Genomic DNA, 45,059 nt, shown 5'->3' with positions numbered 1-45,059 from the left:
TTTCTTGTTCGTATGCTTTGACTACTTTTTCTCGAAAGTCGATGGAGTAAGGTTTCATTCTACCTGTTCATGCACTGACCTCAATGTACTCTATATACCTGCAATCTGCCGTATTGGGGCGATCGCATCCGTCTTTCCCCCAGCTTGCGTCCAATGTGCAGGTCTTTCCACATTGTCCGGCAATACAGTTTTGCGATCTCCAAATGCTCTTTCGATTTGCTCGTATTCTAGGTTTTCGGCTGACCTGAGGTATACTCCTCGCAGGTTGGCTTCATCTAAGTCTGCCCCTTGCAGGTTGGTCTCACTCAAGTTTGCCTCTTGCAGATTAGCGTTATTGAGGTATGTCTCTTGTAGGTTAGCTCCCCTGAGAGCTGCCTCTTGCAGGTTAGCTCCCGTGAGAGCTGCCCGTTGTAGGTTAGCGTTAGACAGGTATGCCTCTTGCAGGTTAGCTCCAATGAGGTCTGCCCCTTGCAAGTTACCTCCAAAAAGGTCTGCCCCTTGCAAGTTAGCTCGCCTGAGGTTTGCCCCTTGCAAGTTAGCTCCAAAAAGGTTTGCCCCTTGTAGGTTAGCTCCAAAAAGGTTTGCCCCTTGTAGGTTAGCTGCACTGAGGTCTGCTCCATCAAGGTTGGTATGTTGTAAATTTAGCCGTTGATTTTCTGGGTCTTCATCTACGTCGCGCCGTCCGATAACTGTAAGTGCAGCTTGAATATCCGTAGGGATTTTTGGTAATTGCTCCTGCTGTATCTGTTCCTCCTTCAAAGGAGCCTTCTCTCGCACAAAAGCTGTTAGCACCTCCATAATTGTCCAATGGTCTTTTTCGGAATCGTTAGCAATTCGTTCTAGAGCATAAATTCCCCCTAAACGGATAGAGATATTATCAGAACCAAGCTGTTCAACTGCTTTAGTAAAGCGTTCTGTGATTTGCTTATCTTGTGCCGCTTCTGCATTTTTTAGAGCAGCTTTAGCATTATCTAGAGCTGCATCAGCGCTTTTATTGGCAGCGATCGCGCTATCATCCATCGCTTTAGCTCGTTTCGCTGCGTAGAAAACGTTAAAGAGGATTGCGGCTCCTCCAAAGGTTGTTGCAACAATTTTTAAAACTTCAATAATGGGTTGGATACCCGGATTTTTCAAAACCTCACTATTCAATAAAACATAGCCAACATAGCAAACTATCAATCCTATCAAAGTAAAAAAAGCTGCCAAACCTATAAGCCAACCTTTTAGTCCCTCTGTTTCATCGACACGCATAAACTTATCCTGGCAGAGAGTTTATCAGCGAATTAATTGCTCGAATTGCGACTAAAAGCACTAAACCTCCAATCGCTAATAGACTCAAAGGACGCAAGATTCCCTCCAACTGCCTCAAACGTTTCTCTAAGTCGCTTTCGTAATATTGCTCCAATTTTCGCAGCGCCGCATCTAGATTGCCGGTTTCTTCACCAGTGCGAATATATTGGATTGCAAGTGGGGGTAACTTGGTTTGCAGACTCTCGGTGAGGCTTCTACCGAGACGAATTTGCCGAGCAGCTTTTGCTACGTGGGTTGCCATCTGAGGATCGGGGATGCGATCGCGCAACAATTCCAGCGCGGCGAGAATTGGCACCCCGCAACTTAAAGGCAACGACAACTCAGTAAAGTAAAGGAGCGATCGCGCTTGCATGACTTTATCCAAACCGGGAAGTTGCGCCGCTAACCGCTGTAAACCGCGTCCGGGAAAGCGAGAATTCAGGATAGCTACCCCAACCAAAAGCACTGCTAATCCAAAACTGCACAGCCAGAAACCAGGATGGGTAAGCTTTTGAGGATTTCGCTTGAAAAGTGCGGCGGCAAGTACCAGCAGACTCCAAATCAGGGCGATCGCGGCGATTCCCACCGAACGATAGAGGCGTTCCCGTTTGACTTTCGCTTCCGCCGCCGTTGCCAATCTCTCAAACGTCTCTGCTAGCGATCCGCTGTATTCTGCTAACCGAATTAGGCTAATCGTCCAGCCATCAAAATATCGAGCATCTATGGTCAAAGCAGACGCCAAATCTTGCCCAGAATCCACCGCTACACTGACTGTTTGCAGATAGCGCCCGAAGGGAGAATTGCGATCGCGCTCAACCAAATTTAAGCTTTGCTGTACTGAAATGCCAGAATTCAGCAAAGTGGCGAACTGCTGGAAAAATTGAGCCTTTTCCTGGTTTTTCAACTTAATGTGTAGATTCACTAATCGGATTTTAGCTTTTGCTGATTTTTAGAGAGAACCTCTTGAAAGTTAAGGAGTGGCGATGGTTGCACTAATCAAGAGACTCTCTGCGATCGCAGCAGAGGTCGATTGCTGGCTCGTGTATGCCGCGAGAAGAGGCTGCTGAGGCGATGAATCCTAATTTGGTTGCGATCGCTCTCGTTTAGTGGTCGGTGCTTCTCGCCAAAACCGGAGACTTTTAACAATTCGTAGTTTTAGGGGTACTGTATGAGTACAATTTCCTTAAGCTAGCTCACACACCTCTTCCGTGATTGCAATCTATCCTGGCAGCTTCGATCCGATTACTCTGGGGCACCTTGACATCATTAAGCGCGGTTGTCGGCTTTTTGATGGGGTGATTGTTGCGGTGCTGCGGAACCCCAACAAAACGCCCCTATTTACAGTACAGGAGCGCATCGAGCAGATTCGTCTATCGACGCGATCGCTGCCGAATGTAGAAGTTGACAGTTTTGACGGTTTGACGGTCAACTATGCCAGAATCCGAGAAGCGGGCGTGCTGCTGCGCGGTTTGCGGGTGCTTTCTGACTTTGAACATGAGCTACAGATGGCTCATACGAATAAAACTCTCGACGATCGGATTGAGACGGTTTTTCTAGCAACCTCTAACGAGTACAGTTTCTTAAGTAGTAGCTTAGTGAAAGAGATTGCCAGATTCGGCGGCTCTGTCGATCATCTTGTTCCCCAGCACGTCGCCTTAGATATCTACCGATGTTACGCCAAGACTCTTCCCGCCTCGAACCCGATAGTAATGGACGCTTCCCCGAAGGTGAATTACCCGACAGTGGATCGGGAAGTGTAGATATTCAGCGGGAACTCGACCGCATCGAAGAAATGATTCTCGATAGTACGCGCATTCCCTTGACTAGCCTGCGCTTAGTCGATGAGAATCCGTTACTCGATCAGCTGGATTTGGTGCGGATCAATCTGCCACCAGCTTTTCAGGAAGCCGAAGAAATTGTTCGGCAGAAGGAAGAAATTCTCCTGCAAGCGGAGGATTATGCACAGCAGATTATTGAGACAGCAGAACGCCGAGCCGATCAGATATTGGATGAAATGGGCTTGATTCGGCAAGCAGAACGGGAAGCGCAAGCGATCCGGCAGGCGGTGCAGCAGGAGTGCGACGCCATCCAAGAACAAACGATCGCAGAACTAGAACGGATGCGCCTACAAGCACAACAAGAGCTAGAGCAGATGCGATCGCTTGCTATCCAAGAATGCGAGGACATTCAAAACGGAGCCGATGACTACGCCGACCAAGTTCTCACGAATATCGAGCAGCAGCTCAACGATATGCTCAAGGTCATCCGCAACGGTCGGCAACAGTTACAAAATGACGCTCCTCCACCGCCGTCGCCGCGTACTCCCACGGTTAGAGAAGTGGAGGGGGACAGAGGCAGAGGCGCAGATAAGAAGAAGTAAGTGTTGGGTGGGCGGTGCCCATCCACGATACTTTTGTGCTTTAGCTCTCAAACCTTCCTATTAGATTTGTGTAATTATCCATAATAAAAGAACCCCACCCCCAGCCCCTCCCCGCAAGCGGAGAGGGGAGCCGGAGCCGGAGCCGGAGCCGGAGCCGCAGGTGAGGGCGGGGAGGGGTTCCTCTTAATTGCGGTTTATCCTTACTAGAGGTAGCCCAGTTCTTCCAGCTTTCTCAAAACTTTCTCTGTGCTTTCCTCTATCGTTTCTTGGTCTGTGTGGCATTCGATTTGAGGATGCAGGGGCGATTCATAGGGGTCATCAATCCCAGTGAAGTTTTTGATTTCCCCAGACCGCGCTTTCTTATACAACCCCTTCACATCTCGCTGTTCGCAAACCGCTAACGGTGCATTCACATAAACCTCGACAAAATCTCCAATACGCGATCGCACTTCTTCTCGAATTTCCCGATAAGGCGAAATTGCCGAAATCAGTACGACCACACCGTTCCGAGTCAGGAGGTGAGCCACAAAACCAATGCGCCGGATATTCTCATCCCGGTCTTCTTTACTAAACCCCAAACCTTTGGTCAGATTTTGGCGCACCACGTCTCCGTCGAGGATTTCCACCTTGTATCCACGTTTCTGCAATTCTTGCGCCACTTCCTGGCTAATGGTGGTTTTTCCCGCACCGCTTAAACCTGTAAACCACACGGTGACACCACGATGCTCTCGATCCATTGTTCTTCGCTAAAACTGACGGTATTCTCATCCGACTTTAAGCGATCTGCGGAAAATGGGAAAGCAGGAGCATCATCGTTACATCTTTTAAACTAAATGAAGAAAGAGAGGACTTCCAGTCATGGCATTTGATTACGATTTGTTTGTCATTGGGGCGGGTTCGGGAGGATTGGCGGCTTCCAAACGTGCGGCTAGCTACGGAGCAAAGGTAGCGATCGCAGAAGGCGATTTAGTAGGTGGTACCTGCGTCATCCGGGGCTGTATTCCCAAAAAATTGATGGTTTACGCCTCTAAATTTTCTCATTTGTTTGAGGATGCCGCAGGCTATGGCTGGACTGTGGGCGAGAGAAGCTTAAACTGGGAACATCTGATAACGACTGTCGATAAGGAAGTCCACCGTCTCAGCCAGTTGCATATTGGGTTTTTGGAAAAAGCTGGGGTGGAGTTAATCAAGAGCCGCGCCACTTTAATAGATCCGCATACTGTGGAAGTGGATGGACGCAAAGTCACGGCTGATAAGATTTTAATCGCCGTGGGAGGGGAAGCCATCAAGCCGAATTTACCAGGGATGGAACACACCATCACTTCCCGCGAGATATTTCTCCTCAAGGAACAGCCGAAGCACATCGTCATTATTGGCGCTGGCTATATTGCCGTGGAATTCGCCTGTATTATGCACGGACTGGGATCGAAAGTCAGTTTGTTGCTTCGAGGCGATCGCATTCTCAAAGGTTTTGATGACGATATTCGCGTTGGCATTCAAGATGCCATGTCCCATCACGGCATCAACATTATCACCAATGTTACCGGGAAAGGCATTGAGCAAACCCCAGAGGGTCTAAAGGTCGCCTTCACCGAAAAAGGCAAAGACGCGGATACAACCCTCACCGCAGACCAAATTCTAGTCGCCATCGGTCGCGCACCTTTGTTAGGAAAACTTGGTTTGGAGAATGCGGGCGTTAAGGTTGTTAATTGTGAGGATGAAGATTTACCCAGGTTGCACGGGTACAGCGTCAACTGTGCAATCGAAGTCGATGAGTACAGCCGCACCAACCAGCCAAATATTTTCGCTGTGGGCGATTGCACCAACCGGATCAATTTAACCCCCGTCGCCATTGGCGAAGGGCGCGCTTTTGCCGATACTGAGTTTGGCAACAATCGCCGGGTATTCAATCACGAAAATGTTGCCTCCGCCGTATTTACGCAGCCAGAAGCCGCTACGGTAGGAATCAGCGAAGCCGATGCGCGGAGAAAGTTGGGCGATGACAACGTACAAATTTATCGCGCCCGATTCCGTCCTCTGTTCCACAGCCTCACCGGCGCGGATGAGAAAGTCATGGTCAAGTTGGTTATTGACAAAAATACCGACCGCGTGCTAGGCGCTCACATGGTAGGCGAGTATTCAGCCGAGGTGATTCAAGGAATCGCGATCGCAGTCAATATGGGAGCCACCAAAAAAGACTTCGACGCCACCGTTGGCATTCATCCTTCCACCGCCGAAGAGTTCGTCACTCTGCGATAAATTACGGCTAGGGGCAATATTATCAATTGCCCCTACAAATGTCTGCATTTGACTTGTTGAGATGAGCGATATTTTCTCTTATCTAACCTACCGCCTCAATCATACTGCCAAATCTTGATAGTTTTGTCATTGCTACCACTGACAATTGTTTTACCATCAGGACTAAAGACAACTGACCCAATACTTTCTAAATGTCCCGAAAGTGTATGAATCAATTCTCTTGTCCCCAGATGCCATAATTTAATTGTTTTGTCGTTACCGACACTAGCAAGAATTTGCCCATCAGGACTGAAGGCAATACTGCGAACAATGCTTATGCTTGTATGGTCAGAGAATGTGTGGAGTAGGCTGCCACTGGGAAAACTCCAAATTTTGATGGTGGTGTCCGCACTGCCACTAACCAAAGTCTTGCCATCAGGACTTATGGCGACTGACCAAACATAATTTAAATGTTCAGTAAGGGTTCGGATTGCTTTTCCAGTGCTTAAATCCCATATTTTGATAGTTTTGTCGCTACTTCCACTAATTAAGTTTTGTCCATTGGCACTAAATATAATAGAAGAAACACGCTCTTCATGACCCGTAAGAGTACAAATTTCCTTACCGGTGTTAAAATCCCATACTTTGATAGTTTTGTCCTTACTGCCGCTAGCGACAATTTTCCCATTGGGGCTAAAAGCAATAGAATGAAGCTCGTCTGAATGTCCAGTAAATGTTACCCCTGTACGTGAATACCACAATTTAATAGTATTATCGGCACTGCCACTAGCGAGAGTTTGCCCATCAGGGCTAAAAGCAAGTGAAGAAACACTACCTGAATGTCCGGTGAAGGTACAAATAGAATCTCCAGTGGTCAAATCCCAAATTGTGATGGTGTTGTCTGCACTGCCACTAGCAATTTGACCATCAGCACTAATAGCGACAGCATAAACATGATTTGAATGCCCAGAGAGAGTATCTACACATCGCCAGGGCTGAGTTTTGCTAGTTTCCCAATCTGCCAGCAATTTTAAGTCAGTATTATAGGCTTTTTGATACTGTTGCTGAGTCAGCTTAAGCTTATCAGTAATTGTTTTTGCCCAGGCGTTCGGAATCTCTGAGTCTAAATTAAATAGCTGAGGTTCATAATTTGGGTCGATGTTGAGGTAGTACCAATCTGCTAAAAATGTTGCTAATAGCTTGTGAAGGGTAACAATTGTCTGCCGAATGATGCGAAGACTTTGAATCTCATCATTTCCGGCTTCCTGTAGTTGCTTTTTTGCCTCTTCCCAGTTCCAAGGCTCAAACGACAAGGAAACTGTGTCTTGCAGTCCCCAGAACCGAACATTAAAGTAAACTTCATGATCGGTAATGTCGCTGTAAATAATTGCCGTAGGGACAGCAGCCAAAATGGTTTCCAACTGTTTGACTTCTGCATCAAAAATCGAACGCTCAAAATACTTCCCGTAAAACTCAACAGGGCAGAGTTCGCCCTCTAGGGAATAATGCCGTTCCAGAAATCCTTTTAATTGATTGCGAACCTCTTTTTTGAGGCTGTCGCGGAATGATAGCGGAAAATCATCGCTGATATCTGGTGGTGGAACCAACATCAGTAATCGAGGTTTCTTTTGCTCGTCCCCAAAAATTCGTTCTACTTCATCACGACTCAAAACTCCAGGCCATTTTTGCTGATCGAAAATAGCTTGAATTTCCTTTTGCTTGAGTTCAATTTCTTTTGCAGTCTTCTCCCGCATCAGTTCTAGATACAAAGAACTCATCTGACGCTTGTCTGCCAATTCCTCTGCTTTGAGTTGCAGTTCTCGTTCTCTAAGCTTAAGAGTACGTTCATCTCGTTCAGCGCTTGCCGATTCAATCTGAAGGTCTGCTTTCAAGCGGAGGTCTTGAAGTTCTAGTAACTTCTGCTCTCTTACCTCTCTGCGCCGATAGTAGTCAATTTCTGCCTGACGCGATCGCTGATCTAATCTAACTTCCTGAACTTTAGCAGGAAGATTAGATGTGTCATCAACAACGTTTTTAAAAAATTTTGAGGCAATTCTACTAGCAGCACTAGCAACAAATACGGCTACAGCACCAACAATATTGAATGGCATAAAACTTAAATCTGAGGAGAGTTCTAGCGATCGCAAAATCCGGCTTATTTAGCTTGATTTGCTCAAGTGTAGCCCAGCCCTAGGTGGGAGTCACTGGTTGAGAAGATTGTGGGATAGATGCGCTGCTTGCCGTTGAACCTTTTCCCCAAATGCCCAGTCTAAAGCATTAGAAATCCAACAGTGGTAAGAGAGAGCCAATCGGTGTCAGCTGTACCAATCAATGCGCTAATGGGCGATCAAGCCAAAGAAAAACCCGATCTCGACACCGATGCTTACCTGGTAAAGCGGTGTCAAGAAGGCAACAAGCAGAGCTTTCGGCAACTCTACCAGCGCCATCAGCAGCGCGTCAGATCGACTCTTTACCAACTCTGCGGTACCTCATGCTTAGATGATTTGGTGCAAGAAGTATTCTTACGTGCTTGGAAGGGATTACCAAAATTGCGGGAAACCGCTCATTTTTCGACTTGGCTTTATCGCATTAGCTGGAATGTTGCTTCAGATCGACGGCGGCAATTTGCTGTAGAAACCCGAAATTTCGCGTCTTTACAACAAAGCGCTACCAATGCCTTGCCAAGTCAACAAGAATCTCCCACTCTGATGCACTTACATTATGAAGATTTAGTGCAGCGCGGACTGCAACAACTAAGTTTCGAGCATCGCGCCGTACTGGTTCTGCACGACTTAGAAGACGTTCCGCAAAAAGAGATCGCAAATATCTTGTCGATTCCAGTTGGCACAGTAAAATCGCGGCTCTTTCATGCTAGAACCTCCATGAGGCAATTTCTCCAGAAGCAAGGAGTCCAACTATGACTCAGTTCCCCGATGATGACAAACCCCTAGTAGAGTTTCTGCGCCAACACCGGGGTTATGTTCCCCCATCTGCACCCGATTTAGAGAGCCAGATTATGCAAGCAGTAGCATCTGCGCCTTCACAGCCGCAATGGCGGCGACAGAGGTGGATTTTACCTTCTGCCCTTGTTGCTAGTCTGTTAGTTAGCTGGGCAGGATACCGCGTGCTGGTGCCTAACACTGCATCGACTGCATCCAAAAACACCGCAGAACTGGAAGCATTTCTGGCGACGAACTGGGATAGTGTTGTCGCGGGTGAAACGCCCGCGTCGTCGAGCAGCCAAGATGCAGAAGCTGATTGGTTGCTCTCAGAAAATTAGCTTTTTTAGGGAATCGGTATGGGTAATAATCAGTTGTCCTGAACGATCTTATTGCTACTGCCTAATGACCAATGAAGAATGGCTAATTGCGTCTTAACGAATTACTAATTACTAATTACTACTAACGACGGAGATTGTTTTCATGTCCCTAAATCGTATTTCTCTGTTAGCGGTTCTCATACTATCTATAGGGAGTGCGGTTGCTCTTGCCGATCCGAATCCCCAATCTTCTCAAACAATTGCCCAAAATTCGCCGGGTGGCCGTCCTCAAAGAGGCAACAAGGATGGACTCCTTCAGCAACTCAATCTTACCCCACAGCAAATGCAGCAAATGCAGGCGATTCGGCAGAAGTATAGAACCCAGATAGCGCCGCGCCAGCAAACTCTACGTCAAGCTCGGCAAGAGCTAGCGACACTGATGAATAGTACAGCTTCCGCCAGCCAAATTCGCTCTAAAAATCAGCAAGTTGAAGAGTTGCAGCAGCAGCTACAAAAGTTGCGGTTTGAAAGTATGTTAGAAATGCGAGAAGTTATGACTCCAGAGCAACGCGCCAAGTTTGTCCAACTGATGCAACAGCGACGACAACAAAAGGGGCAACGGGCGGGGAAAAATAGAGGACAAGGATTTCCAGGTTCGCTGGAGCGAAATTTTTAGCGGTTGATACGCCGGAAACTACTGCCCAATTGGATGCTTGATTATCTTTATCTGCATGGATTTGCCTCTAGTCCCCAGTCAACGAAGGCGATCTATCTGCGCGATCGCTTATCTTCCCTGAAAATCCCCTTGACAATCCCCGATTTCAACCAAGGCGATTTTTCCCATCTGACGATAACTCGGCAAATAAAGCAAGTCGCCGCTGAATTTCCCCCAAACTCAATGCCTGTTACTGTCATTGGCTCCAGCTTAGGGGGTTTAACAGCGGCTTGGGTGGGAGAAAAATACCCGCAGGTTCAGCGGTTAGTGTTGCTAGCTCCCGCTTTTGAGTTTCTGACTCACTGGTTGCTCCGACTGGGGGAAGAACAACTGCAACAGTGGCAGACAGAGCAATATTTGCCGGTATATCACTATGGCGAGAAGCGATCGCTTCCTCTGCATTACCAGTTCGTCACCGACGCTGCCCAATATCAAGACGAACAGCTACAGCGCCCCATTCCTACTCTGCTTCTGCATGGGCGTCACGATGAAGTGATTCCGATTGCAGCTAGCCACAACTACGCCGCCTCACGCCCTTGGGTTAAATTCATCGAACTAGAGGACGATCACAGTTTAGGAAACGTCCTGCCTGAAATTTGGGAATTGATCGAAGCTTTCTGCTATTAATACCTGTTTGTTTCGCCGCCCCTTTAGGCGTTCCGCTGCCATATAAAAAACTAAAACCCGCCTAAGGTACCGGCGGGTTCGTGAACGAGCTATAAATGGTCAGGTTAGTCAAACGAAAGAGGAAAATTTCAAGAAAAGTTGACGAAACCAAAAACTAACTCTACTAGGGTGGACTTAATTCGCAACAAACCTTTTCTAACTATCTTGCATTCCCTACGCCGATTCAGGCAATGATCTAGATCCGCAACTTAACAGTTCAAAACAAAAAGAAGCGAATGAACTTCAGCGCGATCGCTACATTTATTAGAGAAATACAACCGAGATTCGGTGTTGCGTTGGATAAGAGCGGGAGACACAGGCTCGAATCCGAAAACTTGGTGTCGAAGGTTCTTACTTCGTTGTGCCTATATTTAAATTAGCACTTGATTCTCCAACCTCACTCGTTCGTTAAATTAAATTCATATCCCTTTATGTGTCGAAATCTTTAAAAATGCTAGTTCAAAAATGAAAGATTTGCGATACACCGATAACAAAGCCCCCTCCAATATTAGGAGGGGGCTAGATTGCAAAGTTTTAGTCGTTATTGACCTGTACTGCTTGACCCACCAGTTGTCGAACTGCTTCCCGGTGTGGTGCCGGTGGTTCCGTTGGTGGTCGAACTGCTTCCCGGTGTGGTGCCGGTGGTTCCATTGGTGGTCGAACTGCTTCCCGGTGTAGTGCCGGTGGTTCCGTTGGTGGTAGCACCGCTATTCGGTGTGGTGCCGGTGGTTCCATTGGTGGTCGAACTGCTCCCCGATGTGGTGCCGGTGGTTCCATTGGTGGTAGCACCGCTATTCGGTGTGGTGCCAGTTGGATTTTGGGTGCCTGGGGTGGTGCCAGAAGTATTCGTTCGAGTTGAGTTCTGACGCACTGAAGGCGCGGTTAGAGTTGTACTAGGACTTGATTGAGTAGTCCCAGAAGTATTCGTTCGAGTTGAGTTCGACGGTTGAGAAGGCGTTACGTTAATATTTGTCTGATTTCGAGTCGGTTGTTGCCCGGAACTCGGAGGAACTGTAATGTTTACATTTGGCGCTCTTTGAGCAGGCGGTGCGTTTTGTGTCTGAGGAACCTGAATCACCGTAGGAGCCTTCTCAACTGTGGTTCTTTCGATAATTCTCTCTTGTGTAGGCTGTTGAGAAGCGCCCGATGAAGACGTATCTGGTGCAGTTGAGTTCGGTGCAACAGAAGCTGAAGGTGAAGGGGAAGGTACGGGAACCACCACAGGCGCAGGCGCAGTGTACTCTTCTACCTGCTGATTTCGTTGGTTGAGGAAGTAGAGGGCACCGAGGGTCAACCCTAGCAGAGAGGTGAGGGCAATCCCTATCAACAAGCCTCTGGCGGCATTATTATTATCGCGGATTTCTTGTCCTTCCTCGTTGACGCGGCGCTCGGAAACGCGACCGTGGACATAACCATCTCGATAGGAGGTCACTTTGCCTGGGTCTACAGTGCCATTCCCGTGAACCGTGTTAGTTGGGCCAACCGGATTATGGGGAGAAACCGGCTGATTTGGGTTCTGGGGAACTTCACGGTTATCGTTGTTGCGATTTTGTAGGTTAGACATGAGTATTACTACAACTCCTGAATGGTTTAAAGGCAGAAAAGGATGTTTAAAACTGTTTATGGTCAGTAGATTTGAGCAACGCTGTCTCAACCAAGCCTAGCTAGCAAGGTTAGGAGCCTACCTCGCGCAGAGTTAGAAACATTGTTTTCAATGTCCCCTGTCCTGCTTGTTATTGAGGTGCTGGAACGAGTTCCTGAATTTCCTGAATATTTATCTACAGTTCTTTCAAAGATGGTTGTCTTTTTCTCGATGCTTTGAGAGGGACTGTCATTGGGAACAGGCACAGAGGGTAGAGAAGATTCATTTCGCTGAGCAACGAAGAACAGAGTTCCAACGAGGAAACTTACAATCGATGTGAAAGCAAGATTCATCAGCAAATTAGTCAAGGCATTGGTATTCTCATCAACGAGATAGCTCTGTTCCTGAAAACGACGTTCAGAATTGCGACCTTTAAGGTACTCATTCTGGTAGGAAACCCGTTCAGAATTGCCTCTACCCTGATAGACCGATTTAGGCCTTTGATTGTTATCGGTTCTAGGGTGGTTGTACATGAATGTCGATCGAACTCTTTGTGTCAATCAGGAAACCGAGAAGACCCTGATTTTTTTAGATTGATTGGCAACTACAAGCTAAGGAAGTTAATACTCAGCTGTCTTGTCCTTATAAGCAATACGATATCCGTTAGTCTTGCCTGAATCTCTCTATCTGAGAATGGATTGTCTCCTCCATCCAAGGATTGAGATCGAAAAATCGAAAGGAAGAAGTCCGTGAAAACAGCACGCAGTTGTTCAAAAAAGCGTAAAAAAAACCGTTTTCATCAAGAAAACGGATTTATGTCATTTTATTTTTTTATAATTGCTATTTAATTAACGCAGCAAAACGTTCCAAGTCGCTGGACCCACTACACCGTCGGCGTCTAGCTTAAATCTTTGTTGAGCAGCTTTGACCGCAGTTTGAGTCGTTTCACCAAAGACACCATTCACCGTTCCTTTGAAAAAGCCAAGGGTTCGCAGGCGCTGTTGCAAACTGGTAACGGCTGGGCCTTGCGTTCCCAGCCTCAGAACTGGAAAATCGAGCTGTCTGGGCTGCTGCGGGTTCGTCCGTGTCTGAGAGCTAGGAGCAGTTGTGGAACGGTTAGCGGTGGTTCTGGCAGCGGTTGCCGGACGGTTGGGGGTTCTGGCAGTCGTTGCCGGACTGTTGGAGGCTGGAACATTCACACTGGGACGGGAAGTTGCCGCTGGTCTGGGATTGGCAGCGGTGTTTGTCGTAGTTGGGACGGGAAAAGATGCTGCCCCAGTGGTAGAAATTGTTGAAGCTGAAGGAGACGGGATAACCAATGGCGTCGCGGCTGCTGTAGATTCCGATAGTGGGGCGACTGGAAATAAACGCTTCCAGGTTTCTGCACCCACGATTCCATCCGGTGCTAAACCAGCGGCTTGCTGAAAACGGGAAACTGCGATCGCGGTATTTTCCCCGTACACGCCATTTACGTCGCCATTATAGTAACCCAATAGTTTAAGGGCTGCCTGGAGTTCCGCTACTTCTGTTCCTTGGCTACCGGGTCGTAACGTTTGCCGAGTAACGGTTGCGGATGGAAATGTTTGGGCGATTTCTTTGGCATCACTGGGGATCGCCATAAAAGGTAAAAGTAAAAAGGCAAAAGGCAAAAGAATGTTTTTTTTCATTTTTACTTTTTCCTCTTGAGTTTACAAAAAGGCAAAAGGATGTTTTTTTCATCGCTTTTTCCTCTTGACTTTACAACGCGATTGGAAAAAGCGAAAAGGTTCAAGAAAAAATCTTTCATTTTTACTTTGTCTTTTTACTTTTTTCCTTTTTTAATTTTTAATGTCTAATTTTTCGGCTGGACCAACGAGAGAGACATAAGGTTCGGTAAAATACCGGGAAGCCACTTTTTGGATCAACTCTGGGGTGACGCTGGTAACTTTTTCCTGAAACTCGGTATCAAACTCAATTCCCAGCCCCAAAATTTCGTACCAGCCGAAAACTTGAGCCAGCTGAGCATTGGTTTGTTTGCCGAGAGCGTATTGACCAAGCAGCTTGTTTTTGGCAGCTTGTAGCTCCCGCTCGGTTAGTTGAGTGGTGCAAAGGCGTTCCACTTCAGTTCGCAAGCCTTCATAGGCGATCGCGGTGTTTTCCGGTGCCGTGCCCATATATACCACAAACTGAGAGGTTTCTAGCCGAGTCGGATAAAAAGCTGAGACATCGTAAGCCAATCCCCGCTTCTCGCGCAGTTCCACAAACAAGCGGCTAGAAAGACCGTTGCCCAAGTAAGTATTGAGCAGTTTCAGGCAGGCGTAGTCGGTTTCTTGCACGGATGGCGCGACGTAGCCCAGCATCACGATGGATTGCTGCGTATCTTGTGGGGTAGCGCAAGAAATGGGTTCAGGGGTGATTTGGGGCAGACTGAGGGTAGGTAGAGGGGTGGTTCCACTCTGCCAATCTCCAAACACTTGATTAACCAAATCAGTGGCGTCTTGGGGAGTCAGGCGACCGGCAATACTGATAACTAGGTTATCGGGACGGAAATACGTCTGATGGTAATGCTGGAGGTCAGCGCGGCTTAAACCAGAGACAGTGGCTTCGGTTCCCAAGCTGGAGAATCCGTAGGGATGATTCTGGTACATGGCTTGCCGCAGCTGGTCGAAGGCGATGGTGAACGGCTGTTCCTGCTGGGAGCGAATATCCTGCAAAGCGAGACGCCGTTCCAGTTCCACTTCGGCTTCTGGAAAGCTAGGCGATCGCAATAATTCTCCTGCCAGTTGCAACATCTCCGGAAAATCTGCGGATACTGTTTTGAGACTCAGCAAGAAATAATCCGCAGCCGCATCAGCACCGAGACTGGCTCCCACTGACTCTACTTGCTCGGCAATTTCTAGGGAAGAAAGGCGATCGGTTCCTTTGGTGAGTACCGTGGATAGCAGGTGAGAAAGTCCCGCTTTTTCTCGTGGCTCCCACCGACCTCCAACCCGTGCAAAAATTCGACCAGCAATAATATCAGCCGCTGGATTTTCCACCGTAATTAATACGATGCCGTTGTCCAAAACACTGCGGTGGATAGTTGGGTTGGCGAGCGATCGCGTCACACTTTGAGTCATTCGTTGTAGAGTCCTTAGTCATTGATCGTGGGTGATGAGTCATCGATCGTGAGTGGTAGGAACAACTTACGAGTCGCTAATGACGAATGACTCATCACTCCTCTACTCAAGCTAACAAGGTTTGAGGATTGTGACCGCATAGCGGTACGGGGAGAGATACTGCTGTGCCAGCTGCTGAAGTTCTGTGTTCTCAAAAGACTGTATTTTTTCGGGATAAGTCGTGGCGACTTCAGCCGCTGCAATGGTGTTGTAATAGCCATACAACCCCGCTAGCTGGCTGGGTGCTTCTGTGGAAAAAGCATAGTCATTCGACAGCAAGCGTTTACAGCGAGAAAGTTCTCCCTCTGAAACGGGAGCGTTTTGCAACTCGGAGATCGCATCGCCAATGATTGCCTCTACTCGATCGAGATTCTCTGGAGCGAGGCAGGCACTAATCGTAAACAAACTGGAATCCCGTTGTAGGGAGAAACTACTACTAATGTTCTGGACTAATTGCTGCTGTTCTCGCAAGTTTCTGATCAGCCGGGAAGACCGTCCTTCTGCCAACAGTACCGAGATCAAGTCTAAGCCGTAGGCATTTCGCAACTGCTCTACACCCGGTCCCACCCATGCCATCATCAGACGAGCTTGTCCTAGCCTAGGTAAGTGGATTTCCTGACGCCGAATTTCTATCATCGGAGGTTCGGCTTCAGCTTCAGCCAGGGGACACTCCAGCGGCGGGGCGAAGTGCTGGAACGAGCGATTCACCAGTTCTAGTGCGGGTTCTTTCTCAACTCCCCCCACAATGACTACCGTCATATTTTCCGGCTGGTAGTGGGAGCGATGGAAGCGACGCATCTCGTCGGGCGATCGCTCTATCAGATGAGCTTCTGTTCCTAAGATGGGACGCCCGTAAGGATGGCGCTGGTAAATGCTTTCTGTCAGCGCTTGGAATCCAATAAAATCAGGATCGTCATAACTCTGGCGGATTTCCTCCAAAACTACATCGCGTTCCCGGATAAATTCTTCTTCTGGGATCGCCGCGTTTAAGAGAATATCTGCCAGAGCAGGCAAGGTATTTTCTAAATACTGAGCGGCTGTAACAATAAAGAAATGGGCGTAGTCGTGGCTGGTCGCCGCGTTCGTCATGCCGCCGGTATTTTCAATCACTTGGTCAAATACACCGGGCGGCAGTCGGTCGGTGCCTTTGAAAATCATGTGTTCCAGAAAGTGAGCCATTCCCGACCACTCTTCTGTCTCAGCGATCGCTCCCGCCCGCACCCAAACATCTACCACAACCACTGGTGTCGCTGGGATGTGTTGATAAATCACTGTTAAGCCGTTGTCCAGCTTGAATACCTCAGCTGGAAATTTTGAAGTAGTATTTAAGAGTTGCAACAAACTTTTTATTTTCTAACTGTAGTTAGATACGAATTCAATTATCCTAGCGCCTAACGCTAAATAATTATCATTTGTCGATCCAAAGTTGGCAGCTTTGCATCCATTATTTAAGAAATACAATCAAAATTTAAAACTTTCAGCCAAGTAAGATACAAAAATCCCCTTATCTCTTGGACAAGGGGATTTTAATTCTATGAGGTTCACCGCAACGCCGTTTTACCTCAGTTTATGACCTGGATAAACCAGGTGGGCACCTAATGTCTGACTTAAAGTTTCCGGGTACTTGCCCGGTCTACTGCTGTCAAAGCTTTTTGGTTCCCGTTAGAACAAGGCAAGATCAAAAAACGTTATTGGCAGTCACCAACGCCGCAGCCTAACCTAAAAATTATTATAGCAAAGGAGCTAGGCCGTGGGGGAGTGGAAGAATCTCATTTAGTTCCGCCCTCCTGTGTTCACTCCTAACCCCTACCTCCCAACCTCTAACTCCTAACTCCTAACTCCTCAGCCCTCAGTCCTCAGTCCTCAGTCCTCAGTCTTCAGTCCTCATTCCTCTGAATACCAGATAGATTCAATGGTTTGAGCGATCGCTTCTGCCTCAGAACGGTCGGCTGTTTCTAGCAAAACGGTGACGTGACCGAGTTTTCGACCGGGACGAGATTCAGTTTTGCCGTACCAGTGGACGTGAGCGTGAGGTAACTCCGCAAGCTGTTGCCGTTTGGCAAGATAATCGCTCTGGGAATGCTCGTAACCGAGTAAATTTACCATGACAGCACCCGCACTTTTGAGAGCGGGATTACCTAAGGGTAGACCGCTGACGGCTCTAAGTTGCTGCTCAAATTGAGAAGTTTCGCAGGCATCCAGGGTGAAGTGTCCGGAGTTGTGAGTGCGGGGGGCAATTTCATTGACCAACACTTTTCCGGCTGGAGTTAAAAATAGCTCAATGCCAAAGACGCCAACCGCTTGCAGGCTATCTAGAAGCGTATGTGCGATCGCTTTCACCTCTTGTTCCACCGTTGGCGTAATTGCCGCTGGCACCAAGACGCGCCGACACACTTGATCTACCTGCTGTGTTTCTACGACTGGGTAAGTCACCACCTCACCTGCGGCTGAACGAGCGGCAATAATCGCTAATTCTCGCTCAAAAGGCACAAATTCTTCTAACAACACTGGCGCATATTTCAGTCGCTGCCAAGTTGACTCTAGGGCGTGGCTATCTTTAATGATGAAGGTGCCTTGACCATCGTAGCCGCCGCGTCGGGCTTTTAGAACGACGGGAAAATCCAGGTCTTTGAGGTTCAAGGGGTGAGTGAAGGATTTGGGAAGATTTACTTCATGATTCCCGGCTTCTCCCTCAAGCGTCATAAAACTGGGAGTTGGCAAGCCGATATCTTCTAAATAGCAGCGCTGATCGTATTTATCTAACAGCGGCGCTAATACTTCCAGCCTAGGGCGAAAGCAGACGCCTTTCTGGACAAGAGAATCTAAAGCGTTCAGGTTAATAAATTCGTTTTCAAAAGTAATGACATCGCAGCGAGACGCTAACTCGGCTGTAGCGGCAGCATCATCAATGGGGGCAAAAATGGTGGAAGATGCGATCGCGACCGCTGGATCGCTCGGATTGGGCGTTTGCACCACCAATTCAATCTCCAATGCCTCCGCTGCACCTGCCATCATCCAGGCTAGCTGTCCCCCCCCAATTACTCCTACACGCTTCATCGACACCCCAAAGACTCACGAGTTGCGATACCAGTTTTAGAATTTACACCAGATGCTTTAATACAGAGTTCTTTTATTTGCGCCCCATCTAAAATTGCATCGGTGAAGTCGGCACCAGCGATATTTACACCGTCAAATATAGTACGCAATAGGATACTTTCCACCAAAACGGCATCGCTTAAATCCGCGCCGTTGAGTTTTACCTGATCGACCATTGCATTGGTTAAATCTGCCCCGTGTAAATTAGCATTCGTCATCACGGATGCACTAAAAATTGCCCCTTTTAAGTCCGCACCCTCAAAGTTAGCGAGTTCCATGTTGGCGTTGGAAAACTCAGCCACTTGCAAAATTTGACCGGAGAAATCCTTGGCTTTCAGTTCGGCATTGCTATAGGACAAGGGAGGCGGGTAGTATCCTGCTTGGGCTGGGAATGCCCAGATGAAAAGAACGATTGTTAGTAGGAACGCAGCGAGTTGCCGAAAGGTCATAGAAAAGCGCTTCAAAACACGCTATAGAGTTGGCTATCTTTCAAGTTAGTGTATTCTGAAATCCTTCAGGATGTGAACCAGACCCTTAAAATTGTGAGTAAGCGAGGTTTAAGGAAAGCTTATGCCATACTTTTTAGTGACTTGGCTACTTACAGCGATCGCGCTAATGATTACTGCATACATTGTCCCCGGCTTTACAGTCACAAATTTTCTGGCTGCGCTGGTTGCTGCGATTGTTTTGGGCTTAGTGAATGCAATTGTCAAACCCCTTTTGGTAATTTTGACATTGCCGCTGACGCTCGTGACCCTAGGGTTGTTTCTGTTTGTGATTAACGCCATCACAATTTTGATTGCTGGGGCGATTACTCCCGGTTTTAGTATCGCTGGTTTCGGGCAGGCTTTGATAGGTTCAATTGTTCTGAGTCTAGTGGCTAGTGGGCTAAACTTTTTGTTCAACAGAGAAGCCGAATAAATTAACGGATTCCGGCGTCAAAACCGGCGTCAAAACCCAAGTAGCCGCGGGGGGTAATCATCCAATCGGCGTGGGTGCGAGTGCTGCTATTGCCAATCAGTACCGTTGTCAGCATATCGATGGGAGTATCGAGTAATTTCTCAAGTGTAATCAGAGTAATTTCTTCGTCTTCTCGATAAGCTGATTTCACGATCGCTACCGGCGTTTGGCGATCGCGATATTGCAGAAAGATACTTTGGGCGATCGCGATTTGTTGGGTGCGAGTTTGCGATCGCGGATTATAAAGTGCGGTAACAAAATCTGCTTGCGCGGCGGCTGTCAGGCGCTTTTCAATCACCTCCCAGGGGGTCAGCAAGTCGCTCAAACTAATCGCACAGAAGTCGTGCATCAAAGGCGCACCCACTCGCGAGGCAGCAGCTTGTAGGGCGGTAATTCCCGGAAACACCTGCACTCCTGGCGTTTTGCCATCCCAGCCTTTTACTTGGAGTTCTTCCATGACTAACCCAGCCATGCCGTAGATGCCGCAATCTCCAGAAGAAACAACCGCTACAGTTAATCCCCAATTCGCCAATTCTATTGCTCGTTCTGCCCGTTGACGTTCCTGGGTAATCGGTAACGCTTCGACAATCTGTCCGGGACGCAGCAAAGGAGAAATGAGGTCGATATAGAGAGAGTAACCAATGATGGCGTCAGCGCAGGATACGGCGGTTTGAGCCGCTGGGGTCATTTGGTCTAATTTTCCAGGTCCCGTACCAACCAGCAATAAACAGCCTGTGCGACCCGTATATTCTCGTTCGGATTGAGCGATCGCGACCGTTACCGCCCCTGGTTGCCCTTCTAACTTAAAAACTTGTTTTACCACTTTCAGCGGAGCAATGCCTTCCGCCCCTACAGAAGCCGCATGAATTGCTGCGGCTTCAGCAACACTGGGCGTTCCGACTTCTGCTTCCACAACCGCTGAGGGAGTGGGAACGCTAACGGAACGCAGAATATCAGCCGGGAACGTTCGCAAAGGCAAGTGGCGATCGCGGCATAATTCCACTAACCCAACTTCATCGGCTTTAATATCGATGGTGGCAATTCCGGCGATCGCTTCTTGGGCTAGGTGATTTTTCTCAAACACCTGCCTAATCGCTGTTTCTATCAATGCTTTCGAGGTTCCTCGTTCGCAGCCGATTCCCACCCACAAGACTCTAGGATGCCACTGGACTGTTGGCAGCCTTGATTCTGAGGAAAATCGTTGCTGGGTGGGGCTAATCCAAATCCTCGCCTGGGATGATTTTGAACGATCGGGTTCCTGGTTAGATTGAACCATCTCTGATTGGCTAGCGAGATATTCTGGAACCCTAAAATCAAATGGATGTTTCTCAGGAAGATGACTTTGCCATAAAGTAGAACCCGCTTCCTGAATGACTTGTACTCGTTCCCCTCTCGCCACTGCTGCACTAACGCCCGTCCAGTCTCCCTCGCCTCGATTCCAGCCAAAAGGAACGCCCAGCATATCCACTGCGGGTAGTCCTAAACCAGCGGAGGCACCCGTCAAGACTGGTGTTGCCCCAATCGTAAGGGCGATCGCTTGTGCCAACCGATCCGCCCCTCCCTGATGACCGCTACACAGACTAATCACAAACTGGCTATTTTCATCCACCACGACCACTGCTGGATCGCTGGATTTATCTTGCAATAAGGGTGCAATCAAACGCACCACGGCTCCAGATGCCAAGCAGAAAACAAAGCCCCGATGCGTATTCCACAAGGTTGCTAGGTGGTCTTTGAGGGAACCGCGATAAACTTTGGCTGACGCGATCGCCCTTGTCTCTACAACATCGGTTAGAGACTCTGGAACCCAAAGAGTAGCACCCGTGGATTGACAAAGCGGCTGTAGTTTTTGGGCACCCGTGGGAGTAGTCGCGATCGCGGCTAGTGGCTGAAAATCACCTAACAGTAATACCATCGATTGTCTTGAGTTGTTTTGTGACGATTATTTTGCGCGATCGCAAAGCGTATGTCCAAAGGCTATAGCGCTAGTCGCTCTCCGGATTTTACTCTTCTTCTAGGGTTTCTGAGTCGTACTCTTCGTCTAGCTCCTCGACATCTTCACCGTATTCCTCTACGGATTCTTCGTCTTCGCCGTATTCCTCGTCTTCGTATTCTTCGTCTTCGTCTTCGGCGACGGCTTCTATATCCTCTTCATCTTCGACGTATTCTTCGTCTTCCTCTACAGCTTCTTCATCTTCGTCGTATTCCTCGCCTTCAGATTCTTCGTCTTCGTCTTCGGCGACGGCTTCTATATCCTCTTCGTCTTCGACGTATTCTTCATCTTCGGCGACGGCTTCTTCGTATTCTTCGTCTTCGGCGACAGCTTCTATGTCTTCTTCGTCTTCGACGTATTCTTCATCTTCCTCTTCGACATATTCTTCGTCTTCGGCGACGGCTTCTTCGTACTCTTCCTCGTCACTGCCGATGTCGGCGTCTGAAATATCGAGAGCATCGCCAATCAGCGGGATAATGTCATCCAAAAAGGAGGCGTCATCATCACTCCAAACGCCTCGGCTATAGTCGAGGTCGGTGACGCTGCGAATCGTCCAGCAGTCATCACAATATTCGGGATTGGTCATGTAGTCGTAGGGAATGTAACAGTATCCCTTGTCTCCCCAGTGTGCGCCCCAAGAATTGCGAACCACAAATACCCGATCTTTGTCCGAGTAACCGACGCACAACATCGCGTGACCGCCTTGAGACTCCTCTCGCTCCGGGTTAGGCATGGGAATCCCCTTATTTCCCTCCCTCATGAACGAATCGAAAAGCTGTAACCCAAAGGCAAACGGATAACCCTCGGCTAGACAATGCTTCATGGCGTACAAATCCACGTCAATTCGCTCAGCATCGTCGATCAAGAATTGGGTTGCTTCCTCATAAGCTTGGTCGTGGGGACGGTGAAACAACCGCTCTGGGTGATAGGGCCAGGTTAACTCAGAACAAGCGCCCATCTTTCGCAATACCTGGATGCAATTGCGAAGTGTTGCTCCGGCGTCTTCTTCGATTTCTCCGGCGAGCGATCGCGCATTGTAATAAATAAACAACCGGCTTACATCCCCGGCGGTACCGAGTTGGCGCATTGCCAGGTACTCGTAGGCTCCCGCCATCGCATTGCCCGTGCAACTTCCCACTTCTCCTTGATCTTCTACCGGAGTCAGGTAGTGACGCAAATCGACCCTTGGCGGCAGCTTTTCGGCTTGAAATCGATGAGCCTCGTACTTCTTATCGTTCGCATCCTTTGTGTCGGGTCGATAGCCGCCTAATTTCAACTTTTTGCCGGTCGAATGCTGGACGTAAGCAAGTTTGGGCGAATAGCGAAGATTCGACATAAAACAACCTCTTGGGTCAGCTATCGTTTTATCTGCTCATCTATCTAGGGATAGATTTATGCGCTCATTCTAACTGTCCGCCTGATGAGCGTCCAGGGATGGGAAGCGCCAGTGGATGCGATCGCTCGAAAGCCGAAATACACGCTACATTTTGCCCAAATACCAGAAACCCGGCTTCTTCAAGAAGCCGGGTTTTCCTAAGATAAGGACTTTTTACGTTTTTTAGGCGATGAGGAGTCCTGCTTATCCCTTGTCTTAACCTTGACGCCAGGATGTTAAATCTTGGCGCTGGAATCAAGCTGAGGTTGAATTTGACTAACCGAGTCAGCCGCAGGAAGCATAGATTCTAAGGGAGCAAGGTCTTGCGTCGCTACTGTGTTATGCACCGATGCTTGCAGCATTGGCGTGCGGATAATTGAATTATTCGCCAGGGTAAACAACGGGTTAGACAAAATCCCTGCCAAGGATGTCACCACTAACGACACCACTAAAGTCACTTGCAAAGGACGCATTCCCGATATATTCCAGCGAATTTCTGGATAATTCTTCACGGCGTCAGACATTTCTTGGGGTTCTTTTACCACCATCATCTTGACGACACGGATGTAGTAGTAAATCGAGACGACGCTCGTGAGCAACCCTAGTAAGACTAAGCCGTAAACACCCGCCTGCCAACCTGCCCAGAACAGGTAGATTTTTCCGAAGAAGCCAGCCAAGGGCGGAATCCCTCCCAAGGACAGCAGACAAATACTCAAGCACAAGGTCAGAAGCGGGTCTTTTTGATACAGCCCCGCGTATTCGCTAATTTGATCCGTACCCGTTCGCAGGGTGAACAGAATCACGCAGGCGAAGCCTCCCAAGTTCATGAACAGGTAAACCAGCATATAAAACACCATGCTGGCATAACCTTCTTCGGTGCCGGTAATCAAACCGATCATGACGAATCCAGCTTGGGCAATGGAAGAGTAAGCCAGCAGACGTTTCATGCTGGTTTGGGTAAGAGCAACGACGTTACCCAGTATCATGCTCAAGACTGCAAGGGCGGTGAAGACAAAATGCCACTCTTGAGTGACGAGGGGGAAAGCTGTCACCATTAGGCGGATGGCGAGGGCAAATCCAGCGGCTTTTGAACCGACGGAGAGGAAGGCTACAACAGGTGTTGGCGAACCTTCGTAAACGTCGGGTGTCCATTGGTGGAAGGGAACGGCGGCAATTTTGAAGCCAATCCCGGCGATCGCAAAGACTAATGCAATCAGCAGTCCTAAGGATAAGTCAGCGTTCGCGCTGGAAATGCCAGTAGCGATCGCGCTCAACTTCGTTTCTCCTCCCGATAGTCCGTACAGCAGCGAGACACCGTAGAGGAAAATTGCTGTACTCGAAGCGCCAATCAGCAGGTATTTTAACGCTGCTTCATTGGAACGGGGGTCGCGCTTCATGTATCCCGTCATCAGGTAGGACGAGATACTGAGGGTTTCTAAGGCGACAAAAATCGTCACCAACTCATCTGCACCACACAGAATCATTCCCCCAATGGTGGCGCTGAGCATAATCCCAATAAATTCTGCCAGGGAGGTGCCGCTTTGCTCTACGTAGCGGATCGACATCAAAATGGTGACGGCGGTAGACAAGGCAACGATGCCGCGAAAGACGACGCTCATGGCATCGCCGTTGAAGCTACCCAAGAAGCCGATGGTGTTCGTGTTCCCCCATTGATAGTACAAGGCGACGATAGAGGCGAGTAGACCCGCGATCGCGATATAGGGGGTGAAGCGCGAGGACGACCGTCCGATAATCAAGTCAACGACGAGAACTGCCAAAAGGGTGACAATTAAAATCCCCTCAGGCCAGATTGTCCCAACATTCAACTGGGCTGCAAGTTCAGCAAAACTCATGAGATATATAGTTTTGGGTATTTAGGCAGAGAGACTGAGACTCTTAATATTATTTAATTTTATGGCGTTCGGGGTTGCTTGGATTATTGATGAGGGCGATCGCTTTTGGCGTAATGAACTCGAAAGACCCTAAGAACAAGGAAAAAAGACAGGAAAGAGGCGAACTGACTTGTCAGCGCAACGCGCGATCGCGCTGTCGCTAAAATCTCAGTATGGCGATCGCGTGTCTTCGATTCTGTAACGATGACGCCATTGATTTTTTCGAGATTCTGCAAGGGCAAAAACCGATGGTACAGTCTTCTTGGGCTACTGTAACTGATGAAGAATTGATGCTCATCAGTTCTAAAAATCCAGATTTACAATTTGAGCGGAACGCTGACGGGTCATTGGTAATTATGCCGCCAACTGGAGGAATTTCTGGGAATCGAGAGGCGAAAGCAGTGGCTTATCTGCTGAATTGGGTGGAAACTCACGATTTAGGAGATGTTTTTGGTCCCAGTACGGGGTTCAAGTTAGCAAATACAGCGATTAAATCGCCGGATGTTGCTTTTGTTGCTAAAGGACGCTTGGCAGAAGATTGGGATCGGCAAGAAGATAGGTTTTTAAATTTGGCTCCCGATTTTGTTATCGAAATTCGTTCTAAATCTGATAGTTTAGAAACGCTCCAGGCAAAGATGCGCGAGTATATCGATAACGGAGTACGTTTGGGATGGTTGTTTGACCGTCAAAATCAGCAAGCTTGGGTGTATCGTCCAGATGGCTCAGTTACCCAATATCCCGCTACCGCAGTTTTGAGTGGTGAGGATGTGGTGCCTGGATTTACGTTACCTGTGCGGAGTTTGCTGTAAGCGCGATCGCGTTTAGAGACATGAACCCCCAAGAAGCAAAACCCACATTTTCTAGAGAGGCAATTTCTCTCATCTGGAGAGGGTTTTAGGTTTGTACAGAAAATTCTTCCGGATCGATTCCCCAATTTACCCAGCGAATTGCTTCACGCGCCGATTCGATATTAGGCGGAACGCGCAAGGCGTGAATGTGTCCGGTACTTGGACAAGTCATTTTTAATAAATATATTGGCTCTACATCGACCTGATTATCTATTTTTAACAATGTATATTCTTGCCAAGAATCTAATTTAGTTGCTTGCAATTCCTGGCAAATACGACTGTAGCCAATTACCTGAATTAATACTCGCCGCAGTTCCGCGTTGTCTTCTTTTAAAAGCCATTGAGGTTGCCACTGACTTGGGTGTAATTTGCCATATTCTTCCGGTAATGTTACGCCGTGATAGGAGTAAAAATTATATCCATCAGCAAATTGGATTGCCGGTTCTCCTTCGGCATGGAGGCGATTTTGGCTATCGAAAGAGATTTTTATCGGGCGTTCGCTGACTATATTTTGTTTTTCAAAGTGGCACCAAGTCCATCCTGAAAACCGCTGTAACTGCCAATAGGCTTGTCTTTGGGTGTCTCGATCAATGCAATTCAAGGCAGCAATAGACTTAACGGTTTCCCTCGCTGATTTAAATTGAGAAGATATAGCTAAAATATCAATCTTTTCTGTAGTTGGGCAGGTTTTCTTAAACAAATTAACAAGATGAGCCAATATATTAAGTTGAAGTAAAGTATATTCCTCCCAAGAATCTAATTTAGTAGCTCGTAAGTCTTGTAAAAATCCACTAGCATCCTTGATGATTACTTGCTTGGATTCAGAATAAGTCTCTTCTAAAAACGATTCGGTTCTAATAGAGCATTTGATGGGACCTTCCACGCGATCGCGTCCGTTGGATTTAGCCTTATCTGTCTCAATATCCGTTGCTTTAATTAATTCCTGCCAGTTTAATTCAGGCTCTGGAAAGCAAACTGCTACTCCCGCAGAGACAGTGCAACGATGAATGTAGTAATTCGGGTCTACGTATAGTAGCTTAGCTCCTTCCCTAAGTTGCTCGGCTAGTCGCCTACAATCTTCTAGGGAAGTTTCTGGCAAAATTACTGCAAATTCATCACCTCCTTTGCGGCAGGCTATCGCTGAGTTAGGAATATTTCTTTGTAAGAAGCTCCCCAATTCTTGCAGGAAGAAATTGCCTATTGAGAAACCAACCAAATTGTTGTACCTTTGAAACCAATCGATATTTAGCAGAATTAGACCTAATAATTGCTGACTTCTTTCTCGACACCCCTGCCACTGCAAAAATGCAAACATATAACGACGATTCAATAAACCTGTGAGCGGGTCACGAAATATTTGGTTAAATTGCAAATCATCAATCAGGAGCTGGTTCATTTATTCGGTTTAGGCTGCTTTTACCACTTCTGCGGCTTCTTCTCGGTCGATTGGCTCGGTGGAAAGCGATCGCGCTTTCCACGTCTCCCGATAAACTGGAATCAGCGCTTCTTGTGGCGTAAGTTTATCAATCTTAATCTGCGACATATCGCCATCCTTGAGGCTCGTATTCCCGCTGAATTCGCACCATCCAGCTGCCTTGGGGAATAGAAATCGCCTTATGCTCCTCGTGGGTTAAAGTTGCCGTCTCTGAGAAGACGCGCAGATAAAGCGTGCCATCTTTTTCGTACAGTTCTGCTTGTCCGTCGCTGATGCGGTGCTTGTGTCCCGTCACTTCACCTTCGGCTAAAGTCAGATGAGGTAGCGGTGGGGTTTCCCTGCCCTTAGTTGCTTCGATTTGCCTCAGGGGAAGTAAAATCACATCGCCTTGTCGAATGGGTTGCATCGGTTCTCCTCCAAATGCTGCTAAGCTGTTTCAGCCTGATGTTGGCATCCATTCTGGCACAACTCGAATACTTAGGGAGGTCGCCATTGCAATCCTCCATAAGTTAAACATTGAGATAGCTTTAAATTAAGTCTGGCGCGAACAACTCTCTTGCGAGCGGCTCTAAAAAAGCGAGTTATCTTTGGGAGAGCGAATCGTCCCTGGATGCGATTTACCGCCATTCTTGGAACCGGCTCTCGTCAAGCTTGGTACGCCAGAAGCGAGACTTCAGTCGTCGGTTTTCCGCATAAAATCCTCTCAATCGCTCTTGACATCTGACATAAAGTATTTAAATTAACTGATCAGCCCAGCTGCTATTTCTCCAAGCTCCCATGTCAACCCTCGTTATCGTCGAATCTCCCACCAAAGCACGCACCATCAGTAAATTCTTGCCTTCCAGCTACCGGGTCGAGGCGTCGATGGGTCATGTACGCGACCTGCCCCAATCCAGCAAAGAAATTCCCGAAGCCTACAAAGGGGAAAAATGGGCGCAGCTGGGAGTAAATGTGGATGCGGACTTTGAACCCTTGTATGTCGTCCCCAACGACAAAAAGAAGATTGTCACCGCCCTGAAAAATGCCCTGAAAGAGGCAGATGAATTGGTGTTGGCAACTGACGAAGACCGAGAAGGCGAAAGCATTAGCTGGCATCTGCTCCAGCTATTGAAGCCAAAGGTTCCCATCAAGCGAATGGTCTTCCACGAAATCACCAAAGAAGCCATCCGCGACGCTCTCAAGAACTGCCGAAATATCGACGAGCAGGTGGTTCGCGCTCAGGAGACGCGGCGGATATTAGACCGGCTGGTGGGATATACCCTGTCGCCGCTTTTGTGGAAGAAAATCTCCTACGGCTTATCGGCAGGACGGGTGCAGTCGGTAGCAGTGCGGCTTTTGGTAAATCGAGAGCGTCAACGTCGAGCCTTCCGCCAAGGCAGCTACTGGGATCTCAAGGCAAGTTTAAACAAAGACAAGACACCCTTTGAAGCGCGACTTGTCGCTCTCAAGGGGACGAGAATTGCCACTGGCAGCGATTTTGATGAAGCCACGGGACAAATTATTGCCGGACGGAATGTGATTCTGCTCTCGGAAGCGGAAGCGAGAAGTTTAGAGGCGCGACTGGCAGATAAAACCTGGACGGTGGCTGACTTAGAAGAGCGTCCGGTTACTCGCAAACCTTTACCGCCGTTTACCACCTCGACGCTCCAACAGGAGGCGAACCGGAAACTACATTTATCTGCCCGCGACACGATGCGAACTGCCCAGAGTTTGTACGAGCAGGGGTATATTACCTATATGCGGACAGATTCAGTGCATTTGTCGCAACAAGCGATCGCTGCCGCTCGCAGTTGTGTCGAGCAAATGTACGGCAAGCAATACCTCAGCCCGGAACCCCGCCAGTACACGACGAAAAGCAAGGGCGCTCAAGAAGCTCACGAAGCCATTCGCCCCGCCGGTAGCAGCTTCCGCACTCCCCAGGAAACCGGCTTAAGCGGTCGGGAATTTGCTCTGTATGACCTGATTTGGAAGCGCACCGTCGCTACCCAAATGGCAGAATCTCGCCAAACTCAAATTACCGTGCAGTTGCAAGTCGAAGATGCCGGTTTTCGGGCTAGCGGCAAACGGATTGACTTTCACGGCTTCTTACGCGCCTACGTGGAAGGATCGGACGATCCTCATGCAGCACTAGAAGACATGGAAGTCATCTTACCAACTCTCAAAAAAGGCGATCGCCCGACCTGCAAAAACTTAGAATCCATCGGTCACGAAACTCAGCCACCGGCAAGATACACGGAAGCTTCTCTCGTTAAGACCCTAGAAAGTGAAGGCATCGGGCGTCCTAGTACCTACGCCAGCATCATCGGCACGATTATCGAGAAAGGCTATGCCCAGATGAATGGCAACGCCCTCGTTCCCACCTTCACCGCCTTTGCCGTCACCAGTCTGCTAGAACAACACTTTCCCGATTTGGTCGATCCCAGCTTCACCTCCAAGATGGAGCAAACCCTAGATGAAATTTCCACTGGGGAAGCCAAATGGCTGCCATACCTGAAAAAGTTCTATCTCGGAGAAATGGGTCTGGCAACCCAAGTCAAGGAAAGGGAAAAGGGGATTGATGCCACCTCTGCCCGTACTATCGAATTGGACGATCTCGGTGGGGCGAAAGTCCGGATTGGCCAATATGGCCCCTACATTGAAGCTGAAAATGACTCTGGGCCAGTAAAAGCCTCGTTGCCTAAGGATCTGACCCCCTCAGACATCCACGCTGAGCTAATTGAGACGCTGCTACAGCAGAAAACAGAAGGCCCCGATAAAGTCGGCTTGCATCCGGAAACCGGCGAACCGATTTACGTGCTGATTGGCACTTACGGCCCCTACGTCCAACTGGGTGATGCCACTGAGGAGAACAAAAAACCCAAACGCGCCTCTCTTCCCAAGGGGGTCACGATTGAGGACGTCACGCTGGATATGGCAGTTGGCTTGCTATCTCTGCCGCGGACTTTGGGCATTCACCCAGAAACTAACGGCAAAGTCCAGGCAGGATTGGGACGCTTTGGCCCTTACGTCGTCCACGACCAAGGCAAGGAAGGCAAAGAATATCGCTCCCTGAAAGCCAGTGACGATGTATTGACAATTGACATCGAACGTGCGATAGAGCTGCTAGCTGAACCGAAAAAGGGACGCGGCGCGACTCGCAGCAAGTCTAAGGCACCGTTACGAGAACTGGGGACTCACCCGACTGATGGGGAACCCGTGAATATCTACGATGGCCCTTATGGCCCTTACATCAAGCATGGGAAGACGAATGCTTCTGTGCCAGAAGGGGAATCTGTGGAAGGGTTGACGATGGAAAAAGCGCTGGAAGCATTGGCAGCGAAGGCAGGTTCCACAACAAAATCTAGTCGCAAATCAACTACTAAGAGTGGAACATCTACCAAAAAGACCACAACTGGGAAGACAACCGCTAAAAAGACGACAGCAACCACTAGCACTAAGAAAAAATCTTAGTTTCTTGCCGGTGAAGGGAAGAGATCGCACTTCAATTTCGAGAAAAGACGATCGCTTCCCTTCAAAGAGTGTTAGACAAAGAGCGATCGCTTTTATCGTTGCTCAAGAAGGGAGGGGGTGTTCCCAAACTCAGCCTATATGAGATGTCTTGCCTACAATATTCGGTAGCACAACAAAATTAGGTTTAAATGCGTACCTAATGAGCAATCTGGTCGAAGACAAATGAGTCAGCTCGACAAATTTAGCATTGGAACTGGAATAATTGGTTTAGTAGCCTGTTTCAAGCGTAGAATTGCCACAAAGGGGATTGTGGCAATTGCTAAGAAAATTCCCCGCAATCGGAGAACTGGGATTCCAAGTGCGATCGCGAGGACTCCAGAGACTAAAGCTGCCACCAGCATTTCTAACAATAAAAATGGGACGGGGAATAAATTGCCGGTGAACTTAAACACCTGAGTTGATAGAATTGCTGCTATGTAACCCCCCAACGCATAGAATTCTGGAGTCGCGAGAGACATCTGACCCGCCATTAGCGGCAAGTAAACCGAAAGTCCTAGAATTTCTCCTAAAATCATCGAAACAATTAAGAAGCCATAGTTATCAATAAAATCTGATATTTATTCTTTCCTCATTCCCCCATTTTCCCAGCTTCTCTGCTTTTTTGTCGCACGGGAATTTCAATGATAAACTGCGCTCCTTCTCCGGGAGCAGAAATACATTTTAATTGACCGTTATGTTTTTCTACCACAAGCTGATAGCTAATAGATAATCCTAATCCCGTGCCTTTTCCTACTGGTTTCGTGGTAAAAAACGGGTCAAATATCCGCTGTTGTATTTCTTGGTTCATCCCTGATCCATTATCGGCGATCGCTACCACTACCCAATCTGATTCATTAATGGAAGTGCGAATAAAAATCTGTTTTTTTTCATTACCTGTTGCTTCTGATAAAGCATCAATACTATTATTGATAATATTCATAAACGCTTGATTCAACTGCCCAGCATAACACTCAATCTTGGGTAAGTTTCCATAAGCTTTAATAATTTCAATACTGGGAGAATCTCTCTCCCCATTCAATCGATGTTTTAAAATTAATAAAGTGCTATCAATACCTTCGTGAATATCAACTTTTTTAAGTTCTGACTCGTCGTGACGGGCAAAGTTCCGCAAACTAAGGACAATCTGACGGATGCGTTCGCTGCCAACTTTCATAGAAGCGAGCATCTTGGGTAAATCATCAGCCAGAAATTCCCACTCCATCTCTTCAGTCTGTTCGACAATTTCACGAACGGGATTCGGATAGTGTTGCTGATAGAGATGAACTAGGCTGAGTAAGTCTTGGGTGTAGTCATTGACATAAAGAAGATTGCCGTGAATGAAATTAACAGGATTGTTGATTTCATGAGCAACTCCCGCAACCAGTTGACCTAAGCTAGACATTTTCTCGGCGTGAATCAGTTGTGCTTGGGTTTGTTTTAGCTTATCTAAAGCTTGTTTTAGTTCTTCATTTTGGCGCAGTGTTTCTGTATTCTTCTGAACTTTTTCAGCCATTCGATCGAAAGCGATTGAAATCTGACTCAGTTCATCAGAGCCTTTTAAATTAGCACGGACTTCTAAATTTCCTTGCGCTAAGCTGTTACTAGCTGCAACCAGTTTGCCTACTCGCAAGTTCAAGGTTTTGTAAAAGAAGAACCAGAGAATGCTACAAAGCACGGCAAGAGCAACACTGTAGGTTAGCGATCGCTCTAAAGCATCGTTGTATGCCTGAGCTTTTAGCGACGAAAGGTCATACTCCAACAACAACACAGCTACCCTCGACGGTAGGATTTCTCCAGGCGAAGCTCCCAAAAGCACTGGATAAATTGCCCTGAGGGTTTGTCTATCGTCCGAGAAAATTACCTGCTTTGACTGAGTTTGCTGGACTTCTTTGATCGCTGATAAGCTGGAGGCTGCTAGAGTGTTGCTGATTAAGCGATTTTGCAAGTCAAAACGAGTTGACAAGAGTACTCGCTCATTTTCATCACAAAGCAAAGCTAACCGCAGATTAGGAGCGGGAGCAATCTGAGCGATCGCTAAATGGGCACCCTTACCTTGAGCCGTTCTGTACAAGTACTCTAGTAACGTTGCTGTTTGACTTGCAGAAAATTCAGCCTGCTGTCTGATAATCGTTTCGGTACGGGAGAAGGACTGAGAGACTTCCCGTTGAAACGAAACCAAACCTAACACACTGCCGAACACTAACAGAATCCCTGGAATCGAAAACCGCAGAGGAAAGGGGAAGCGATGCATAGGTAGACTTTTTGCAAAAATAGTTTTGCCTGGAGGCATGAACCACAGATTAACCCAGATAAACACAGATGAATCTGATATTAACTGTAGGCATCTGTGGTTTTTTCATAAAGGTATGTTGAGTGTTGCAATCGGTCTACGCTTTAGGGCTTGACATCTCTAACCAGTCTGTCATCGAGCAGAGGGTTAAGGTCTACGTCTTGTTTCAGTATGTTATTTTCAACCAAGAATTGGGATAACCGTTGGGTTCCCTTGAGCAACACAGAATTGGTTTTTCCCAAGAGTTTCTGGTTTTCCTCAAGGGTGACGAGCTGAAGCCCCTTGAGGGATGATAAGAATTGTTCGGGTGTGATTCCTTGTCGCCGTGCCATTCGACGAGCGGCATCTTCGGGATTTTTCTCAATATAATCGAGAGCGCGGAACCAACCCTGGATTAACACCTGCAATTGAGTAGCATGCGTCGTCAACAACGACTCACTGCCAATTAGCACATCGACTAATTCACCAGGAATCTGGCTGCTGTCAAAGAGTAACTTGGCTCCGGCGTTGAGTATATTGGAGCGGTATGGCTCAAAGGTGACAATGGCATCAACGCGACCTTGTTTGAACGCCTCCTCCTGCTCCGATAGCTCCACAGGGACAATCTTGACATCTTTGAGTGACAGACCGACTTGTTCTAAGCCACGACTCAGGACAAATGGTGCCAGCATTGACCTGTCAAAGCCAACCCTGCGCCCTTTTAGACTTTGCAGATTCGCGATCGCTCCTTTAGCTACAATGGCGTCTGCACCATTAGAGATATCCATAATTAGCCAAGCACGGACATCTGGATGAGTCGGCGCTAATGGCAAAAACCCAGTCATCGGTGTGGCGCTCATTTCTACTTCACCGTTCCGGTAAGCTCTGTTTGGGTCGAAGTTGGGATACTCCACTAATTGAATCGGGGTTTTACCGTAGTATCCCAGTTCGCGAGCTAGAAATAGAGGTTCATACCCAGGCCAAACATTGGTACCAATCCGTAAGGGTTTCAGGGGTGCTGGGACACAACTGATTAGAATGAAGCTTGAGAGGGCGATCGCCACAATTAACAACTTCACAGGCAAAGTGAAACCTCTCATCTTTATTCCTCTGAGTGCAGTCCTAATAGAAAGCTCTTTTTACCTGAGTATTATCGAATACTTTTCAGGACTAGACTTTTCTGAGGAGCAATCGCCCCAGTAATCCTTGTTGTCGAACCAGAAGCATGATGAACAAGATAGCCCTGCTCGGAGCCGTAAATCAAGCCTTGGTGCTGCAATCGGGCGATCGCTCCTTGGAGACTGCCTCCTCTAGACAGGTAATGCTTGTGAGCGATCGCTGTTATTAGATCCACGAACCCGAAACTGCGATCGCTTCCCTTCAAAGAGTGTTATTTTATCGCCTACCCTCTTTCCACTCTTCCCCACCTGGTAGCTGAACTAAATTCTCATCAATGATTGCTGGTAAAGTTTTTGCCGAAGGTTCATACGTTAAATCGAGCAATCTCTGAGCCGTCATTATTAAATCTGTTCTATCCACCGACGCTGCAAGTTGGCAAGGATGATAAAAATAATCCATAGCTTCTATATTTGCCGGACGAAGTGCTGCCTCAATTGCCTCTTCTAGAAAAGGCTTCCATTCATCTTGCTCGATGTAGTAAGACGTTTTATTCTCTTTGAGATTTAATGTTTGAATTTGCTGGAGAGAATCTGAAATTAAAGCTGCCCAGGAATTAGTTAAACACTGGTCAACTTGGTTTTGAATCAAGTGAGTCAGCATTGTGACCAGACACGCTTCGATATTACAAAGGATCGCTTGTTTACTCATTACTCATCCCCTCCAGCTCATGCACAATTGCCAAAGCATCTGCATAGCGTCCTTCTAAGATGCTGGTTCTTAGGTTGATTAGTTCTTGAGTCATAAAGCTACCTTCACAGATAGGCGCTGATAGGCTGAATATAGCATTCAGCCACCTGACATCTTGACTACCCCCTTAAGCGATCGCTCCCACACACTTTGGTATCAACTCAAGCGCTGGCGAAGCCACAAAGCAAACAGAGGCAGAGCCAGTCGATAGCCTTGTTCGGAGCCGTAAATCAAGCCTTTGTGCTGCAATCCCGCGATCGCACCTTGAAGACTCCCCCCTCTAGACAGGCAATGCTTGTGAATGTAATCTCGACTTTGCGGCTTGTCAGTGGGGTCTAACGCCAGAGACTCCAACAGATGCGTCTGGTTAGCTGGAAGCAGCATCAGTAATGACTCGAAGACCATCGATAGGTCGGCTAGCAGTTCTTGGATTGCCTGCTGGACGTGCCAATCGCGAATTAGCCCGTCAGAAACTCGTACCGACTTTAGGCGTCGCACTAGTGCCGAAGCATCGCCTAAGTGTCCCTGTACCGCATTGACAAAGAGTTCCAGCGCTTGCGATCGCGGATCGAATGTCAACCCTTCGCCATGCAAAACTTCCTGAACCCAAGCAGCAACAACATCATTAGCTAAGGGAGCCAGCTTCACGATTTCCAAATGATTCCCCGGTTCATCAGCATGAAGACTGATTTCTGCAATCGTTGCCACCAGTACATAACTCACCTGAGTCTGGCGCTCGATTTCTTTCCGCAAAAATGTTTCCCACACCCCATTGCGATCCCAAGAGCGGATATGGGGAAAGCTTTCCAAAATCAGCACCACCCGTCCGCCCGAAGATTCGGCTAACCCTTGCAGGAGATCGAGTAATACCTCAAATGCGCTCCATTGCTGCTGTTGATCTTCTACCCGAACGGGTTTCAGCCGCTCTCTACCATTCCCTTCGTCTTGCAGGACAAATAATTCAGCGGCCTTGCGTTCAATCCACTCTCGCATGAAAACTTGAGCAGTAGCACTTTGAAACGTCTGGTCTATACTCTCGCACAGCAATTGCACGAAGCGCTGACCATCAGTAACCCGGATGCAGTCAACCTCCACGATTTTAATTCCAACTTCCTGAGCTGCGCGCCGTACCAGAGTCCGCCGTCCGCTTCCCGGCACTCCAGTAATTAGCAGGTCGCCATCACGCGCTAAAACCTGCGTAATTCGCTGGAATTGCCCTTGCCGCCCAACTAATTGAAACGGTGCTGATAAATCCACAAGATTCACGGCTTTAGCGTCCCGCTCCCAAGTGTAGAAACCTTCTGGCAGCACGCCTTGACTCGTTGGCAAGCCGCCACCTGTATCGGTGGACAAGCCAGGGCTGAGGTTAAGCATTGATTTGCCAATCGATTCTGTCACACCGCTATTGCTGCGTGTTTTATCCTACCCGATCGCAAGCTCAAACCAACAAGTTAGTGTGGCATGAGTCTATAGTTTACCCTGGCACTTTTCAATAGTGTTAATACTTTCCGGCACTATTTAAAAGTGCTATATATCTTTTAGCACCATTTAACAGGCATTTACTCATAGGCAATTCCCGTGTTAGAAGCATTCGTCTTCGCAACAATATTCTGCGGATTTTTGGGCATCATCCTTAAAAAGAACCTGGTTATGAAGATCATCTCTATGGATGTCATGAGTACAGGGGTTATCGCCTATTACGTGCTGATTGCATCGCGAGATGGTTTATTCACCCCCATTATTTCAGACGCCGCAAAAGGGGCTTACGCCGATCCGGTTCCCCAGGCGGTCATATTGACAGGGATTGTGATTGGCTTTTCGATTCAGTGCTTAATGCTGGTCGGTGTCATGAAGTTGGCACGGGATAATCCCACCCTGGAAACCAACGAGATCGAGAAGAGCAATACCCCATGAATACCATTACCCTTGCATGGATCGCACTACCGTTTTTCTTGGGGTTCACCATCTATCTGTTCCCCAAACTTGACAAAACCCTTGCACTGTTTACAGCTTTTGCTTCGGCTGCATATGCGTTGCAGCTATTTGTCGAACAGTCGCCCCTGAAACTAGAGTTACTAGATCATTTCAGCGTCACATTAATAGTCGATCAGTTAAGCGGCTACTTTATCTTGACCAATGCGCTGGTAACAGCCGCAGTCATCCTCTACTGTTGGCAAAGCGATAAGACGACTTTCTTTTATGCACAAGCCATCATTTTGCATGGCAGCCTCAATGCCGCGTTCGCCTGTGCCGACTTTATCAGTTTATACGTGGCGTTAGAGGTGAGCGGGATTGCCGCATTTCTCTTGATTACCTATACCCGCACCGATCGCTCGATTTGGGTTGGCTTGCGCTATCTGTTTATCAGCAACACGGCAATGCTGTTTTATCTGGTGGGTGCGGTGCTTGCCTATCAGACCAATCATTCGTTTAGTTTTGCAGCTTTGCGCGGGGCACCACCGGAGGCGCTTGCCCTTGTATTTCTGGGACTCTTGATTAAAGGGGGAATCTTTGTATCGGGATTGTGGCTACCGTTGACCCACTCCGAATCGGAGACACCAGTATCGGCGTTGCTGTCGGGAGTTGTGGTCAAAGCTGGAGTCTATCCGCTAGTGCGTTGTGCGCTGATGGTGGATGAACTCGATCCACTCATCCGGATTTTCGGAGTTGGGACAGCCCTGCTAGGCGTGTTCTATGCTGTCTTTGAAAAGGATGCCAAGCGGATGCTGGCGTTTCATACGGTTTCGCAGTTAGGCTTTATCCTCGCTGCGCCAGTCGTAGGTGGCTTTTATGCACTGACTCACGGACTGGTCAAATCGGCACTCTTCCTGATTGCGGGTGCTTTACCAAGCCGCAACTTCAAGGAACTGCAACATAAGCCGATCAATACAACCGTCTGGATTGCTCTGGTCATCGCCAGCTTCTCGATCTCAGGCTTTCCCTTGTTGTCCGGCTTTGGGGCGAAGGTGTTAACGACGAAAAATCTTCTGCCCTGGCAAGCGATCGCCATGAATGTTGCGGCGTTGGGAACAGCTATCTCGTTTGCCAAATTCATATTCTTGCCGCATAAACCGGACGGCGAGGATGTAGTAAAGCCTGGTTTCTGGCCAGCAGTGAGCCTGCTACTCGGTGGCTTGTTTGCGGCAAACGTTGTCTATTACGAGGCGTATAGCCTTGAGAATATCGTGAAACCACTGGCAACCATAGGCATTGGTTGGTTGGCGTATCTGTTGATTTTCAAACGATCCGTACTCAAGCTGCCCCGTGTTATGGAGCAATTTGAGCATCTGATCGGTGGGATGAGTCTCATGTTAATCCTGCTCTTTTGGATGGTGTTGCCATGATTGGGTATTTGAATCTGATATTGCGACTGGCCATCTGGTTTTTGCTAACTGCTAATCTGAGTCCGGCAAATATCATCATTGGTATCAGCATCGCACTCCTTTTACCGGGACGCCCCAAAGCCCCAGGACGATTGAAGGACTGGCTGCGGGCGCTGTGGGAAACGCTCGTGGCGATTCCGCAGGCATATAAGGAAGCCTTTGAAATGATCCTCCGTCCCCATAATTACGAAGATGTGACGATGGAACAAGTCAAACCTGGACGGACACCTGGACTCATCTTCCTGGATATATTTCTGATCACCTTTACGCCCAAAACCATTGTCTTGAAGTACCACGAAAATGGCTGGTACGAAGTCCACTGGGTGCGACGGAGGAGAAAAGCATGAACTTGGCACTGAACTGGGCACTGGTTGCGATGATTCTGGCTATGCTCATACCCATGTACGAGGCTTGGCAGGATGATGATATTTGGCAAAAAATGTTGGCATTTTCCAGTGTCGCCAGCAAGACATCCATCATACTCCTGGTTGTATCGGTCTTACGAGATGATTGGATGCTCGGTGTTGTAGGAGTCATCATCCTGAGTGTGGGTAATGCCGGATTAATGTTGTTGGCACAAATCCTTAAACGACTGAATCAAGTATGATTACCGCACTTAGTTACGCCTGTATCGGTATCGGAATTTTCTTCTGGTTTTGGGGAACCTTCCCCCTAATCGGCGATCGCTCGGTATTATTCAAGCTGCATACTCTTTCAGTTGCAGATACACTCGGCTCGATGCTCATTATTGTTGGACTGCTCCTGCCGAAAGTACCTAGCGAATGGCCGCTGCTCATCCTTGGCATTATCACCTTAGCAATCTGGAATACAGTGCTGGGGTATGTATTGGCATACTCTTCCAGCACAGGAGGGAACGATGAATGATAGCTATATCTATGTCATAACCGCCCTGATGCCCTTGTCCTCGCTCATGCTGTTACTTCAGACCAATCCTTACCATGCCCTGGTAATTCAGGGAATATCGGGAGCGGTGGCGACATTGGTATTTGCGGTTTTGGGGGCGGCAGATGTTGCTTTGACACAAGCCTTGATGGGGACTCTACTGGCGATTACGCTTTATGCGATCGCGGTGCGTTCATCGCTGGTGATGCGTCTTGGTGTACTCGAAGACGGGGCAATCAAGATAGATGACGAGTGCCATTTAGGGCAACTCATGGATGAGTTACGAACAATTTTCAGCAAACACTATATGCGTCTTGAGGTAGTCCCGTACACGAATACACAGGCTTTGCACCGGGCGCTGATGGACAAAGAAATCCATGCGACCTGTGCCAGACGAGAATACGATAATCAAGACCTCGTAGCGAGTCAAGACGAACAGCAACCCTATCACACCACAACTAGGGTTCGACGCCTCTATGAGATCATGCGAACCGAACTTTCGTCACCAGCGACAAACCTAACTTATGTAAATGCACCAGACTCAGGGGAGAAACATCTATGAAATGGGTCTACATTGCGGCGGGAATAGCGCTGTTCGTCAAATTCCTCGTGATGCCGAATCCGGCACCGGACTTATCGCTGTCGATTGTCCAAACGCTTGTACAAGAAAGCGGAGTACCTAATGCAGTTACGGCTGTCATTCTCAGGAATCGGTTATATGACACGATCTTTGAAGTGGTGGTATTTACAATCGCGGTAATGGGTGCCCATTATCTACTGGCGAACGAACGACCATTCTGCGCGATCTATCAGTTCACCGATCAACCATCGATTATTATGGCGCGTCTGGGAGCAACCATTGCCGCGTTAGTGGGTATCGAACTAGCGATTCGGGGGCATCTGAGTCCTGGCGGTGGTTTTGCGGCTGGAGTTGCAGGCGGAACCGCGATCGGTCTTGTTGCGATTACCTCATCAACGGAGTGGATGCAGGAAATCTACAAGCGCTGGAACGCCGCTACATGGGAGAAGGTTTCGGTTCTGATTTTCATTGTCCTGTCGGTTATCACTCTAGCCGGATACGAATTACCGCACGGAGAGTTGGGCGCACTTTTCAGCGGCGGGGTTATCCCCCTGCTCAATATTCTGGTTGCCGTCAAAGTCGCGTTGGGTTCTTGGGCGGCTGTTTTGGTGTTTATTCATTATCGGGGATTGTTGTAAGAGATTATGCAGCTACTTAAAGAGTGGAACAATCCAAGCAGCAGTTAGGCTCATCAACACGAGAATCTCTAAAACTTTGAGAGGAAAGGACAGTTTCAACCACTCTTTAGCAAAAGTCGGTTGCCAACCAGACCACCATTGAAGAATATTTTCTCGCCACAAAGTGGGACTATCTTTAGGGCGGAACTGGTAACTTAATATTGACAAGAGAAGGGGAATTCCTCCTACCTTGGCACTCATTAAGAGATGCAAGGCGATACAGACAACCATCACTACCCATGAAATGAGGTGAGCATAATACCAACCATGATTAAGCTCTCCCCTTGGCAACCAATTTTCATCCATCATCTTGCCAGAGAAAACGGCAAAAGTCAGTGCCAAGATAGCAAGGGTGTTAATAACTCGATGCAGCGTGTACCACCATACAGGTTTACCCAACTGTCCAAGTTTTGCCACAAAATCCTGCTGGATAAGTCTTGTGTGTCCACGATGGAAAGCATATAGAGCAAATAGAGGAAATACAAGTAAGGCATATAGCCCAAACGTGCCATGAATTCCTTCTATTTCCTTTAACTCAGGCAAGGGAATTCTTCCCCATCGCCCATCGTAGACATCGTATGTCCAGAAAGCGGTCAAAATCGCAGCAATTACGAAAAGACCAGTAAAGCCATGCAGAATACGGAGAAGAAAAGGTTGATATGGCTCAGAGGGTTTTGCAGGCATGAACTGAAATTGTCCACTCATCTTCCACTCATTCAATTGTCTCACTCTGCGATCGCCTATCCAAAAAAGCCATAACCTATCAATTTAGATAGTGGTTGACGGATGCTTGGCAGAGTTTGAGAATAGGAGATCGCCTATTCTCCCTAGTCATGATGCTCCCCTAATGAAAAATCCTTTGAGGTTATGGGTGATTTACTCAATGATTTGAGGAGCGATCGCCTTTGAAGTAGGTTGACCTAAAATCCTTTCGTTGCCACCTCAGCGTTATCAGGTTTAACACGGGCGTTGGTGCTGCTGGTTGTAGTTTTGGGGGCTGCCAGACTTACCGAACCGATTTCGATGGCAGTGTTAACGGGGATTGCCCTTAGGGTCGGGATTGATATTCTCGACTGGAGTTTCCCTGAAGCGATCGCACCAGCGATCCCTCAAGGGTTCCCCGATCATGTACGGGGTGTTGTTCTTGACAGTGTTTGTGGATCTGATCGTGGCAGTGGGTGTTGGTGTATTTATTGCCAATATCCTCACTATTGAACGGTTGAGCAATTTGCAATCCAAGGAAGTCAAGTTGATTACCGATACGGATGACGATGCGCGGTTGACCAATGAACAGAAGCAACTGCTGGATAAAGGCAACGGACGTGTCTTGCTGTTTTACCTGACTGGTCCAATGATTTTTGGCTTGTCGAAAGCGATCGCACGGGAACACAATGCCATGAAGGAAGCCGATGCGTTGGTGATGGATCTTAGCGATGTGCCCTTGCTAGGGGTAACGGCTTCGCTGGCGATTGAAAACGCGATTCGCGATGCCCACGATAAGGGGTTACAGGTTTACATAGTCGGTGCCAGCGAGAAAATTCAGCGCCGCTTGCAAAAGTTAGGACTGTTCGATCTAGTGACCCGAGAGCATATCTTAAGCGATCGCACTGAAGCCCTGCGTCAAGCGGTTGATCTGGTTTACCGCAAAGAGATAGTTGCCTAATTCACCTGTTTGGAGGTTTGATGAATCGAGGCGATCTAATGCGTCAGAAAACTAGCTGGCAATCAATTGCCTCCCATTCAAATAAGGTTTGATTCATTTTTACCACCAAAACCTAACCCATGTTTTTGAACCATACAATGACAGCTTTAAGTTCTGGGATGGCATCTCTGATTGCTCCCATGCCCTTGTTAGCAACGGTAGAGGCAGAAAATTCACCGATTGTTCTGGCTGGAGTTCTGCTGAGTTTAGTCGTGATTTATATCGCCAGTAAACTCGGCGCGGAACTCGCTAAACAATTTGATTTTCCACCCGTTCTGGGTGAACTGGTGGCAGGGGTGATTGTCGGGGTATCTGCTTTACACCTGATCGTCTTTCCCGAAAGTGGACTGTCAGCCTCAGATTCAGCGGTGATGACCGTGCTGCAATGGATTAATCATCTGTCTCCCGCAGCCCTCACGAGCGTATATGAGTCCCAGAGTGAAGTCATTTCAGTGCTGGCTGAATTGGGCGTGATTATTCTGCTATTTGAAATTGGTCTGGAATCGGATCTCAAACAACTCAAAGAAGTGGGTTCTCAAGCTGCGATAGTCGCCTGCGTGGGGGTGGCAGTTCCGTTTGCCGCTGGTACCGCTGGCTTGATGATGTTCTTTCACACACCTGCAATTCCAGCAATTTTTGCAGGCGCTGCTTTGACGGCAACCAGCATCGGAATTACGTCCAAAGTGTTGTCTGAGTTAGGACAGCTTAAATCCAAAGAAGGTCAAATCATTGTTGGTGCGGCGGTGATTGATGATGTCCTGGGAATCATTGTCTTGGCTGTTGTCGCCAGTTTAGCCAAAACGGGTGAGATTGATGTTGCTAATGTCATTTACCTGATTGTGAGTGCAACAGCGTTTCTGCTCGGTTCCATTTTGTTGGGTGGCATCTTCAACCAAACCTTCAATGTGATTGTGGAGAAATTCAAAACCCGTGGCAATGTGGTTATGCCAGCATTTATCTTTGCCTTTTTCATGGCATTTCTGGGCAGCGCGATTCATCTAGAAGCGATTTTGGGTGCTTTTGCCGCTGGCTTGGTTCTGGATGAAACTGATGCCCGTAATGAGTTAGATGAACTAGTAAAACCGATCGCCGATCTACTGGTACCCATCTTCTTTGTGACGGTGGGAGCGCGAGCCGATCTAGGCGTGTTGAATCCGACGGTGCCTGAGAATCGTGCCGGAATTTTGATTGCCGCATTTTTGATGGTAGTTGCCATTCTCGGCAAGGTAGTGACGGGTTGGGCGGTGTTTGGTCAGCCCGGAATTAATCGACTCGCGATCGGAGTTGGCATGATTCCACGGGGTGAAGTCGGGCTAGTGTTTGCCGGAATCGGTTCTGCGAGTGGGGTTCTGGATAAGCCGTTAGAGGTATCCATTATTATCATGGTGATTCTGACCACATTTCTGGCTCCACCGTTTCTGCGGATCGCCTTTGGTGAGCCAGTCGAACCCCCAAGCAAGGGCGAACCTGCCAGTGAGCAATCAATTTTGGTGAGTGAATCTCAGCCTACGCCGTGAGGACGCTGGGGGCGATCGCTGTACCATGAACGCCACAGATCGCGATCGCCCCACTACCAACCTCTCGCCTATTTCCTTACCCGTAATGTCACAGTTAATCAGCTAAATCGGGAAACACTTCGCGGACGGCAGGATGAACCAGGCGGTGATTCTGCACGTTGATACCCCTTGCTAAAGCCGGATCGAGTTCTAGAGCTTTCATCCCCTGGTTCGCCAGCTTCAGGACGTAGGGTAAAGTGCTGTTGTTCAGTCCCTGAGTGGCTGTCCAGGGAACGGCTCCCGGCATATTCGGGACGCCGTAGTGGACGACGCCTTCCTCGATGTAGATAGGATTGGTGTGGGTCGTTGGTCGCACCGTCTCGACACAACCGCCTTGATCGACTGCCACATCGACAATTACCGAACCGGGATGCATTTTTTGTACCAACTTTCGAGGGACTAAGATAGGGGCGCGACGCCCTGGAACTAAAACCGCCCCAACAAGTAAATCGGCTTCCGAAACGACCGCTTCTACTTGCAGGGAGTTACTGTAGAGCAGCTCAACTCTGGAGCCAAAGAGGGTTTCCAGATACGCCAAACGCTCGACATTCACATCCAAAATCTGGACGCGGGCACCCATGCCTACCGCCATTCGAGCTGCTTCGGTGCCAACGACACCGCCGCCTAAAATCACCACGTTACCCGGTCTGACACCGGGAATCCCGCCCAGAAGAATCCCCCGACCTCCTTGATGGCGCTCCAAAAACTGTGCCCCGAACTGTACGGAGAGGCGACCGGCGATAATGCTCATGGGGGTGAGCAGGGGCAATTTTCTATCGGGGAGTTCTACCGTTTCGTAAGCGATCGCGCTGACGCCACAATCAATCAGATGCTCGGTCAACCCCCGATCGGCTGCCAAGTGCAAATAAGTAAACAGCATCTGCCCTTTCTGGAGAAACTGGTACTCAGGCTTGAGCGGTTCTTTCACCTTAACCACCAGTTCTCGGTTCCAAGCGTCCTTCGCTTCTAGGACAATTTTTGCCCCGGCAAGAATATAATCTTCATCAGAGAAGCCAGCACCATTACCAGCCGCGGATTCTACAAAAATCGCGTGACCGTTTTCACTGAGTACCCGGACGCTACTAGGACTTAACCCTACCCGAAATTCACGATCTTTGGTTTCCTTGGGAACGCCAATTTCCATTTATATACCTCAAATTGCTCGGCTATCTATTGAATTGACTATAGGTGCCACACCTGGTGACTTGTTGCATTGGGAGTTACCTCCCTGAAGGAGCGAGTGAGAAATTGGACTGACAACTTCTCAAGTAAAACGGTTTTTGGTTTGGGTAATTCGCGCATCGATCGGGAGGGGCAGCCGATCGGGAATGAGGTATCGAATGAGGTATCGATCGCTCCCCTCTCCCTTTACTCCTGAAGTCTCTTTATTCCTGAAACTCTCTCTCGCCCCTGATCCCCATCATTACTTATTTATTTAGGAGTCCCAAAAATTTTCGGATTACTTCACAAAAATGCTGCAACAATCAAGACGGCTACCTTATCCAAAGGATTTGGAAACACCAATATGACGATGCAAATTAGCGGACGGAATCAACTCAGGGGTAAAGTGACTGCGATTCAACTGGGTGATATCCTCGCCGAGGTGACAATTCAGGTGGGAGATAACTTAATTGATGCGGTGATTACTCGTCGTTCGGCAGAAAATCTGCGAATTTCAGTTGGCGATGAAGTGAGTGCCCTGATCAAGGCGACCGAAGTCATGGTGATCAAAGAGGTTGATTAGCAACTGTGTTTGCTTTGCTCTTGA

The 45,059-nt window shown here is 48.2% G+C and carries 43 protein-coding genes, 1 other RNA gene and 3 pseudogenes; 21 read left to right on the top strand and 26 right to left on the bottom strand.

The window, feature by feature from the left end:
• Window positions 1-90: 90 nt before the first annotated feature.
• Together NDI33_RS02535 and NDI33_RS02530 are read right to left on the bottom strand one after the other, a co-directional pair.
• The gene (locus NDI33_RS02535) at window positions 91-1,251 is read right to left on the bottom strand and encodes a pentapeptide repeat-containing protein (RefSeq protein WP_190678559.1); all 1,161 of its coding nucleotides are present in this window, start codon (window positions 1,249-1,251) and stop codon (window positions 91-93) included.
• A 4-nt stretch (window positions 1,252-1,255) separates the two neighbouring features.
• Window positions 1,256-2,212, bottom strand: a complete 957-nt coding sequence (locus tag NDI33_RS02530) for a type II secretion system F family protein (protein WP_190678557.1) — start codon at window positions 2,210-2,212, stop codon at window positions 1,256-1,258.
• 286 nt (window positions 2,213-2,498) lie between these two features.
• On the opposite strand from NDI33_RS02530, the gene coaD reads away from it, so the two are divergent.
• Both coaD and NDI33_RS02520 read left to right on the top strand, forming a co-directional pair.
• Window positions 2,499-3,050, top strand: a complete 552-nt coding sequence (gene coaD / locus NDI33_RS02525) for a pantetheine-phosphate adenylyltransferase (protein WP_190414577.1) — start codon at window positions 2,499-2,501, stop codon at window positions 3,048-3,050.
• The gene (locus NDI33_RS02520) at window positions 2,960-3,670 is read left to right on the top strand and encodes a DivIVA domain-containing protein (RefSeq protein WP_242033260.1); all 711 of its coding nucleotides are present in this window, start codon (window positions 2,960-2,962) and stop codon (window positions 3,668-3,670) included. The genes coaD and NDI33_RS02520 overlap by 91 nt, the downstream gene beginning before the upstream one ends.
• A gap of 203 nt (window positions 3,671-3,873) precedes the next feature.
• Here the strand turns inward: NDI33_RS02520 and cysC are convergent, their stop codons facing one another.
• Window positions 3,874-4,407 carry an adenylyl-sulfate kinase gene (cysC, locus tag NDI33_RS02515; RefSeq protein WP_190414576.1) on the bottom strand — a complete coding sequence of 178 codons (534 nt, stop codon included), beginning with the start codon at window positions 4,405-4,407 and terminating at the stop codon, window positions 3,874-3,876.
• 121 nt (window positions 4,408-4,528) lie between these two features.
• Here cysC and gor point away from each other — a divergent pair, with 121 nt between their 5' ends.
• On the top strand, window positions 4,529-5,929 hold the full coding sequence (gor, locus tag NDI33_RS02510) for a glutathione-disulfide reductase (protein ID WP_190414575.1): 1,401 nt from the start codon (window positions 4,529-4,531) through the stop codon (window positions 5,927-5,929).
• Between the two features lie 95 nt (window positions 5,930-6,024).
• On the opposite strand, the gene NDI33_RS02505 is transcribed toward gor, so the two are convergent.
• Entirely contained in the window at window positions 6,025-8,019 is a 1,995-nt protein-coding gene (locus tag NDI33_RS02505; RefSeq protein ID WP_190678555.1) for a WD40 repeat domain-containing protein, read from the bottom strand.
• A 228-nt stretch (window positions 8,020-8,247) separates the two neighbouring features.
• Between NDI33_RS02505 and NDI33_RS02500 the strand changes: the two genes are divergently transcribed.
• The 4 genes from NDI33_RS02500 (at window position 8,248) to NDI33_RS02485 (ending at window position 10,509) form a co-directional block, all read left to right on the top strand.
• Entirely contained in the window at window positions 8,248-8,829 is a 582-nt protein-coding gene (locus tag NDI33_RS02500) for a sigma-70 family RNA polymerase sigma factor (protein WP_190527759.1), read from the top strand.
• Window positions 8,826-9,188, top strand: a complete 363-nt coding sequence (locus NDI33_RS02495) for a hypothetical protein (RefSeq protein WP_190678554.1) — start codon at window positions 8,826-8,828, stop codon at window positions 9,186-9,188. The genes NDI33_RS02500 and NDI33_RS02495 overlap by 4 nt, the downstream gene beginning before the upstream one ends.
• Before the next feature lie 142 nt (window positions 9,189-9,330).
• A complete protein-coding gene (locus tag NDI33_RS02490; RefSeq protein ID WP_190678551.1) occupies window positions 9,331-9,843 on the top strand; it encodes a Spy/CpxP family protein refolding chaperone in 513 nt (170 codons plus the stop codon).
• Between the two features lie 33 nt (window positions 9,844-9,876).
• Window positions 9,877-10,509 carry a YqiA/YcfP family alpha/beta fold hydrolase gene (locus NDI33_RS02485; RefSeq protein ID WP_190678549.1) on the top strand — a complete coding sequence of 211 codons (633 nt, stop codon included), beginning with the start codon at window positions 9,877-9,879 and terminating at the stop codon, window positions 10,507-10,509.
• A 580-nt stretch (window positions 10,510-11,089) separates the two neighbouring features.
• On the opposite strand, the gene NDI33_RS02480 is transcribed toward NDI33_RS02485, so the two are convergent.
• The 7 genes from NDI33_RS02480 to NDI33_RS02450 all read right to left on the bottom strand — a co-directional run bounded on the left by NDI33_RS02480 (window position 11,090) and on the right by NDI33_RS02450 (window position 18,812).
• Entirely contained in the window at window positions 11,090-12,112 is a 1,023-nt protein-coding gene (locus tag NDI33_RS02480; RefSeq protein WP_190678547.1) for a hypothetical protein, read from the bottom strand.
• Between the two features lie 866 nt (window positions 12,113-12,978).
• Entirely contained in the window at window positions 12,979-13,797 is an 819-nt protein-coding gene (locus NDI33_RS02475; RefSeq protein ID WP_190678545.1) for a peptidoglycan-binding protein, read from the bottom strand.
• 150 nt (window positions 13,798-13,947) lie between these two features.
• Complete coding sequence (locus NDI33_RS02470) at window positions 13,948-15,228, bottom strand: pitrilysin family protein (RefSeq protein WP_190678543.1); 1,281 nt, start codon at window positions 15,226-15,228, stop codon at window positions 13,948-13,950.
• Between the two features lie 111 nt (window positions 15,229-15,339).
• Entirely contained in the window at window positions 15,340-16,608 is a 1,269-nt protein-coding gene (locus NDI33_RS02465; RefSeq protein WP_190678541.1) for a pitrilysin family protein, read from the bottom strand.
• Between the two features lie 196 nt (window positions 16,609-16,804).
• Window positions 16,805-16,986, bottom strand: a non-coding RNA gene (gene ssrS, locus NDI33_RS02460) — 6S RNA.
• 165 nt (window positions 16,987-17,151) lie between these two features.
• Entirely contained in the window at window positions 17,152-18,324 is a 1,173-nt protein-coding gene (locus NDI33_RS02455) for a 5-(carboxyamino)imidazole ribonucleotide synthase (RefSeq protein ID WP_190678539.1), read from the bottom strand.
• Complete coding sequence (locus NDI33_RS02450; protein ID WP_190412943.1) at window positions 18,321-18,812, bottom strand: pentapeptide repeat-containing protein; 492 nt, start codon at window positions 18,810-18,812, stop codon at window positions 18,321-18,323. The genes NDI33_RS02455 and NDI33_RS02450 overlap by 4 nt, the downstream gene beginning before the upstream one ends.
• A 121-nt stretch (window positions 18,813-18,933) precedes the next feature.
• On the opposite strand from NDI33_RS02450, the gene NDI33_RS02445 reads away from it, so the two are divergent.
• A complete protein-coding gene (locus tag NDI33_RS02445) occupies window positions 18,934-19,284 on the top strand; it encodes a phage holin family protein (protein WP_190412944.1) in 351 nt (116 codons plus the stop codon).
• A gap of 1 nt (window position 19,285) precedes the next feature.
• Here the strand turns inward: NDI33_RS02445 and cobJ are convergent, their stop codons facing one another.
• The 4 genes from cobJ to NDI33_RS02425 all read right to left on the bottom strand — a co-directional run bounded on the left by cobJ (window position 19,286) and on the right by NDI33_RS02425 (window position 24,819).
• On the bottom strand, window positions 19,286-21,238 hold the full coding sequence (cobJ, locus tag NDI33_RS02440) for a precorrin-3B C(17)-methyltransferase (protein WP_190678537.1): 1,953 nt from the start codon (window positions 21,236-21,238) through the stop codon (window positions 19,286-19,288).
• A gap of 88 nt (window positions 21,239-21,326) precedes the next feature.
• Window positions 21,327-22,652, bottom strand: coding sequence for a C1 family peptidase (locus tag NDI33_RS02435; RefSeq protein WP_190678535.1), 1,326 nt, complete (start codon window positions 22,650-22,652; stop codon window positions 21,327-21,329).
• A gap of 275 nt (window positions 22,653-22,927) precedes the next feature.
• The gene (locus tag NDI33_RS02430) at window positions 22,928-24,544 is read right to left on the bottom strand and encodes an NAD(P)H-quinone oxidoreductase subunit N (RefSeq protein WP_190412947.1); all 1,617 of its coding nucleotides are present in this window, start codon (window positions 24,542-24,544) and stop codon (window positions 22,928-22,930) included.
• Between the two features lie 83 nt (window positions 24,545-24,627).
• Window positions 24,628-24,819 (bottom strand): hypothetical protein, encoded by a 192-nt coding sequence (locus NDI33_RS02425; protein WP_190678533.1) that lies wholly within the window; start codon window positions 24,817-24,819, stop codon window positions 24,628-24,630.
• Window positions 24,820-24,831: 12 nt separating this feature from the next.
• On the opposite strand from NDI33_RS02425, the gene NDI33_RS02420 reads away from it, so the two are divergent.
• Complete coding sequence (locus NDI33_RS02420; protein ID WP_190678532.1) at window positions 24,832-25,392, top strand: Uma2 family endonuclease; 561 nt, start codon at window positions 24,832-24,834, stop codon at window positions 25,390-25,392.
• A gap of 85 nt (window positions 25,393-25,477) precedes the next feature.
• On the opposite strand, the gene NDI33_RS02415 is transcribed toward NDI33_RS02420, so the two are convergent.
• The 3 genes from NDI33_RS02415 to NDI33_RS02405 are packed head-to-tail and all read right to left on the bottom strand — an operon-like array spanning window position 25,478 to window position 27,272.
• On the bottom strand, window positions 25,478-26,827 hold the full coding sequence (locus NDI33_RS02415; protein ID WP_190678531.1) for a GGDEF domain-containing protein: 1,350 nt from the start codon (window positions 26,825-26,827) through the stop codon (window positions 25,478-25,480).
• A 9-nt stretch (window positions 26,828-26,836) separates the two neighbouring features.
• The gene (locus NDI33_RS02410; protein ID WP_190678611.1) at window positions 26,837-26,974 is read right to left on the bottom strand and encodes a hypothetical protein; all 138 of its coding nucleotides are present in this window, start codon (window positions 26,972-26,974) and stop codon (window positions 26,837-26,839) included.
• Window positions 26,961-27,272: a hypothetical protein gene (locus tag NDI33_RS02405; RefSeq protein WP_190678530.1), complete on the bottom strand. Its 312-nt coding sequence runs from the start codon at window positions 27,270-27,272 to the stop codon at window positions 26,961-26,963. Before NDI33_RS02405 ends, NDI33_RS02410 begins: the two co-directional genes overlap by 14 nt.
• Window positions 27,273-27,643: 371 nt before the next feature.
• Here NDI33_RS02405 and topA point away from each other — a divergent pair, with 371 nt between their 5' ends.
• Window positions 27,644-30,316 (top strand): type I DNA topoisomerase, encoded by a 2,673-nt coding sequence (gene topA / locus NDI33_RS02400; RefSeq protein WP_190678529.1) that lies wholly within the window; start codon window positions 27,644-27,646, stop codon window positions 30,314-30,316.
• 281 nt (window positions 30,317-30,597) lie between these two features.
• Here topA and NDI33_RS02395 read toward each other — a convergent pair.
• The 6 genes and pseudogenes from NDI33_RS02395 to NDI33_RS02370 form a co-directional block, all read right to left on the bottom strand.
• Window positions 30,598-30,933, bottom strand: a pseudogene (locus NDI33_RS02395) (branched-chain amino acid ABC transporter permease); the annotation flags it as partial.
• Between the two features lie 11 nt (window positions 30,934-30,944).
• Window positions 30,945-32,606 carry an ATP-binding protein gene (locus NDI33_RS02390; RefSeq protein ID WP_242033259.1) on the bottom strand — a complete coding sequence of 554 codons (1,662 nt, stop codon included), beginning with the start codon at window positions 32,604-32,606 and terminating at the stop codon, window positions 30,945-30,947.
• A 143-nt stretch (window positions 32,607-32,749) separates the two neighbouring features.
• Window positions 32,750-33,724, bottom strand: coding sequence for an ABC transporter substrate-binding protein (locus tag NDI33_RS02385; RefSeq protein WP_190678528.1), 975 nt, complete (start codon window positions 33,722-33,724; stop codon window positions 32,750-32,752).
• A 50-nt stretch (window positions 33,725-33,774) separates the two neighbouring features.
• The gene (locus tag NDI33_RS02380) at window positions 33,775-33,978 is read right to left on the bottom strand and encodes a hypothetical protein (RefSeq protein WP_190435359.1); all 204 of its coding nucleotides are present in this window, start codon (window positions 33,976-33,978) and stop codon (window positions 33,775-33,777) included.
• Window positions 33,979-34,019: 41 nt separating this feature from the next.
• Window positions 34,020-34,545 (bottom strand): annotated as a pseudogene (locus NDI33_RS02375) (hypothetical protein).
• A 101-nt stretch (window positions 34,546-34,646) separates the two neighbouring features.
• Complete coding sequence (locus tag NDI33_RS02370; protein ID WP_190678607.1) at window positions 34,647-35,756, bottom strand: AAA family ATPase; 1,110 nt, start codon at window positions 35,754-35,756, stop codon at window positions 34,647-34,649.
• Window positions 35,757-36,068: 312 nt separating this feature from the next.
• On the opposite strand from NDI33_RS02370, the gene NDI33_RS02365 reads away from it, so the two are divergent.
• The 7 genes from NDI33_RS02365 to NDI33_RS02335 are packed head-to-tail and all read left to right on the top strand — an operon-like array spanning window position 36,069 to window position 39,994.
• Window positions 36,069-36,404 (top strand): NADH-quinone oxidoreductase subunit K, encoded by a 336-nt coding sequence (locus tag NDI33_RS02365; RefSeq protein ID WP_190410940.1) that lies wholly within the window; start codon window positions 36,069-36,071, stop codon window positions 36,402-36,404.
• Window positions 36,401-37,834 carry a cation:proton antiporter gene (locus NDI33_RS02360; RefSeq protein WP_190435141.1) on the top strand — a complete coding sequence of 478 codons (1,434 nt, stop codon included), beginning with the start codon at window positions 36,401-36,403 and terminating at the stop codon, window positions 37,832-37,834. The genes NDI33_RS02365 and NDI33_RS02360 overlap by 4 nt, the downstream gene beginning before the upstream one ends.
• On the top strand, window positions 37,831-38,220 hold the full coding sequence (locus NDI33_RS02355) for a Na+/H+ antiporter subunit E (protein WP_190435138.1): 390 nt from the start codon (window positions 37,831-37,833) through the stop codon (window positions 38,218-38,220). The genes NDI33_RS02360 and NDI33_RS02355 overlap by 4 nt, the downstream gene beginning before the upstream one ends.
• Window positions 38,221-38,228: 8 nt before the next feature.
• Window positions 38,229-38,480 carry a hypothetical protein gene (locus tag NDI33_RS02350; protein ID WP_190435332.1) on the top strand — a complete coding sequence of 84 codons (252 nt, stop codon included), beginning with the start codon at window positions 38,229-38,231 and terminating at the stop codon, window positions 38,478-38,480.
• A complete protein-coding gene (locus NDI33_RS02345) occupies window positions 38,477-38,758 on the top strand; it encodes a monovalent cation/H(+) antiporter subunit G (RefSeq protein WP_190529263.1) in 282 nt (93 codons plus the stop codon). The genes NDI33_RS02350 and NDI33_RS02345 overlap by 4 nt, the downstream gene beginning before the upstream one ends.
• Window positions 38,751-39,338 carry a DUF4040 domain-containing protein gene (locus NDI33_RS02340; RefSeq protein ID WP_190678527.1) on the top strand — a complete coding sequence of 196 codons (588 nt, stop codon included), beginning with the start codon at window positions 38,751-38,753 and terminating at the stop codon, window positions 39,336-39,338. Before NDI33_RS02345 ends, NDI33_RS02340 begins: the two co-directional genes overlap by 8 nt.
• Window positions 39,335-39,994: a Na(+)/H(+) antiporter subunit B gene (locus tag NDI33_RS02335; protein ID WP_190678526.1), complete on the top strand. Its 660-nt coding sequence runs from the start codon at window positions 39,335-39,337 to the stop codon at window positions 39,992-39,994. Before NDI33_RS02340 ends, NDI33_RS02335 begins: the two co-directional genes overlap by 4 nt.
• Before the next feature lie 12 nt (window positions 39,995-40,006).
• Here the strand turns inward: NDI33_RS02335 and NDI33_RS02330 are convergent, their stop codons facing one another.
• Window positions 40,007-40,738, bottom strand: a complete 732-nt coding sequence (locus tag NDI33_RS02330) for a cytochrome b/b6 domain-containing protein (RefSeq protein ID WP_242033258.1) — start codon at window positions 40,736-40,738, stop codon at window positions 40,007-40,009.
• A gap of 231 nt (window positions 40,739-40,969) precedes the next feature.
• On the opposite strand from NDI33_RS02330, the pseudogene NDI33_RS02325 reads away from it, so the two are divergent.
• The 3 genes and pseudogenes from NDI33_RS02325 to NDI33_RS02315 form a co-directional block, all read left to right on the top strand.
• Window positions 40,970-41,696: pseudogene (locus NDI33_RS02325) on the top strand (STAS domain-containing protein); the annotation flags it as partial.
• A 119-nt stretch (window positions 41,697-41,815) separates the two neighbouring features.
• Window positions 41,816-43,252, top strand: coding sequence for a cation:proton antiporter (locus tag NDI33_RS02320; RefSeq protein ID WP_190410948.1), 1,437 nt, complete (start codon window positions 41,816-41,818; stop codon window positions 43,250-43,252).
• Complete coding sequence (locus NDI33_RS02315) at window positions 43,230-43,358, top strand: hypothetical protein (RefSeq protein ID WP_277878942.1); 129 nt, start codon at window positions 43,230-43,232, stop codon at window positions 43,356-43,358. Before NDI33_RS02320 ends, NDI33_RS02315 begins: the two co-directional genes overlap by 23 nt.
• Here NDI33_RS02315 and ald read toward each other — a convergent pair.
• On the bottom strand, window positions 43,347-44,435 hold the full coding sequence (gene ald, locus NDI33_RS02310) for an alanine dehydrogenase (protein WP_190426613.1): 1,089 nt from the start codon (window positions 44,433-44,435) through the stop codon (window positions 43,347-43,349). The genes NDI33_RS02315 and ald overlap by 12 nt on opposite strands.
• Before the next feature lie 381 nt (window positions 44,436-44,816).
• On the opposite strand from ald, the gene NDI33_RS02305 reads away from it, so the two are divergent.
• Window positions 44,817-45,035: a TOBE domain-containing protein gene (locus NDI33_RS02305; RefSeq protein WP_190534398.1), complete on the top strand. Its 219-nt coding sequence runs from the start codon at window positions 44,817-44,819 to the stop codon at window positions 45,033-45,035.
• The last annotated feature ends 24 nt before the right edge of the window (window positions 45,036-45,059 follow it).

Origin of the sequence: Trichocoleus sp. DQ-A1, assembly GCF_039961955.1 — a bacterium.
GTDB lineage: Bacteria > Cyanobacteriota > Cyanobacteriia > Cyanobacteriales > FACHB-T130 > FACHB-T130.
This window is presented reverse-complemented; position numbering and strand designations above follow the sequence as displayed.

Bases quoted from the DNA above. Each gene is read 5' to 3' on its own strand.
- ald (WP_190426613.1), bottom strand. From the start codon at position 44,435: ATGGAAATTGGCGTTCCCAAGGAAACCAAAGATCGTGAATTTCGGGTA.
- NDI33_RS02320 (WP_190410948.1), top strand. From the start codon at position 41,816: ATGTTTTTGAACCATACAATGACAGCTTTAAGTTCTGGGATGGCATCT.
- NDI33_RS02490 (WP_190678551.1), top strand. From the start codon at position 9,331: ATGTCCCTAAATCGTATTTCTCTGTTAGCGGTTCTCATACTATCTATA.
- NDI33_RS02340 (WP_190678527.1), top strand. From the start codon at position 38,751: ATGAATGATAGCTATATCTATGTCATAACCGCCCTGATGCCCTTGTCC.
- cysC (WP_190414576.1), bottom strand. From the start codon at position 4,407: ATGGATCGAGAGCATCGTGGTGTCACCGTGTGGTTTACAGGTTTAAGC.
- NDI33_RS02330 (WP_242033258.1), bottom strand. From the start codon at position 40,738: ATGAGTGGACAATTTCAGTTCATGCCTGCAAAACCCTCTGAGCCATAT.
- NDI33_RS02535 (WP_190678559.1), bottom strand. From the start codon at position 1,251: ATGCGTGTCGATGAAACAGAGGGACTAAAAGGTTGGCTTATAGGTTTG.
- NDI33_RS02385 (WP_190678528.1), bottom strand. From the start codon at position 33,724: ATGAGAGGTTTCACTTTGCCTGTGAAGTTGTTAATTGTGGCGATCGCC.
- NDI33_RS02450 (WP_190412943.1), bottom strand. From the start codon at position 18,812: ATGACCTTTCGGCAACTCGCTGCGTTCCTACTAACAATCGTTCTTTTC.
- NDI33_RS02305 (WP_190534398.1), top strand. From the start codon at position 44,817: ATGACGATGCAAATTAGCGGACGGAATCAACTCAGGGGTAAAGTGACT.
- NDI33_RS02495 (WP_190678554.1), top strand. From the start codon at position 8,826: ATGACTCAGTTCCCCGATGATGACAAACCCCTAGTAGAGTTTCTGCGC.
- NDI33_RS02455 (WP_190678539.1), bottom strand. From the start codon at position 18,324: ATGAAGCGTGTAGGAGTAATTGGGGGGGGACAGCTAGCCTGGATGATG.
- NDI33_RS02435 (WP_190678535.1), bottom strand. From the start codon at position 22,652: ATGTCGAATCTTCGCTATTCGCCCAAACTTGCTTACGTCCAGCATTCG.
- NDI33_RS02520 (WP_242033260.1), top strand. From the start codon at position 2,960: ATGTTACGCCAAGACTCTTCCCGCCTCGAACCCGATAGTAATGGACGC.
- NDI33_RS02505 (WP_190678555.1), bottom strand. From the start codon at position 8,019: ATGCCATTCAATATTGTTGGTGCTGTAGCCGTATTTGTTGCTAGTGCT.
- NDI33_RS02345 (WP_190529263.1), top strand. From the start codon at position 38,477: ATGATTACCGCACTTAGTTACGCCTGTATCGGTATCGGAATTTTCTTC.
- NDI33_RS02390 (WP_242033259.1), bottom strand. From the start codon at position 32,606: ATGCATCGCTTCCCCTTTCCTCTGCGGTTTTCGATTCCAGGGATTCTG.
- cobJ (WP_190678537.1), bottom strand. From the start codon at position 21,238: ATGGTATTACTGTTAGGTGATTTTCAGCCACTAGCCGCGATCGCGACT.
- NDI33_RS02470 (WP_190678543.1), bottom strand. From the start codon at position 15,228: ATGACTCAAAGTGTGACGCGATCGCTCGCCAACCCAACTATCCACCGC.
- NDI33_RS02410 (WP_190678611.1), bottom strand. From the start codon at position 26,974: ATGTCGCAGATTAAGATTGATAAACTTACGCCACAAGAAGCGCTGATT.
- NDI33_RS02415 (WP_190678531.1), bottom strand. From the start codon at position 26,827: ATGAACCAGCTCCTGATTGATGATTTGCAATTTAACCAAATATTTCGT.
- NDI33_RS02445 (WP_190412944.1), top strand. From the start codon at position 18,934: ATGCCATACTTTTTAGTGACTTGGCTACTTACAGCGATCGCGCTAATG.
- gor (WP_190414575.1), top strand. From the start codon at position 4,529: ATGGCATTTGATTACGATTTGTTTGTCATTGGGGCGGGTTCGGGAGGA.
- topA (WP_190678529.1), top strand. From the start codon at position 27,644: ATGTCAACCCTCGTTATCGTCGAATCTCCCACCAAAGCACGCACCATC.
- NDI33_RS02485 (WP_190678549.1), top strand. From the start codon at position 9,877: ATGCTTGATTATCTTTATCTGCATGGATTTGCCTCTAGTCCCCAGTCA.
- NDI33_RS02420 (WP_190678532.1), top strand. From the start codon at position 24,832: ATGGTACAGTCTTCTTGGGCTACTGTAACTGATGAAGAATTGATGCTC.
- NDI33_RS02430 (WP_190412947.1), bottom strand. From the start codon at position 24,544: ATGAGTTTTGCTGAACTTGCAGCCCAGTTGAATGTTGGGACAATCTGG.
- NDI33_RS02335 (WP_190678526.1), top strand. From the start codon at position 39,335: ATGAAATGGGTCTACATTGCGGCGGGAATAGCGCTGTTCGTCAAATTC.
- NDI33_RS02405 (WP_190678530.1), bottom strand. From the start codon at position 27,272: ATGCAACCCATTCGACAAGGCGATGTGATTTTACTTCCCCTGAGGCAA.
- NDI33_RS02355 (WP_190435138.1), top strand. From the start codon at position 37,831: ATGATTGGGTATTTGAATCTGATATTGCGACTGGCCATCTGGTTTTTG.
- NDI33_RS02500 (WP_190527759.1), top strand. From the start codon at position 8,248: ATGGGCGATCAAGCCAAAGAAAAACCCGATCTCGACACCGATGCTTAC.
- NDI33_RS02475 (WP_190678545.1), bottom strand. From the start codon at position 13,797: ATGAAAAAAAACATTCTTTTGCCTTTTGCCTTTTTACTTTTACCTTTT.
- NDI33_RS02360 (WP_190435141.1), top strand. From the start codon at position 36,401: ATGAATACCATTACCCTTGCATGGATCGCACTACCGTTTTTCTTGGGG.
- NDI33_RS02480 (WP_190678547.1), bottom strand. From the start codon at position 12,112: ATGTCTAACCTACAAAATCGCAACAACGATAACCGTGAAGTTCCCCAG.